Source organism: Streptomyces sp. NPDC040718 (genome assembly GCF_055593565.1).
Genome location: NZ_JBVIXO010000001.1, coordinates 1 through 57,671 on the forward strand (window position 1 = coordinate 1; position 57,671 = coordinate 57,671).

The 57,671-nt window shown below is 72.9% G+C and carries 49 protein-coding genes (1 of these 49 running past the window's edge); 11 read left to right on the forward strand and 38 right to left on the reverse strand.

What is annotated here, in order from left to right:
- Nucleotides 1-449: 449 nt before the first annotated feature.
- Nucleotides 450-2,135: a ribonuclease J gene (locus ACZ597_RS00005; RefSeq protein WP_405978311.1), complete on the reverse strand. Its 1,686-nt coding sequence runs from the start codon at nt 2,133-2,135 to the stop codon at nt 450-452.
- Nucleotides 2,136-2,249: 114 nt separating this feature from the next.
- The gene (gene dapA, locus ACZ597_RS00010) at nt 2,250-3,149 is read right to left on the reverse strand and encodes a 4-hydroxy-tetrahydrodipicolinate synthase (RefSeq protein ID WP_471322841.1); all 900 of its coding nucleotides are present in this window, start codon (nt 3,147-3,149) and stop codon (nt 2,250-2,252) included.
- A 511-nt stretch (nt 3,150-3,660) separates the two neighbouring features.
- On the opposite strand from dapA, the gene ACZ597_RS00015 reads away from it, so the two are divergent.
- Nucleotides 3,661-3,912, forward strand: a complete 252-nt coding sequence (locus ACZ597_RS00015; protein ID WP_471322844.1) for a hypothetical protein — start codon at nt 3,661-3,663, stop codon at nt 3,910-3,912.
- Between the two features lie 48 nt (nt 3,913-3,960).
- Nucleotides 3,961-4,512, forward strand: coding sequence for a hypothetical protein (locus tag ACZ597_RS00020; RefSeq protein ID WP_471322847.1), 552 nt, complete (start codon nt 3,961-3,963; stop codon nt 4,510-4,512).
- A gap of 72 nt (nt 4,513-4,584) precedes the next feature.
- Here the strand turns inward: ACZ597_RS00020 and ACZ597_RS00025 are convergent, their stop codons facing one another.
- From ACZ597_RS00025 to eccD, 6 genes are all read right to left on the reverse strand, one after another.
- Nucleotides 4,585-5,028, reverse strand: coding sequence for a hypothetical protein (locus ACZ597_RS00025; RefSeq protein ID WP_471322850.1), 444 nt, complete (start codon nt 5,026-5,028; stop codon nt 4,585-4,587).
- A gap of 15 nt (nt 5,029-5,043) precedes the next feature.
- Entirely contained in the window at nt 5,044-5,796 is a 753-nt protein-coding gene (gene dapB, locus ACZ597_RS00030) for a 4-hydroxy-tetrahydrodipicolinate reductase (RefSeq protein WP_471322853.1), read from the reverse strand.
- A gap of 33 nt (nt 5,797-5,829) precedes the next feature.
- The gene (locus tag ACZ597_RS00035) at nt 5,830-7,209 is read right to left on the reverse strand and encodes a M16 family metallopeptidase (protein WP_471322856.1); all 1,380 of its coding nucleotides are present in this window, start codon (nt 7,207-7,209) and stop codon (nt 5,830-5,832) included.
- The gene (locus tag ACZ597_RS00040) at nt 7,206-9,425 is read right to left on the reverse strand and encodes a polyribonucleotide nucleotidyltransferase (protein ID WP_471325032.1); all 2,220 of its coding nucleotides are present in this window, start codon (nt 9,423-9,425) and stop codon (nt 7,206-7,208) included. Before ACZ597_RS00040 ends, ACZ597_RS00035 begins: the two co-directional genes overlap by 4 nt.
- 287 nt (nt 9,426-9,712) lie before the next feature.
- Nucleotides 9,713-10,000 carry a 30S ribosomal protein S15 gene (gene rpsO / locus ACZ597_RS00045; RefSeq protein WP_008737721.1) on the reverse strand — a complete coding sequence of 96 codons (288 nt, stop codon included), beginning with the start codon at nt 9,998-10,000 and terminating at the stop codon, nt 9,713-9,715.
- A 171-nt stretch (nt 10,001-10,171) separates the two neighbouring features.
- Nucleotides 10,172-11,635: a type VII secretion integral membrane protein EccD gene (gene eccD, locus ACZ597_RS00050; RefSeq protein ID WP_471322859.1), complete on the reverse strand. Its 1,464-nt coding sequence runs from the start codon at nt 11,633-11,635 to the stop codon at nt 10,172-10,174.
- 215 nt (nt 11,636-11,850) lie between these two features.
- Between eccD and eccCa the strand changes: the two genes are divergently transcribed.
- Both eccCa and ACZ597_RS00060 read left to right on the forward strand, forming a co-directional pair.
- The gene (gene eccCa, locus ACZ597_RS00055; protein WP_471322863.1) at nt 11,851-15,804 is read left to right on the forward strand and encodes a type VII secretion protein EccCa; all 3,954 of its coding nucleotides are present in this window, start codon (nt 11,851-11,853) and stop codon (nt 15,802-15,804) included.
- Nucleotides 15,805-15,972: 168 nt separating this feature from the next.
- Entirely contained in the window at nt 15,973-16,206 is a 234-nt protein-coding gene (locus ACZ597_RS00060; protein ID WP_007266914.1) for a DUF397 domain-containing protein, read from the forward strand.
- Between the two features lie 73 nt (nt 16,207-16,279).
- Here ACZ597_RS00060 and ACZ597_RS00065 read toward each other — a convergent pair whose 3' ends face one another.
- From ACZ597_RS00065 to eccB, 4 genes are all read right to left on the reverse strand, one after another.
- Nucleotides 16,280-16,591, reverse strand: a complete 312-nt coding sequence (locus ACZ597_RS00065) for a WXG100 family type VII secretion target (RefSeq protein WP_471322866.1) — start codon at nt 16,589-16,591, stop codon at nt 16,280-16,282.
- A 43-nt stretch (nt 16,592-16,634) separates the two neighbouring features.
- Nucleotides 16,635-16,988: a WXG100 family type VII secretion target gene (locus ACZ597_RS00070; protein WP_471322869.1), complete on the reverse strand. Its 354-nt coding sequence runs from the start codon at nt 16,986-16,988 to the stop codon at nt 16,635-16,637.
- 150 nt (nt 16,989-17,138) lie between these two features.
- On the reverse strand, nt 17,139-18,347 hold the full coding sequence (mycP, locus tag ACZ597_RS00075; RefSeq protein ID WP_471322872.1) for a type VII secretion-associated serine protease mycosin: 1,209 nt from the start codon (nt 18,345-18,347) through the stop codon (nt 17,139-17,141).
- An 11-nt stretch (nt 18,348-18,358) separates the two neighbouring features.
- Complete coding sequence (gene eccB / locus ACZ597_RS00080; protein ID WP_471322875.1) at nt 18,359-19,939, reverse strand: type VII secretion protein EccB; 1,581 nt, start codon at nt 19,937-19,939, stop codon at nt 18,359-18,361.
- 262 nt (nt 19,940-20,201) lie between these two features.
- On the opposite strand from eccB, the gene eccE reads away from it, so the two are divergent.
- From eccE to ACZ597_RS00095, 3 genes are all read left to right on the forward strand, one after another.
- Nucleotides 20,202-21,476 (forward strand): type VII secretion protein EccE, encoded by a 1,275-nt coding sequence (eccE, locus tag ACZ597_RS00085; protein WP_471322877.1) that lies wholly within the window; start codon nt 20,202-20,204, stop codon nt 21,474-21,476.
- The gene (locus tag ACZ597_RS00090) at nt 21,473-22,189 is read left to right on the forward strand and encodes a hypothetical protein (RefSeq protein ID WP_471322880.1); all 717 of its coding nucleotides are present in this window, start codon (nt 21,473-21,475) and stop codon (nt 22,187-22,189) included. The genes eccE and ACZ597_RS00090 overlap by 4 nt, the downstream gene beginning before the upstream one ends.
- A gap of 317 nt (nt 22,190-22,506) precedes the next feature.
- Nucleotides 22,507-25,239 (forward strand): SCO5717 family growth-regulating ATPase, encoded by a 2,733-nt coding sequence (locus ACZ597_RS00095; protein WP_471322883.1) that lies wholly within the window; start codon nt 22,507-22,509, stop codon nt 25,237-25,239.
- A gap of 63 nt (nt 25,240-25,302) precedes the next feature.
- Here ACZ597_RS00095 and ACZ597_RS00100 read toward each other — a convergent pair whose 3' ends face one another.
- The 9 genes from ACZ597_RS00100 to rimP form a co-directional block, all read right to left on the reverse strand.
- Entirely contained in the window at nt 25,303-26,262 is a 960-nt protein-coding gene (locus ACZ597_RS00100) for a bifunctional riboflavin kinase/FAD synthetase (RefSeq protein ID WP_471322885.1), read from the reverse strand.
- Nucleotides 26,263-26,382: 120 nt separating this feature from the next.
- On the reverse strand, nt 26,383-30,486 hold the full coding sequence (locus ACZ597_RS00105; protein ID WP_471322888.1) for a hypothetical protein: 4,104 nt from the start codon (nt 30,484-30,486) through the stop codon (nt 26,383-26,385).
- Nucleotides 30,487-30,731: 245 nt separating this feature from the next.
- Complete coding sequence (gene truB / locus ACZ597_RS00110; protein ID WP_470977503.1) at nt 30,732-31,640, reverse strand: tRNA pseudouridine(55) synthase TruB; 909 nt, start codon at nt 31,638-31,640, stop codon at nt 30,732-30,734.
- Entirely contained in the window at nt 31,637-32,089 is a 453-nt protein-coding gene (gene rbfA / locus ACZ597_RS00115; RefSeq protein WP_362394283.1) for a 30S ribosome-binding factor RbfA, read from the reverse strand. Before rbfA ends, truB begins: the two co-directional genes overlap by 4 nt.
- Nucleotides 32,090-32,122: 33 nt before the next feature.
- Nucleotides 32,123-32,416 (reverse strand): DUF503 domain-containing protein, encoded by a 294-nt coding sequence (locus ACZ597_RS00120; RefSeq protein WP_361610452.1) that lies wholly within the window; start codon nt 32,414-32,416, stop codon nt 32,123-32,125.
- A gap of 153 nt (nt 32,417-32,569) precedes the next feature.
- A complete protein-coding gene (gene infB, locus ACZ597_RS00125) occupies nt 32,570-35,662 on the reverse strand; it encodes a translation initiation factor IF-2 (protein ID WP_471322893.1) in 3,093 nt (1,030 codons plus the stop codon).
- Between the two features lie 148 nt (nt 35,663-35,810).
- The gene (locus ACZ597_RS00130; protein WP_471322896.1) at nt 35,811-36,098 is read right to left on the reverse strand and encodes a YlxR family protein; all 288 of its coding nucleotides are present in this window, start codon (nt 36,096-36,098) and stop codon (nt 35,811-35,813) included.
- A gap of 144 nt (nt 36,099-36,242) precedes the next feature.
- Nucleotides 36,243-37,244, reverse strand: coding sequence for a transcription termination factor NusA (gene nusA / locus ACZ597_RS00135; RefSeq protein ID WP_405978333.1), 1,002 nt, complete (start codon nt 37,242-37,244; stop codon nt 36,243-36,245).
- Between the two features lie 2 nt (nt 37,245-37,246).
- A complete protein-coding gene (gene rimP / locus ACZ597_RS00140; protein WP_471322900.1) occupies nt 37,247-37,759 on the reverse strand; it encodes a ribosome maturation factor RimP in 513 nt (170 codons plus the stop codon).
- A 114-nt stretch (nt 37,760-37,873) separates the two neighbouring features.
- Here rimP and ACZ597_RS00145 point away from each other — a divergent pair, with 114 nt between their 5' ends.
- From ACZ597_RS00145 to ACZ597_RS00160, 4 genes are read left to right on the forward strand one after another with little or no spacing between them, the layout of a single operon-like run.
- Nucleotides 37,874-38,494: a hypothetical protein gene (locus tag ACZ597_RS00145; protein ID WP_471322902.1), complete on the forward strand. Its 621-nt coding sequence runs from the start codon at nt 37,874-37,876 to the stop codon at nt 38,492-38,494.
- On the forward strand, nt 38,491-38,949 hold the full coding sequence (locus ACZ597_RS00150; RefSeq protein WP_471322904.1) for a ferritin-like domain-containing protein: 459 nt from the start codon (nt 38,491-38,493) through the stop codon (nt 38,947-38,949). Before ACZ597_RS00145 ends, ACZ597_RS00150 begins: the two co-directional genes overlap by 4 nt.
- Nucleotides 38,950-38,965: 16 nt before the next feature.
- A complete protein-coding gene (locus ACZ597_RS00155) occupies nt 38,966-39,868 on the forward strand; it encodes an aminoglycoside phosphotransferase family protein (protein ID WP_471322907.1) in 903 nt (300 codons plus the stop codon).
- A gap of 43 nt (nt 39,869-39,911) precedes the next feature.
- Nucleotides 39,912-40,724 carry a slipin family protein gene (locus tag ACZ597_RS00160; protein WP_471322910.1) on the forward strand — a complete coding sequence of 271 codons (813 nt, stop codon included), beginning with the start codon at nt 39,912-39,914 and terminating at the stop codon, nt 40,722-40,724.
- A 37-nt stretch (nt 40,725-40,761) separates the two neighbouring features.
- Here ACZ597_RS00160 and ACZ597_RS00165 read toward each other — a convergent pair whose 3' ends face one another.
- The 17 genes from ACZ597_RS00165 to ACZ597_RS00245 all read right to left on the reverse strand — a co-directional run.
- Nucleotides 40,762-42,468: a proline--tRNA ligase gene (locus ACZ597_RS00165; RefSeq protein WP_471322913.1), complete on the reverse strand. Its 1,707-nt coding sequence runs from the start codon at nt 42,466-42,468 to the stop codon at nt 40,762-40,764.
- Nucleotides 42,469-42,513: 45 nt separating this feature from the next.
- On the reverse strand, nt 42,514-43,095 hold the full coding sequence (locus ACZ597_RS00170) for a GNAT family N-acetyltransferase (protein ID WP_471325034.1): 582 nt from the start codon (nt 43,093-43,095) through the stop codon (nt 42,514-42,516).
- A 77-nt stretch (nt 43,096-43,172) separates the two neighbouring features.
- Complete coding sequence (locus ACZ597_RS00175) at nt 43,173-44,018, reverse strand: GNAT family N-acetyltransferase (protein ID WP_471322915.1); 846 nt, start codon at nt 44,016-44,018, stop codon at nt 43,173-43,175.
- 172 nt (nt 44,019-44,190) lie between these two features.
- On the reverse strand, nt 44,191-45,348 hold the full coding sequence (gene ispG / locus ACZ597_RS00180; RefSeq protein ID WP_471322918.1) for a flavodoxin-dependent (E)-4-hydroxy-3-methylbut-2-enyl-diphosphate synthase: 1,158 nt from the start codon (nt 45,346-45,348) through the stop codon (nt 44,191-44,193).
- 176 nt (nt 45,349-45,524) lie between these two features.
- A complete protein-coding gene (locus tag ACZ597_RS00185) occupies nt 45,525-46,826 on the reverse strand; it encodes a M50 family metallopeptidase (protein WP_471322919.1) in 1,302 nt (433 codons plus the stop codon).
- Nucleotides 46,823-48,085 (reverse strand): 1-deoxy-D-xylulose-5-phosphate reductoisomerase, encoded by a 1,263-nt coding sequence (dxr, locus tag ACZ597_RS00190; RefSeq protein WP_471322922.1) that lies wholly within the window; start codon nt 48,083-48,085, stop codon nt 46,823-46,825. The genes ACZ597_RS00185 and dxr overlap by 4 nt, the downstream gene beginning before the upstream one ends.
- 12 nt (nt 48,086-48,097) lie before the next feature.
- Nucleotides 48,098-49,483 (reverse strand): hypothetical protein, encoded by a 1,386-nt coding sequence (locus ACZ597_RS00195; RefSeq protein WP_471322925.1) that lies wholly within the window; start codon nt 49,481-49,483, stop codon nt 48,098-48,100.
- Between the two features lie 29 nt (nt 49,484-49,512).
- Complete coding sequence (locus ACZ597_RS00200; protein WP_471322928.1) at nt 49,513-51,462, reverse strand: acyl-CoA dehydrogenase family protein; 1,950 nt, start codon at nt 51,460-51,462, stop codon at nt 49,513-49,515.
- A 228-nt stretch (nt 51,463-51,690) separates the two neighbouring features.
- Nucleotides 51,691-52,164 (reverse strand): S26 family signal peptidase, encoded by a 474-nt coding sequence (locus ACZ597_RS00205; protein WP_471322930.1) that lies wholly within the window; start codon nt 52,162-52,164, stop codon nt 51,691-51,693.
- Nucleotides 52,161-54,023 carry an ABC transporter ATP-binding protein gene (locus ACZ597_RS00210; RefSeq protein ID WP_471322932.1) on the reverse strand — a complete coding sequence of 621 codons (1,863 nt, stop codon included), beginning with the start codon at nt 54,021-54,023 and terminating at the stop codon, nt 52,161-52,163. The genes ACZ597_RS00205 and ACZ597_RS00210 overlap by 4 nt, the downstream gene beginning before the upstream one ends.
- Before the next feature lie 346 nt (nt 54,024-54,369).
- A complete protein-coding gene (locus ACZ597_RS00215) occupies nt 54,370-54,579 on the reverse strand; it encodes a hypothetical protein (protein ID WP_471322934.1) in 210 nt (69 codons plus the stop codon).
- 42 nt (nt 54,580-54,621) lie between these two features.
- Nucleotides 54,622-54,852, reverse strand: coding sequence for a hypothetical protein (locus ACZ597_RS00220; RefSeq protein ID WP_471322936.1), 231 nt, complete (start codon nt 54,850-54,852; stop codon nt 54,622-54,624).
- Between the two features lie 48 nt (nt 54,853-54,900).
- A complete protein-coding gene (locus tag ACZ597_RS00225) occupies nt 54,901-55,440 on the reverse strand; it encodes a TlpA family protein disulfide reductase (protein ID WP_471322938.1) in 540 nt (179 codons plus the stop codon).
- A 5-nt stretch (nt 55,441-55,445) separates the two neighbouring features.
- Nucleotides 55,446-55,973, reverse strand: coding sequence for a MauE/DoxX family redox-associated membrane protein (locus ACZ597_RS00230; protein WP_471322940.1), 528 nt, complete (start codon nt 55,971-55,973; stop codon nt 55,446-55,448).
- Nucleotides 55,970-56,512 carry a hypothetical protein gene (locus ACZ597_RS00235; RefSeq protein WP_471322943.1) on the reverse strand — a complete coding sequence of 181 codons (543 nt, stop codon included), beginning with the start codon at nt 56,510-56,512 and terminating at the stop codon, nt 55,970-55,972. Before ACZ597_RS00235 ends, ACZ597_RS00230 begins: the two co-directional genes overlap by 4 nt.
- Nucleotides 56,513-56,547: 35 nt before the next feature.
- Nucleotides 56,548-57,462 (reverse strand): alpha/beta hydrolase, encoded by a 915-nt coding sequence (locus ACZ597_RS00240; RefSeq protein WP_471322946.1) that lies wholly within the window; start codon nt 57,460-57,462, stop codon nt 56,548-56,550.
- Nucleotides 57,463-57,505: 43 nt separating this feature from the next.
- A protein-coding gene (locus ACZ597_RS00245; protein ID WP_471322949.1) for a hypothetical protein crosses the window boundary here: on the reverse strand, nt 57,506-57,671 show its 3' end. 536 nt of this gene lie beyond the right edge of the window; only the last 166 of its 702 coding nucleotides appear in the window; its start codon lies beyond the right edge, outside the window; its stop codon occupies nt 57,506-57,508.

Consider the following 57,671-nt stretch of genomic DNA (forward strand, 5'->3'; position numbering starts at 1 on the left):
TCTGGCGTTGATTTTTGGCACGCTGTTGAGTTCTCAAGGAACGGACGCTTCCTTTGTACTCACCCTCTCGGGCTTTCCTCCGGGCTTTCGTTCTTCGTTCTTGCGTTTCCGACTCTATCAGAGTCTTTCTCGCTCGCTTTCCAGATCCTTCGCTTTCGCGCTTTCCCTTTCCGGCGGTTCCGACTCTATCAGACTCTTATCCTTGTCGTTTCCGACTCGGTTTCGAATTCCGATGGCCTTCGGGGGGCCTTTCCCTTTCGGGTGGATCAGACTTTATCAGGTTTCCCTGAGTGCTGATTGCCACCCGCTCGCACACGGCAACGGGCACACGTGTGTGCCCGGGTCCCTGCGAGGTGGAGACGCAAACGTACTGGAGCGGGGCCCCCGGACGCAAATCCGGTTGCCCCGCTCCAGTGAGGTCGCTACGTACGCGCAGGCGTACGCCGAGGTCAGACCTCGACCACGACCGGGAGGATCATCGGGCGGCGGCGGTAGCTGTCCGACACCCACTTGCCCATGGTCCGGCGGATGAGCTGCTGGATCTGGTGCGGCTCCGCCACGCCGTCGGCCGCGGCGCGGGCGATGGCTTCCTCGATCTTCGCGCTGACCGGCCCGAAGGCCGAGTCCTCGATGCCGGATCCGCGGGCCTGGATGTTCGGGCCGCTGACGACCTTGCCCGTGGTGCTGTCGACCACGACGTAGACCGAGATGATGCCCTCGTCGCCGAGGATGCGGCGGTCCTTGAGGGAGGCCTCGGTGACGTCGCCGACCGAGAGGCCGTCCACGTACACGTAGCCGGCCTGGACCTTGCCGGAGATGCGGGCCTTGCCGTCGATGAGGTCGACGACCACGCCGTCCTCGGCGATGACGATGCGGTCCTTCGGAACGCCCGTCATGGCGCCGAGCTCGGCGTTGGCGCGCAGGTGGCGCCACTCGCCGTGGACCGGCATCAGGTTCCGCGGCTTGCAGATGTTGTAGAAGTACAGCAGCTCGCCGGCGGAGGCGTGGCCGGAGACGTGCACCTTGGCGTTGCCCTTGTGCACGACGTTGGCGCCCCAGCGGGTCAGGCCGTTGATCACGCGGTAGACCGCGTTCTCGTTGCCCGGGATCAGGGACGACGCCAGGATCACGGTGTCGCCGGGGACGATCCGGATCTGGTGGTCGCGGTTCGCCATGCGGGACAGGGCCGCCATCGGCTCGCCCTGGGAACCCGTGCAGACGAGCACGACCTCGTCGTCCGGCAGGTCGTCGAGGGTCTTGACGTCGACGACCAGGCCGGCCGGCACGCGCAGGTAGCCCAGGTCGCGGGCGATGCCCATGTTGCGGACCATGGAGCGGCCGACGAACGCGACGCGGCGCCCGTACTCGTGGGCGGCGTCGAGGATCTGCTGGATGCGGTGCACGTGGCTCGCGAAGGAGGCCACGATGATCCGCTTCTGCGCGCCCGCGAAGACTCCGCGGATGGCGTTGGAGATGTCGCGCTCCGGCGGGACGAAGCCCGGGACCTCGGCGTTCGTCGAGTCCGAGAGGAGGAGGTCGATGCCCTCTTCGCTCAGGCGCGCGAAGGCGTGCAGGTCGGTGAGGCGGTTGTCCAGCGGGAGCTGGTCCATCTTGAAGTCGCCGGTGGCGACCACCAGACCCGCGTCGGTGCGGATGGCGACGGCCAGGGCGTCCGGGATGGAGTGGTTGACGGCGATGAACTCGCAGTCGAAGGGGCCCAGGTTCTCGCGCTCGCCTTCCTTCACCTCAAGGGTGTAGGGGCGGATGCGGTGCTCCTGGAGCTTGGCCTCGATGAGGGCGAGGGTCAGCTTGGAGCCGATCAGCGGGATGTCCGGCTTCTCGCGGAGAAGGTACGGAACGGCGCCGATGTGGTCCTCGTGGCCGTGCGTGAGGACGATGCCCTCGATGTCGTCGAGGCGGTCACGGATGGACGTGAAGTCCGGCAGGATCAGGTCGATGCCCGGCTGCTCCTCCTCGGGGAAGAGCACGCCGCAGTCGACGATCAGCAGACGGCCGTCGAACTCGAAGACGGTCATGTTGCGGCCGATCTCGCCGAGACCGCCCAGCGGGGTGACCCGGAGGCCGCCCTTGGGGAGCTTCGGCGGTGGGCCCAGTTCGGGGTGCGGATGACTCAAAGGTTCTCCTTCACCACGCGCGCCACGTACCCCTCAGGCACGTGGCGCGCATGTCAATCGTGCACTTGCGTTTCGTCTGTTTCGTTCTTGCTTATTCAGTTGTGAAGTCTGTTGTCAGAGCTGTACCCCGCCCGCGGCAAGATCGATCTTGAGCTGCGCCGTCTCTTCGTCGGTCAGGCCGATGAGGGGCAGGCGCAGCGGGCCGGCGGGCAGGCCCTGGAGGGACAGGGCCTTCTTGGTGGTCATCACGCCCTGGGTGCGGAACATGCCCGTGAAGACCGGGAGCAGCTTCTGGTGGATCTCGGTGGCCTTCTGGACGTCGCCGCCGATGTGGGCCTCCAGCATCGCGCGCAGCTCGGGGGTGACCACGTGGCCGACGACGGAGACGAAGCCTACGGCGCCGACCGACAGGAGCGGCAGGTTCAGCATGTCGTCGCCCGAGTACCAGGCCAGGCCGCTCTGGGCGATGGCCCAGCTGGCGCGGCCCAGATCGCCCTTGGCGTCCTTGTTGGCCACGATCCGGGGGTGCTCGGCCAGCCTGACCAGGGTCTCGGTGTTGATCGGGACACCGCTGCGGCCGGGGATGTCGTAGAGCATGACCGGCAGCTCGGTGGCGTCGGCGATGGCCGTGAAGTGCTGGAAGAGGCCTTCCTGCGGCGGCTTGCTGTAGTAGGGCGTCACCGCGAGGAGGCCGTGGGCTCCGGTGCGCTCGGCCTGGCGGGCGAGCTCGAGGGTGTGCCGGGTGTCGTTGGTGCCGATGCCGGCTACGACGTGGGCGCGGTCGCCGACCGCTTCGAGTACGGCTCGTACGAGGTCGTTTTTCTCCGCGTCGGTGGTCGTGGGGGACTCACCGGTGGTGCCGTTGATGATCAGGCCGTCGTTGCCTGCGTCCACCAGGTGGACGGCGAGACGCTGCGCGCCGTCGAGGTCAAGTGCGCCATCAGCCGTGAACGGCGTGATCATGGCGGTGAGGACCCGCCCGAAGGGGGTCTGCGGAGTCGAGATCGGAGCCATGGGTAACACGCTACTCGCTGCCATGCTCGCGGTGTCCCCTCGGGGGACGTCAACAGGCGGTGCCGCCCGGCGGGAGCCGGGAGGGTGTTGGATCCCGGCACTGCCTGCTCGGGGGTTCAAGCAGTGCCGGGTCCGTTTGATCAGCCTAGATGAACTTTACGAAACGCCGCAATACGGACACTTGGGACTTGTTCCCGTACATGCGTACGCCACGCGTGTATCAGCCCTTACGGGGCAACGCGCCCGTCGGGGTCGAAGGCCGCACAGGTCGGCGGCACGGGCTTCGCCCGGCGCTGCTCCATCCCCCCCGACGACCGTCCCGGCCCCCTGCTGCGGGGAGGACGGGGTGCGGCTCCGCCGGGGCGGGCGCAGAGCTGACGGCCCGCCATGAATTTTGCTTAATGTCCCGAATTCCGGCACCGATCGGCCCGTTCGTTCGTCTGTCCAGGAGAGAGCACACCATCCGTCAGAACCCGGGCCCAGAGCCCCGACCGTGAGGAGAGTCGCCACCGTGTTTCGCCGGCGCGAACCCGTCCCCTTCGCCTTCGTCGCCGAGGCCGAACGTTTCCGGAGCAACGTCACTCCGCCGCCGCGCGAGAGTCTGAGCGCCGCCCAGCTCACCGCCCGTAGTCTGGTCGGACTGACCGTGGTGGCGGGGCTCGTGGGCTCGCTGCTCTTCGGCATACCCGCACTGCAGCCGTACCAGGCGTCCGACCGGCCCGCGGGGACGGCGCAGCAATCGGAGGTGTCCGGGGGGCGGTAGCCTCTCGGGCACAGCCCAACCGAACGTGCATGTGAGTGAGGTCCTGCCGTGCCCCTGCCCTTCCTGACGGCCGACGGCGTCTTCGACGCACACGAGGACGAAGCCCTCCCCCATGTGGATCCCGAGCGGTGGCGGCGCCCCTACCGGCCCGGCCCCTGGCGGGTCGCCGGTGCCTCGGTGCTGCTGCTGCTCGCCGCCTTCATGCTGCTGGCCACGGTGATCATCGCCTTCGCGGGCACCTGGACGGGTGCGGGCATCGCCCTGGCCGCCTCGCTGACCGTGGTCGGCTCCGCGCTGCGGATCCTGCGCTCCGGCGTGTGGGTGAGCCCCTCCGGGCTGCGCCGGGTCGGCTTCTTCGGGACCCGCTCGGTCGTCTGGAGCCAGGTCGAGAAGGTGCACAAGGTCCAGCAGCCGGTGCGCTGGCTGGGACTGCCCCGGACCGTCCAGGGGCAGGCGCTGACGGTGGCCGCGCGCGGCAAGGAGCCGGCGGTGCTGCTGACCGACCACAACGCCGACTTCCTGGCCCGGGGCGAGGCCTTCGACCGGGCCGCCGGCCAGGTGGAGGCGTGGGCCGAGGAGTACCGGGGCGTGCCCGCCTGACGGCGGCGCAACGGCACGAGGGCCCGTACGGGGATCGTCCTGTACGGGCCCTTCTCGTTCGCGCGTACGCGGCTACGCGCGCGCCTGGTGCAGGGCGATGGCCCGCTGCATGGCCTTGCGGGCCCGCGGGGTGTCGCGGGCGTCGTGGTAGGCGATGGCGAGGCGGAACCAGGTGCGCCAGTCCCCCGGCGCGTCCTCGGTCTCCGCCTTGCGGCGTGCGAAGACCTCGTCGGCGGAGTCCCGCAGGATCCGGCCGTACTGGTCCCGTTCCAGCTCGTCGACGGGCAGGCCGCCCTCGGCCTCCAGCTCCGACGCGAGCTGGTTGGCCCGGGTGACGAAGCGGGTGTTCATCCAGAGGAACCAGATGCCGATGACCGGCAGGACGAGCACGGCCACGCCGAAGGTGACGGTGAGCCAGGTGCCCTGCTGGATCAGCAACAGGCCCCGGCTGCCGACCAGGACGAAGTAGACGACCAGGACGGCGGCCGTGACGAGATAGGTGATCTTCGCGCGCATGGTGCTACTGCCTCATCAGCCGAGGTCGAGGAAGTTTTCCAGGCCGAAGGTGAGGCCCGGGGTCTGCGTCACGCGGCGGGCGCCGAGCAGGATGCCCGGCATGAAGCTGCTGTGGTGCAGGGAGTCGTGACGGATGGTCAGGGTCTCGCCCTCGCCGCCGAGCAGTACCTCCTGGTGGGCCAGCAGGCCGCGCAGGCGGATGGCGTGCACGGGGACGCCGTCGACGTCGGCGCCGCGGGCGCCGTCGAGGGCCGTGGCGGTGGCGTCGGGCTGGGCGCCGAGGCCGGCCTCGGCGCGGGCGGCCGCGATGAGCTGGGCCGTGCGGGTCGCGGTGCCGGAGGGGGCGTCGACCTTCTTCGGGTGGTGCAGCTCGACGACCTCGACGGACTCGAAGTAGCGGGCGGCCTGGGCGGCGAACTTCATGTTGAGGACGGCGCCGATGGAGAAGTTCGGGGCGATGAGCACCCCGGTCTCCGGGGAGGCGGCGAGCCAGGTGTTCAGCCGGGCGAGGCGGTCCTCGTTCCAGCCGGTGGTGCCGACCACGGCGTGGATGCCGTGGCCGACGAGGAAGTCCAGGTTCCCCATGACCGAGTCGGGGGTGGTCAGCTCGACGGCGACCTGGGCTCCCGCCTCGGCCACCTGCTCCAGCTTGTCGCCCCGCCCGAGGGCCGCCACCAGCTCCATGTCCTCGGCGGCCTCGACCGCCTTGACCGCCTCGGAGCCGATGCGGCCCCGGGCGCCGAGGACTGCCACGCGCAGCTTGCTCATTCGTTGCTTCCTTAAGGGTGCGTGCGTACGGGTCTAGGCGACCGCTTCGTCGAGTCGGGCGGCCTGCTTCTCCTTGAGGGGGCCGATCACCGCCAGCGAGGGCCGCTGGGCCAGTACATCCCGGGCGACCGCGCGGACGTCGTCCGGGGTCACCGAGGCGATGCGGGCCAGCATGTCGTCGACGGACATCTGGTCGCCCCAGCACAGCTCGCTCTTGCCGATGCGGTTCATGATCGCGCCGGTGTCCTCCAGGCCGAGGACGGTGGAGCCGGAGAGCTGGCCGATGGCGCGCCGGATCTCCTCGTCGGTGAGGCCTTCGGAGGCGACGGTGTCGAGCTCCTGGCGGCAGATCCGCAGCACGTCGTGGACCTGGCTGGGCCGGCAGCCGGCGTAGACGCCGAAGAGGCCGGTGTCGGCGAAGCCGGAGGTGTACGAGTACACGCTGTAGGCCAGGCCGCGCTTCTCGCGGACCTCCTGGAAGAGCCGGGAGGACATGCCGCCGCCGAGGGCGGTGTTCAGCACGCCGAGGGCCCAGCGGCGCTCGTCGGTGCGGGCGAGGCCCGGCATGCCGAGGACCACGTGGGCCTGCTCGGTCTTGCGGTTGACCAGGTCGACGCGGCCGGCGGTGCGGATCCGCTTGGTGCCGGTGCGCGGGCCGAGCGGGACGGCGTCGGTGTGCTTGAGGGCGCCGGCCTTCTCGAAGGCCGCGCGGACCTGGCGGACGACCTTGTTGTGGTCGACGTTGCCGGCGGCGGCCACGACCAGGCGGGTCGGGTCGTAGTGCTTCTTCCAGAAGCGGCGGATCCGGTCGGCGCCGAGGGCGTTGATGGTGTCGACGGTGCCGAGCACGGGGCGGCCGAGCGGCGAGTCCCCGTACATGGTCTGGGCGAACAGGTCGTGGACCATGTCGCCCGGGTCGTCCTCGGTCATCGCGATCTCTTCGAGGATGACCCCGCGCTCGGCGTCGACGTCCTCCTCGCGGATCAGCGAGCCGGTGAGCATGTCGCAGACCACGTCGATGGCCAGCGGCAGGTCCGTGTCGAGGACGCGCGCGTAGTAGCAGGTGTACTCCTTCGCCGTGAAGGCGTTCATCTCGCCGCCGACCGCGTCGATCGCGGAGGAGATGTCGAGGGCGGTCCGCTGGGCGGTGCCCTTGAAGAGGAGGTGTTCCAGGTAGTGGGTGGCGCCGTTGAGAGCGGGCGTCTCGTCGCGCGAGCCCACGTTGGCCCAGATGCCGAAGGTGGCGGAGCGGACGGAGGGCAGCGTCTCGGTGACGATGCGCAGTCCGCCGGGCAGGACCGTGCGCCGGACGGTGCCGATGCCGTTCTGGCCCTTGAGGAGAGTTTGGGTACGGGCGACGGCCCGCCCCTCCGAAGAGGGGCGGGCCGTCACACGGGAACTACGCGACGTCACTTGTCGGAGTCGTCCTTGTCGGCCTCAGCGGCTTCCTCGCCCTCGATCACGGGGACCAGGGAGAGCTTGCCGCGCTGGTCGATCTCGGCGATCTCGACCTGCACCTTGGTGCCGACCGCGAGCACGTCCTCGACGTTCTCCACGCGCTTGCCACCGGCGAGCTTGCGGATCTGCGAGATGTGCAGCAGGCCGTCCTTGCCGGGCATGAGGGAGACGAAGGCACCGAAGGTGGTGGTCTTGACGACCGTACCCAGGTAGCGCTCGCCGACCTCCGGCATGGTCGGGTTGGCGATCGCGTTGATCGTGGAGCGGGCGGCCTCGGCGGCCGGGCCGTCGGCGGCACCGATGTAGATGGTGCCGTCGTCCTCGATCGTGATCTCGGCGCCGGTGTCCTCCTGGATCTGGTTGATCATCTTGCCCTTGGGGCCGATGACCTCGCCGATCTTGTCCACGGGGATCTTGACGGTGATGATCCGCGGGGCGTTGGGGGACATCTCGTCCGGCGTGTCGATCGCTTCCATCATCACGTCGAGGATGTGGAGGCGGGCGTCGCGGGCCTGGGTCAGGGCCGCGGCCAGGACGGAGGCCGGGATGCCGTCGAGCTTGGTGTCGAGCTGGAGCGCGGTGACGAACTCCTTGGTGCCGGCGACCTTGAAGTCCATGTCGCCGAAGGCGTCCTCCGCACCGAGGATGTCGGTGAGGGCGACGTAGTGGGTCTTGCCGTCGATCTCCTGGGAGATCAGGCCCATGGCGATGCCGGCGACGGGGGCCTTGAGGGGCACACCGGCGTTCAGCAGCGACATGGTGGAGGCGCAGACCGAGCCCATGGACGTCGAACCGTTGGAGCCGAGGGCCTCGGACACCTGGCGGATCGCGTAGGGGAACTCCTCGCGCGTCGGCAGGACCGGCACGATCGCGCGCTCGGCGAGCGCGCCGTGGCCGATCTCGCGGCGCTTCGGGGAGCCGACGCGGCCGGTCTCGCCGACGGAGTACGGCGGGAAGTTGTAGTTGTGCATGTAGCGCTTGCGGGTCACCGGGGAGAGGGTGTCCAGCTGCTGCTCCATGCGGAGCATGTTGAGGGTGGTGACGCCCAGGATCTGGGTCTCGCCACGCTCGAACAGCGCCGAGCCGTGCACGCGCGGGATGGCCTCGACCTCGGCGGCCAGGGTGCGGATGTCGGTCAGGCCACGGCCGTCGATGCGGACCTTGTCCTTGATGACGCGCTCGCGCACCAGGGCCTTGGTCAGGCTGCGGTAGGCGGCGGAGATCTCCTTCTCGCGGCCCTCGAAGGCCGGGAGGAGCTTCTCGGCGGCGATCTCCTTGACGCGGTCCAGCTCGGCCTCGCGGTCCTGCTTGCCCGCGATGGTCAGCGCCTGGGAGAGCTCGCCCTTGACGGCGGCCGCGAGGGCCTCGTACACGTCGTCCTGGTAGTCCAGGAAGACCGGGAACTCGCCCTCGGGCTTGGCGGCCTTGGCGGCCAGGTCGGCCTGGGCCTTGCAGAGGACCTTGATGAAGGGCTTCGAGGCGTCGAGGCCGGCGGCCACGATCTCCTCGGTCGGCGCCTCGGCGCCGCCCTTGACCAGGGCGATGGTCTGCTCGGTGGCCTCGGCCTCGACCATCATGATCGCGACGTCGCCGTCCTCCAGGACGCGGCCCGCGACGACCATGTCGAAGACGGCGTCCTCGAGCTCGGTGTGCGTCGGGAAGGCGACCCACTGGCCGCGGATCAGCGCGACGCGGACGCCGCCGATCGGGCCGGAGAAGGGCAGGCCGGCCAGCTGGGTGGACGCGGACGCGGCGTTGATCGCGATGACGTCGTACAGGTGGTCCGGGTTGAGCGCCATGACGGTGGCGACGACCTGGATCTCGTTGCGCAGGCCCTTCTTGAAGGAGGGGCGCAGCGGGCGGTCGATCAGGCGGCAGGTGAGGATCGCGTCCTCGGAGGGGCGGCCCTCGCGGCGGAAGAAGGAGCCGGGGATCTTGCCGGCCGCGTACTGGCGCTCCTCGACGTCCACCGTGAGGGGGAAGAAGTCGAGCTGGTCCTTGGGCTTCTTCGACGCGGTGGTCGCGGAGAGGACCATCGTGTCGTCGTCCAGGTAGGCAACGGCGGAGCCGGCGGCCTGGCGGGCGAGGCGGCCCGTCTCGAAGCGGATGGTGCGGGTGCCGAAGGAGCCGTTGTCGATGACGGCCTCGGCGTAGTGGGTCTCGTTCTCCACTAGCGTTTTCTCCATTTTCGTCGTCTCCGTCCGCCACCCGTGTGGTGGTGGACGGTTGCGGAGAAGCGCTCCTGGCGTGCGGGCCGGTCTTCGATCGAAGCACCCGGGTCTCGGCCCCTCCGACGGGGCTTTCCGGATGCCACTACCGAGGACCGGCGGCGTAGGGAGGGCGCTCCTCCTCTTCGGTTGTGCGCTGTGTCCCAGACTACAAAGCGTCGGGTACGTCGCGCACGTACAGCAAAGGGAGCGGCCCCATCGGTGTGGGAACCGCTCCCTTCACAGTGTGCTTACTTGGCGCCGGCCGCACCGCGGCGGATGCCGAGGCGCTCGACCAGCGTACGGAAGCGCTGGATGTCCTTCTTGGCCAGGTACTGCAGCAGGCGGCGACGCTGGCCGACCAGGATCAGCAGACCACGACGGGAGTGGTGGTCGTGCTTGTGGGTCTTGAGGTGCTCGGTCAGGTCCGAGATGCGGCGGGACAGCATCGCGACCTGGACCTCGGGAGAGCCGGTGTCGCCCTCCTTGGCACCGAATTCGGCGATGAGCTGCTTCTTCGTAGCGGCGTCGAGCGGCACGCTTACTCCTTGGTTTGGTCTTCGTGGCCACCGAGTGCCCCAGGTCGAATTCGCTGGGGAGCTTCCGTAACTCGGGAGGCGAGGTCCGCTGGGCGCTGTCTCCAGAGGTCTCCGGGGACGCGTACACAAACGGCCGTCACACAGCGTACCAGGCTGCCGGGTCTCGCCGTCTCAGCTGGTGAGAGAGCGGGCGCGGCCGTATACGTCGAGCACCGCCAGGGCCAGCGGGACCAGGCTGAGCAGGACCGCGGCCTCGGTGAGGTCGAGCAGCCTTCCCCAGAAGGGTGACAGGCCCTTGCGGGGGATGACAAGCGAGATTCCCACGAGGAGGGCGGCTCCGGCGGCGACGGCGGCGGAGAGCCAGACCGTGCGTTCGAACGCCAGATCGACCGGCGTGCGCAGGGCCAGGCCCAGGACCAGCAGGCCGACCGCCGCCAGGCCCGCGGCCAGGGCGCAGACCACCTGGGAGGTGTAGCGGAAGAGGCGGGCGCGCAGCAGCATCGCCAGGCCGGTGGCCAGCGCCAGCAGGCGCCCCCAGGTGCTGTCGGAGAAGCCGAGGACGGCGGCGGCTCCGACCGCGACCGCCGCGCACCCCCCGACGAGGCCGAGGAGCATCTCGTGCCCCCGCCGGGCCTGGGCGGCGATGGCCTCGGCGTCGAGCGGGGCCGCCTGCGGGTCGGCGGCGCCGTGGTCGGCGTACGGGTCGGCGTCGTGGCGGTCCGGGGCCTCGTATCCGGGGGCCGCGCTCTGCGGGGCGGCGTACCCGATGGGCAGCCGGGCGAAGCGGGCGGACAGGGCGGGCAGGAAGGCGACGAGCCCGATGGCGACGGGGGCGCACACGGCGGCCGCGGCCGTGGCGGAGGCGTCGGCGGCGATGGCGCCGAAGGAGGCCAGGGTCCCGGTGGCCGCGAGGAAGGTGGTGGCGACGAAGGGGGCGTCCCCGTCCGGGGTGAGCGCGACCAGCGCGACCGAGGCGACCAGGACGCAGGCGCAGCCGAGCAGGAACTGCAGCCGGCCGGGTCCCTGGCCGGCGCCGGCGGCGACGGCGCCGGAGCCGGCGATCAGCAGGTGCGGCAGGGCGCCGAGGCCGAGGGCCACGGCGGAGCCGCGGTCGCGGTAGACGCGGGCCCGTACGCCGGCGGCGGCGGTGAGCAGCAGGCCCACGGCCCCGGCGATGATCCCGGGGAGGCCGTGCATGTCGTGCCGGACCGGGTCGGCGTACCAGAGGACGAAGCCGAGCAGGACGAGCAGCAGCGCGGCGCCCGCCAGGCCCGCCCCGCGGAGCATGTCGTCGCTCCAGCGGTGCCGGTCCCGGACGACGGCGGAGGCGACGGCGTCGGAGACGTCGTCGAAGACGGCCGGCGGCAGGGACTCGGCGAAGGGGCGCAGGCTGAGCACCTCGCCGTCCAGGACCTGCTGGGCGGCGAGGGTGCGGGCGCCGTCGAGGACGGTGCCGGAGCGGCGGACCAGATGGAAGCCGGTGGGGGTGCCGACGGGCTGGGTCTGGCCGGTGAGGCGCAGCAGTTCGGGGTAGACGTCGGCGACGGCGATGTCCTCGGGGAGGGCGACGTCGATGCGGCTGTCCGGTGCCACGACGGTGACCCTGCAGAAACCGGTCGCCTCGGCCGTACTCACCTGTGTGACCCCCTGGTTGGCGCCGCACCGCCGCGGCGGCGGTCGGTTCGCGGATGCGCATGGCGCGGCCGTCACCCTACCCGGAGGCCGCCCGTCCACCGGCAAGTAGGATCACCGTTCGCGTCGGGCGCGGGGTGCGGGAGTGCCCCCCGGTGCCCGGGACTTGGGGGCGCCGGCCGCGACGTCCCGCCCGCTCTCGAGGGATTGATGCTCCGGTGAGCCAGATCGTCGTCAAACGCCCGCCGCGGTCCCTGCCGCCCGAGGTCCCTTCGGACGAGCTGCGGCTGGAGGCGCCGCCGGAACTCCCGCGGGGGCAGCAGGAGGGCATGCTGATGCAGCTCCTGCCGATGCTGGGCATGGGCTCCTCGGTCGTCTTCTTCTTCATGCCGGGTGCGGCGCCGTTCATGCGGATCATGGGCGTGCTGATGCTGGCGTCGACGGTGGGCATGGTCATCGCCCAGCTGGTGCGCCACCGGCGCGGTACGCAGGGGCAAATGGCCGACGTCCGCCGGGACTACCTCAAGTACCTCGCGCAGACGCGGCGCCAGGTGCGGCGCACCGCGCGGGCGCAGCGCGACGCGCAGCTCTACCTGCACCCGGCGCCCGACCAGCTGTGGTCGGTGGTGGCGGAGGGCTCGCGGCTGTGGGAACGGCGGGTCGGCGACGCGGACTTCGGGCAGGCCCGGCTGGGGCTGGGCGCGCAGCGGCTCGCGACCGCGCTGGTGGCTCCGGACACGGCCCCGGTGGACGAGCTGGAGCCGCTGGCGGCGGGTGCGATGCAGCGCTTCCTGAAGGTGCACTCCTCGCTGGACGGGCTGCCGGTGGCGGTGTCGATCCGGGCGTTCTACCACGTGACGGTGTCCGGGGAGGCGGAGTGGGCGCGCGGTGCGGCGCGGGCGATGGTGGCGCAGCTGGCGACGCTGCACTCCCCCGAGGACCTGGTGGTGGCGGTGGTGGCCGCGCCGGGGGCGGTGCCGTCGTGGGACTGGGTGAAGTGGCTGCCGCACACGCAGGTGCCGGGGCAGGTCGACGGGGCCGGCACGAAGCGGCTGTTCGGCGACGACCTGGGTGAGCTGGAGGGGCTGCTGGGGTCCCGGCTGGAGGGCCGGCCGCGGTTCAGCCGGGAGGTGTCGCCGGTGCTGGACCAGCCGCACCTGGTGGTGGTCCTGGACGGCGGGCTGGTGCCGCCGGACTCGGTGTTCGCGGCGGCCGAGGGGCTACAGGGCGTCACCGTCGTCGAGGTGGTCGCGGGCGAGCTGGACGAGCATCGCGGCGGGCTGTCGGTCGTGGTGGGGCCGGGCCGGCTGCGGCTGGAGTCGGGCGCGGGGGTCGCGTACGAGGGCACCCCGGACACCCTGTCGCTGCCGGCGGCGGAGGCGCTGGCCCGGCAGCTGGCGCCGCTGCGCACGGGCGGCGGGGACGACGACGAGCCGCTGCTGGCGAACCTGGACTTCACCGACCTGCTGAACCTGGGCGACGCGGCTTCGGTCGACGTGTCCCGCACCTGGCGGCCGAGGTCGGCCGGCGAGCGGCTGCGGGTGCCGATCGGGGTGGGCGAGGACGGCGCGCCGGTGATGCTGGACCTGAAGGAGGCCGCGCAGGAGGGCATGGGCCCGCACGGGCTGTGTGTGGGCGCGACCGGTTCGGGCAAGTCGGAGCTGCTGCGGACGCTGGTGCTGGGGCTGGCGGTGACGCACACCTCGGAGACGCTGAACTTCGTCCTCGCCGACTTCAAGGGCGGCGCCACGTTCACCGGTATGGGGCAGATGCCGCACGTGGCGGCGGTGATCACCAACCTGGCGGACGACCTGACGCTCGTCGACCGGATGGGCGACTCGATCCGCGGCGAGCTCCAGCGCCGGCAGGAGCTGCTGCGTTCGGCGGGCAACTACGCGAACATCCACGACTACGAGAAGGCGCGCGCGGCGGGCGCCCCGCTGGAGCCGCTGGCCTCGCTGGTGCTGGTGATCGACGAGTTCTCCGAGCTGCTGACCGCGAAGCCCGACTTCATCGACATGTTCATCCAGATCGGCCGGATCGGGCGCTCGCTGGGCGTGCACCTGCTGCTGGCCTCGCAGCGGCTGGAGGAGGGCAAGCTGCGGGGCCTGGACACGTACCTGTCGTACCGGATCGGGCTGCGGACCTTCTCGGCGTCGGAGTCGCGGACGGCGATCGGGGTGCCGGACGCGTACCACCTGCCGTCGGTGCCCGGTTCGGGGTACCTGAAGTTCGGTACGGACGAGATGACCCGCTTCAAGGCGGCGTACGTCTCGGGCGTCTACCGCTCGGGCGGGCCGGACCTGGCGGCGGGGCCGTTCCCGGTGGAGCGCCGGCCGGCGCTGTTCACGGCGGCTCCGGTACCGGTGGTGTACGCGGCGCCGGACCCTGCGCACCTGGCGGAGCGGCCGGCGCGGGAGGACGACGCGCTGGCTGACACGGTGCTCGACGTGATCGTGGGGCGGCTGGAGGGGCAGGGGGTGCCGGCGCACCAGGTGTGGCTGCCGCCGCTGGACCGGGCGCCGTCCCTGGACCAGCTGCTGCCGGCCCTGGCGCCTTCGGCGGAGCGCGGACTGCACGCGGAGGGGTACACGCGGCCGGGCGGGCTGGTGGTGCCGCTCGGGCTGATCGACAAGCCCTTCGAGCAGCGGCGCGAGGTGCTCTACCGGGACTTCTCGGGCGCGGCGGGCCACATGATGGTGGTGGGCGGCCCGCAGTCGGGCAAGTCGACGCTGATGCGGACGCTGATCTGCTCGTTCGCGCTGACGCACACCCCGCGCGAGGTGCAGTTCTACGGGCTGGACTTCGGCGGCGGCGCGCTGTCCTCGGTGGCGGAGCTGCCGCACGTGGGCGGGATCGCCTCGCGGCTGGACCCGGAGCGGGTGCGGCGCACGGTCGCGGAGGTGGCGGGGATCCTGGCCCGCCGCGAGGAGTTCTTCCGGGCGAACGGCATCGACTCCATCGGCACGTACCGGCGCAGGCGCGCGGCGGGCGAGCTGCCGGGCGAGGCGTGGGGGGACGTGTTCCTCGTCGTCGACGGCTGGGGCGGGTTCCGCGGCGAGTACGAGGGCCTGGAGCCGGTGGTCACGGACATCGCGGCCCGCGGGCTCGGCTACGGGATCCACGTGGTGGTCACGGCGGCCCGGTACATGGAGGTGCGGGCGGCACTGAAGGACCAGCTGCTGGGCCGGCTGGAGCTGCGGCTGGGCGACGTGATGGACTCCGAGTTCGACCGGCGGGTGGCGGCGAACGTGCCGACGGGGATGCCGGGGCGGGGCCAGGTGCCGGAGAAGCTGCACTTCCTGGGGGCGCTGCCGCGGACCGACGGGGCGCACGACGCGGAGAGCCTCTCGGAGGGCACCCGGGAGTTCGTGGCGGCGGTGCGCTCGGGCTGGAGCGGCCCGTCGGCTCCCGGGGTGCGGCTGCTGCCGCGGCTGCTGCACGCGGACCGGCTGCCCAAGGGCGGGGAGTTCCCGGAGCGCGGGATCGCGATCGGCATCGACGAGACCGCCCTGGAGCCGGTGTTCGTCGACTTCGAGAGCGACCCCTTCTTCCTGGTGTTCGGCGAGAGCGAGTCGGGCAAGACGAACCTGCTGCGGCTGATCGCGCAGCAGATCTCCCAGCGCTACCGGCCGGACCAGGCGAAGCTGGTCGTCGGCGACTACCGGCGCGGGCTGCTGGGGGCGCTGCCGGAGGAGCACCTGCTGGAGTACGCGCCGATGGCGGGTTCCCTCCAGATGCACATGGAGGCGCTGGTCGGGGTGTTCTCGCGCAGGCAGCCGCCGGCGGACGTCACCCCGCGGCAGCTGCGGGACCGCAGCTGGTGGACGGGCCCGGACGTGTTCATCGTGATCGACGACTACGACCTGGTCGCCACGAGCCAGGGCAACCCGCTGTCGCAGCTGGTGGAGTTCCTGCCGTTCGCCCGGGACACCGGGGTCCGCTTCGTCGTCGCGCGCAGCTCGGCGGGGGCCTCGCGGGCGATGTACGAGCCGTTCATGCAGCGGATCAAGGAGCTGGGCGCGCAGGGCGTCGTCCTGTCGGGCGACCCCTCCGAGGGCGACCTGCTCGGCAGCGTCCGCTCCCGCCCGATGCCCCCGGGCCGCGGACACTACGTGTCGCGCCGGCGCGGTACCTCGCTGGTCCAGCTGGGCCGGATGCCGGGGCTGTAGGGCCGGGGCCGGCGGGTCCGGGCCACGGGGTCCGGACCGGGGTCCGGACCGGGGTCCGGACCGGGGTCCCGCGGCCTTGGGGGAAACGGCTCCCCCGGCGGCCGCGTTCCGCCGATAATCGGCAGCGAAGACCGAGCAGCACCGCACGACCGACGGGAAGGGCCGCACATGGGCACCCAGCAGGAGAAGGACGAGCTGTACGCGCTCGACATCAGCGACGTCGAGTGGCAGGGGCCGCCCGGGACCAGCCCGGACGAGGAGCGCGTGGAGATCGCCAAGCTGCCCGAGGGCGCTGTGGCGATGCGGTCCTCGCTGGACCGCGACACGGTGCTGCGCTACACGGCCGCCGAGTGGGAGGCCTTCGTGCTCGGTGCCCGGGACGGGGAGTTCGACCTCACCTGAGGCGGGCTGCCCGGGTACGGCGAAGGGGGCGCGCCCCGCGCGGGGCGCGCCCCCTTCGGCATGCCGGGCGGGCTCAGAAGGCCTCGGTGAACAGGCGGGAGGCCTTCACGTCGGTGGCGCGGTAGTCGCCTTTGCCGCGCTCGATGAGCTTGGCGACGCCCTCCAGCTGCTTCTGCATGTTGTCGGCGCGGCCGTGGTACTTCCTCTGGAGGTCGAGGTACGCGACGTGCGCCTCGCCGTCCCAGGTGTCGGTGACGACCTTCACGGCCGACTCCATCTCCTCCAGGTCCTTGAGGATGTTCCTGGAGACGACGCGGATGCGGTCCGCCATCTGCTGGACGCTCGCGTACCGTACCCGGGTGTGGCCGTCTTCGCTGCCTGCCATGTGCTTCTCCTTCGGGCTGGGGTGGTCCGGGGCGACGCGGACGTCAGAGGTTTTCGAGGCCGGAGCGGGTGCCGCCTCCGGAGGCGGAGCCGGATCGGGCGTTGATCGTGTTGAACGCCGCGTGCACGTCCGCGTCCTGCGCGTTGGTCAGGTTCTTCGTCTGCGCGACGGCGTTGTGCAGGACGGAGAGCAGCCGGCGGACCTCGTCGTGGTCGAGGTTGAGGTCCGACTGCGCCTTGCGGAAGCCGTCGGCGCCGACGCCGGTCCAGCCCGCGTGTACGGTTTCGAGGATGTCGGCCAGCTCACGGGCCTGGGTGGTGACGGCGGTGGCCGTCTCGGAGATCTTGTTGGCCGCCTTGACGACCGGATCGTCCGCAAGTCCGAAATTGCTCGTCATCCGAAGCTCCTCACTTCTCAATTCCCCGACAGCGCGGGCGGATCGCATGGCGGAGCGGAGGCCGCCGACGCCAATTCGCGCCGCGCGCACCGTACTTCCCCCTCCGCTTCACACGGATCCCCGATCACGGTCGTGAAGCCTGGCGTCACTCTAGTCACTGCGGCTCCGGCGGGCGTCGCGCAGGACGGTCGCGGTCCCGGCGACGACGGCGATGAGCACGCCCGCGATCCCGAGCGCGTACGTGCCGATCCGCTCGTCGCGCTCCCGGGCGGTCTCCGTCATCGGGAGGGCCGCCGCCTGCGGTGCGGCCGCCGGGGGCGGGCCGGGGTCCGGGACCGGTGGCCTGGGCGGCTCGGCGTCCTGGGTGAGCGCCCGCACCGGGTCCACCACACCCCATCCGACGTAGTCGTCACGGCCCTTGACGGAGCGCTCGGCGGTGTTCTGGATCTGCCAGACCACCTCCTGCGGGGTCCACTGCGGGTGCTCGGCGACCAGCAGGGCGGCGACCCCGGCGACGTAGGGGGCGGAGAAGCTGGTGCCGTTGTCGATGCACTGGCCGAAGCCGGGGACGGTGGAGACCATGTCGACGCCGGGGGCGGCGACCCCGATGAAGTCGCCGGGCTGGGAGAAGGCGGCCCGTTCGTTGTTGCGGTCGGACGAGGCCACGGCGAGGACCCCGGGGAAGGCCGCCGGGTAGGTCCTGCGCTTCTGCCCGCTCAGTCCGTCGTTGCCCGCCGAGGCGATGACCACGGCCCTGGCGGCGAGGGCCCGCTGGACGGCCTTGCCCAGTTCGGAGTCCGGGGTCAGCGGGGCGTCGGTGTCCTGGGAGATGTTGATGACGTGGGCGCCCTTGGCGACGGCGTGGTCGACCGCCTGGGCGAGGGTGGCGACCCCGTTGCCGGTGCCCTGGCCGTCGTTCTGCCGGATGGGGATGACGGTGGCCTCGGGGGCGAGGCCGACGAAGCCGGTGCCCTGCTGGGGGCGGGCCGCGATCAGCCCGGCGACCTTGGTGCCGTGCCCGATCGTGTCGTTCGTGCCGTCGCCGCCCTTGGGGTCGGTGAAGTCCCGGCCCGCGCCGGTGTCGAGGGCTCCGGCGAGCTGCGGGTTGGCGCGGTCCACGCCGGTGTCGATGACGGCGACCCTCACCCCCTGGCCCCTGGTGCGGGCCCACAGGGCGTCCAGCATGACCCGCTGGAGGGCCCAGGGCCGGTCGGCGATCTGCTTCTTCATCGGGAAGGTGCACTCGCCCGCCCCGTCCAGGGCGAGGGCGTACGGGGACTGCGGCGCGGGCGCCGTGCCGCCGAGGGCGGCCAGGGCGAGGGCGGCGGCCGCCAGGGCGGCGCGGGTGTGCTGCGACATGGCCGGCGCCCTCACGAACCCTGCGGCTGGCGTGCCGAGTTGGTGTCCAGACGGGGCCCCTTGGAGAGGAACTCCGACCACGCGATCGGCACCATCGCGGGCGCGATCCCGCCGTAGCCGAGCCGCACCTGCGCCTGGCTCGGCTCGGGCCGGCCGTCACCGGCGGCGCCCGGCGCCTGCGGGTCCGCGGCGCCGATCCCCGACTGCCGGGCGTCGCTGTCTCCGTTGGCCTGGACGGCGTACCGCAGGCCGGTGTCGGTGACCAGGAACAGGGTGCCCGCCCCGCCGGTCTGGCGGCCCTGGACCTGGGTGTAGAGCAGGCCCGTGCCGGGGGTGACGTACGAGCTGGTGCCGCTGGCGGTGATGTCGACGGGGAAGCCGGTGCCGGCCCAGGTGCTCAGGGTCTGCCGGCCCTGGCCGTCGACGGAGCGCAGGACGTTGCACACGGTGTCGCGCCGTTCGCCGCCGTTCGCGGCGCCCGGGGTGTCCGCGACCCGGTTGACCTGGGTGCCGCGCCGGCGGGGCCACTTGGCGTCGTCCTTGAAGGGAGGGGCGTTCGGATCCAGGGACTTCAGGTCGGTCTCGCGGGGCTTGCCGTGCATGCCGAGGCCTTCACCGGCGGGCGAGTGGATCAGCAGCCAGGCCACGAACTCCGAGACCGGGGCGATCCGGTCGGGCAGTACGACGTAGTACTGCGTACCGGATCCGGTCTGCGCGGTCAGCACCACGCCGACCCTGCCGCCGGCGCCCCCGGGCCCAGGGGCGCCGGCGCTCGCCCCGGGGGTGCCGGGCAGCTGCGGGAAGGCCAGGTCGTCGCCGGGGTTGAGGGTCGCCAGCCACTCCTCGGTGACCGGCTGCGGGGTGGCGCCGGTGCCGACCAGGGCCGTGGTCAGGATCCCGGAGTCCGGGCGCCCCTCGGGGAACCGGTACTTCGTGCCGGCCGAGTCGACGAGGAAGCGCTCCTTGGCCCCGCCGGTGCTCTGGACGTACAGCACCTGGGTGTCGGTGGTGCGGTTCCCGTCGTCCGTCAGGCCCGACTCCCGGTCGGCGAGGACGAAGGCCGCGGTCTGCACGCCCCGGTTGTTGCCGCCGGGCTGCTGGCAGACGGCCCAGCGCTTCGCCTTCGCGGCATCGGCCTTGTCGGGGAGCCGGTCGGGGGCGTAGGGGATGCCGATGATGGGGCCGCGCGGGGGCTTGCCCGCGTCCAGCACCTTGTCCTCGACCTGGACGACCTTGGACTTGCGGGGGTCGAGCAGCAGCCGGGCCGAGGCCAGGTTCAGCACGGGGTGCAGCCGGGTCTGCCCCTTGCCGTTCACCTTCGTGGTCAGGACCACGTACCGGGTCGTCGACTGCTTGCCGACGACGACCACGGCTCCGGGTTCGTCCCACCCCTTGGGGGCCTGCGGACGGAACATGCCCCAGGCGCCGAAGCCCGCGACGATGAGCGCCCCGGTCACCACTCCGGGCAGCACCGCGCGCAGCGGGCGGGGGGCGCCCTCCTCGGTACCGGTGGCGGAGGGCTGGAGGAACGCGGCCACGGTGCGCCGCTTCGCGAAGGTGTACGCGTTGAGCTCATCACGTCGTGATGCCATGACCGTCTGCTTCTCCCCGCGCGGCCCGGCCGGTGGGGCCGTTCCCCGGGCCTTGGTTGTCGGACCGGGGACCTACTATGCCTCTTGACGGAGGGTCGGCAGGTGCCGGGTGGGCCGGGGCGGCGGCCCGGCGCCCGCCGGATCCCTCCGGTCCGGGGCATTCAGGGCTGTTGGGGTGGATGGTGAGGTTCCGGTGCCGGCGGCTGCTGCCGCGCGGCCCGCGGACTCCCGGGTTCCGCCCGCGAGTTGGGGAGGTGCGCGAGTGAGGGCCAGCGCGACGGCGCCGCGTGCGGCCGCGGCCGCACCCGCACGCGGCGGGGTCACTCCGCATCCGCGGTCGGGCCCGGGCCGCTTCGGCCCGTTCCGACTGCAACAGCTCGTGCTCCTCCAGCTCGCGGCCGCCGCGCTGCTCGTGGCCTGGGTGGTGGAACCGCTGCTGCTGGTGCCCGCGGGCGTCCTCGCGGTGGTGCTGGCCCTGCTCGCCCTCGTCCGCCGCCACCAACGCTCCCTGCCCGAGTGGATCGGCGGCGCGCTCGCCCTGCGCGCCAGGCGGCGCAGGGCCGTCGCGTCCACCGTGCCGGCGGGCACCGAGCCGGGGCTCGCGCCGCTGGTCGAGGCCGATCCGGCGCTGCGGACCACCGCCTTCGGCGACCGCGACCGGCGCCCCGTCGGGCTGGTCGGCGACGGGACGTTCCTGACGGCCGTGGTCCAGGTGGACACGGACGCCGGCGCGCTGCGGCCCGACCGCGCGGAGCGGCCGCTGCCGCTGTCCCTGATCCGGGACGTCCTCGAAGTGGACGGAATCCGGCTGGAGTCGGCGCAACTGGTGCAGCACACCCAGCCCGCCCCGGCCCCGCACCTGCCGCCCCGGTCGATGGCCGCCCTCAACTACGCGCCCCTGCAGGCCCGTACGGGCACCCCGGGGGTGCGGCTGACGTGGATCGCGCTCAAGCTCGACCCGGAACTGTGCCCGGAGGCGGTCGCCGCGCGCGGCGGCGGCCTCGCAGGGGCGCAGCGCTGCGTGGTGCGGGCGGCCGACCAGCTGGCCGGCCGGCTGGCCGGGGCCGGGTTCCGGGCCACCGTGCTCACCGAGCAGGAGCTGACGGGCGCGCTGGCGACCTCCTCGTGCGCCAACCCGATGGCGATCACCCAGGCGGGGCGTACGGCGAGCACCGGCCGGCGCACGGAGGAGACCCCCCGGACCTGGCGCTGCGACGACCGGCGCCACACCACCTACTGGATAGGCCGCTGGCCCCGGCTGGGCGGGGCGGGGGCCGGGCTGCCCCAGTTCGCGGCACTGCTCACCTCACTGCCGGCGCTGGCGACCAACTTCAGCCTGACGATGGCCCCGGCGGGGCGGCAGGGCGTCACCCTGACGGGGCACGTACGGGTCACCGGGCGCAGCGACGAGGAACTGGTGGCCGCCCGGCGGGAGCTGGAGCGGACCGCGCGGGGCGTACGGGCCGGGCTGGTCCGGCTCGACCGGGAACAGGTTCCGGGGCTGCTGGCCTCGCTGCCGCTGGGAGGGGCGCGATGAGGGGTCCGGCATCCGTCAGGGGCGGTTTCGGGCTGATCGGACCGCGCCGGGAGCGGCACGTGGTGCCCGCGGCGGACCTGGACGCGCTGGCGCTGCCCGTCGGGGACGACGGGGTCGTCATCGGCGTGGACGCCGAGGGGCGGCCGGCGGTGCTCGGCGTGAACCGGCCCACGCCGTACGAGGTCACGCTGATCGGCGGCCTGTGGACGGCGCAGGTGCTGGCGCTGCGCACGGCCGCGACGGGGGCCCGGGTCGCGGTGGAGACCGGGCGGGCGCCCGTGTGGTCCGGGCTGGCCCAGGCGGCCGGCGGCGGGCAGCAGTGCGTGACCCTGCACGACGTGGGCCGGGTCCCGCCGCAGGGCGCCTCGGCGGGCAGCCCGGTGCTGGTGGTCCGGGACTGCGGGATGCGGCCGCCGCGCGGGCGGGTGGTGGCGGGGCCGTGGCAGTCGGTGCTGACCCTGCTGCCGTACCTGAGCCCGGCCGCGCCCCGGCTGGTGCGGAACTCGGCACTGGTCGGGGTGCAGCGGGTGTCCCCGGACGAGGCGGAGCAGGTGGGCGCCCTGATGCGGCTGCCGGGGGCGGCGGTCGAGTCGCTGCCGACCCTGGGCGACGGGGTGACGCTGTGGTGCACGCCGCGGGACCGGAAGTTCGTGATGACGCAGGGGACGGAAGCGGAGACCGGGCTGCTGGGGGCGGCGCGGCGCATCGACTGACGGCCCGGTCGCCGGGACGTGCGGGATGACGGTTGCTCAGGGCCGGAGCGGCCTGTAGGCAGGAGTACGGGGGCGGGACCTCGGCCGTGTCCTGTGGATGGGGCCGGATCCGTCCGCGGCTCCCCCGGCCACCGCCGGGGGACGTTGGCGACCGACGAGAACGCGGCGCGGCGCGGTGCCGGCCACCGCGGGCCCGGCCTGATCCCAAAGGCACGGCCTCGGGGGCTTTCGGGCGCGGGGCGCGATTAGGCTGGGCGCGGGCGCGGCGTCGAGGTGGGCGCCGACCGGTGTTCGACAGACCAGGAGGGCCAGGACCAGTGAGCGGCGATCGGAACGAGAGGCGCGGCGGGACGTGGGACGTCCCGACGGACGATCAGTCCGACGCGGAGCCCGATGTGACGGGCGAGTTCACCATCGACTACACCCCGCCGGCCTGGTACACGCAGGGCGCGCCCGCGCAGCCCGCGCCGGTCCCGGGGCTGCCCGGGCTGCCGGAGGGCAGCGGCTTCGAACCCCACCGCCCGGCGGACGTGGTCTCGCCGCCGACGATGCGGATCGCGCCGGGGTCTCCTCGCGCGTCCGAACCCGAAGCACCGGCCGCGCCGACCCCGACCCCTTCCGCGGCTCCGGCTCCGGCTCCGGCCGGAACCCCGGGAGGGCCGTCCACGTTCCCCGCCCAGGGCGCCGAAGCCCCGGGCCAGGAGGCCGCGTTCCCGGCCCGGAACGCCGAAGCCCCCGGCCAGGAACCCGCCTTCCCGGCTCCGGGCGCATCCCAGGCCGCACCCGGGTTCCCCGGACAGAGGGCGGATACGGCCGGCCCGGCCGGCTACCCGACCCACGGCGCCGAAGCCCCCGGCCAAGAGCCCGCCTTCCCGACTCCGGGCGCAGCCCAGGCCGCGCCCGCGTTCCCCGGACCCGGCACCGAGGTCCCGGGCCAGCAGCCCGCGTCCCCGGCCGGTCCGGCCGGCTACCCGGCCCACGGCGCCGAAGCCCCCGCCCAAGAGCCCGCCTTCCCGACTCCGGGCGCAGCCCAGGCCGCGCCCGCGTTCCCCGGACCCGGCGCCGAAGTCCCGGGCCAGGGGCCCGCGCACCCCGGGCAGGGTGTCGGGTTCCCGGCTCAGGGCGAGGTCCCGGCCGCGCCCGGGTTCCCCGTGCAGGGGGCCGAGGCTCCTGGTCAGGGCGCCGACGGCCTGGGCGGCGCCCCGACCGGGGCCTCGGGTCAGGGGGCGGGGTTCCCCGGCTCGCAGGCCGGGCCGCCCGCGCACGGCGAAGGCCCGGCCGGAGCCGGCCCCGTGCAGCGGGACACCGGTGCGGCCGAGCCGTTGCCTGCGCTGCCCGGGGGTACCCCGGCGGGGTTCGCCGCGGCGTCCGCGCAGGCGGAGCCCCCGGCGCCGTTCACGGTGCCCACCGTGGCACCCATCGCGATGCCGGCCGCTTTCGCCGACGCCGATCCCGCTCCGGCCGACGCCGTACCGCAGGGGTTCGCGGCCGTCGCCGAGGAGGCTGCCCCCGCGCCCGGGCGGACGCCCACCCCGGCCGGGGGAACTGCGGTCGCCGGGCCCGCGGATACTCCGTTCGGGGGATCCGGCTCCGAACTGCCGCCGCTCCCGCCCGCGTTCGCCGCCACGGGCGCGCCCCAGGGCTACGGCTTCCCGCCGGCCGCCCCGGAAGGACAGCCGCAGCCGCAGCCGCAGCCGCAGGCCCAGGGGTACGGGTTCCCGCCGGTCACCCCCGGGTCGCAGCCGCAGCCCCCGCAGGGGTACGGCTTCCCGCCCGTCCCGCCGCAGCAGCAGCACGCGCAGGCGCAGCAGCCGGCACCGCAGGCGTACCCCGCCCCCCAGCCGCCGCAGGCGCAGTGGCAGCAGTCGGGCCCCGGCCAGGGCCCCGGCGCTCCGCTCGGCTACACCGCCGCCGTGGAGCTGTCCTCCGACCGCCTGATCCGCGCGAAGCAGAAGCCCAAGCCCACCCGCTCCGGCTTCCGCTTCGGCGGCAAGGCCGCCGAGGCCGACCGCCAGCGCAAGCTGGAACTCATCCGCACCCCGGTGATGTCCTGCTACCGCATCGCCGTCATCAGCCTCAAGGGCGGCGTCGGCAAGACCACCACGACCACCGCCCTCGGCGCGACCCTCGCCACCGAGCGCCAGGACAAGATCCTGGCCATCGACGCGAACCCCGACGCCGGCACCCTCGGCCGCCGCGTCCGCCGCGAGACCGGCGCGACGATCCGGGACCTGGTCCAGGCGATCCCGTACCTGCACTCGTACATGGACATCCGGCGGTTCACCTCGCAGGCCCCCTCCGGCCTGGAGATCATCGCCAACGACGTGGACCCGGCGGTCTCGACGACCTTCAACGACGAGGACTACCGCCGCGTCATAGAGACGCTCGGCCGCCAGTACCCGATCATCCTGACCGACTCCGGCACCGGACTGCTCTACTCCGCCATGCGCGGCGTCCTGGACCTGGCCGATCAGCTGATCATCATCTCCACCCCGTCCGTGGACGGCGCGAGCAGCGCGAGCACCACGCTCGACTGGCTCTCCGCCCACGGGTACGCCGATCTCGTCTCGCGCTCGATCACCGTCATCTCCGGGGTCCGCGAGACCGCCAAGATGATCAAGGTCGAGGACATCGTGCAGCACTTCGAGACCCGCTGCCGCGGGGTCGTGGTCGTGCCGTTCGACGAGCACCTCGCGGCCGGCGCCGAGGTCGACCTCGACCTGATGCGCCCCAAGACCCGGGAGGCGTACTTCAACCTGTCCGCCCTGGTCGCCGAGGACTTCACGCGCGCCCAGCAGCAAGCGGCGCAGGCCCACTGGGGCGCACCCCAGGGGCACCAGCCGCCGCCGCAGCACCCCCAGCAGCAGCCGCAGGCACAGCCGGGCCCGTACCAGCAGCCGCACGCGCAGCCCCCGCAGGGGCCCTCGCCGTACGGGCAGCAGCCCTACCCCCAGCCCGGGCGGCCCTGGCAGCAGCCCCCGGCCGCCCCCCAGCCGCCGCAGCAGCCGGGCCCGTACCAGCCCCCGCCGCGCGACCCGCGCCTCGGCTGACCGGCCCGGACACGCCGAAGGGCCCGTACCGTCCCGGGGACGGTACGGGCCCTTCGGCGTAGGTCAGCGCCGCGCGGCGTCGAAGGCGTCCGTCAGGACCCGCGCCCGCTTCACGTCGTCCGCGATGGCCTCCAGCAGCCCGTCGAGCGACTCGAACTTCGCCATCCCCCGCACGTACGCGAGGAAGTCGACGCACACCTGCTTGCCGTACAGGTCCAGCCCGACGCGGTCGATCGCGTACGCCTCCACGGTCCGCTCGGTGGCGTCGAACTGCACGTTCGTGCCGACCGAGATCGCCGCCGGCATCCGCTCGCCGTCGGCCGTCAGCCAGCCCGCGTACACCCCGTCGGCCGGGATCGCGGTGTGCGGCTGGGTCTCGACGTTGGCCGTCGGGTAGCCGAGCTCGCGCCCGCGCTGCGCGCCGCGCACCACGATGCCCTCGACGCGGTGCGGGCGGCCCAGGATCTCGGCGGCCCCGTCCATGTCCCCCTCGGCGACCAGCTTGCGGGCCAGCGTGGAGGAGAACGGCACGCCGCCGCCCGCCTCGCCGCGCTCGACCAGGTCCACGACGTCGACCTCGTAGTCGTAGGTGGAGCCCAGCTCGCGCAGGAAGTCGACGTTCCCGGCGGCCCGGTGGCCGAAACGGAAGTTCGGGCCCTCGATGACGGCACGCGCGTGCAGCTTGTCGACCAGCACCTTCACGATGAAGTCGGCCGGGGACAGCTGCGAGAACTCGGCCGTGAACGGCAGGATCAGCAGCGCGTCGACGCCGAGGCCGGCCATCAGCTCGGCACGGCGGTCGTAGGGGGCCAGGATCGGCGGGTGGCTGCCGGGGCGCACCACCTCGCTCGGGTGCGGGCTGAAGGTGACGACGACCGCCGGGACACCCAGCGCGCGGGCCTTCGCCACGGCCCGTCCGATGATCAGCTGGTGTCCCCGGTGCACACCGTCGTAGGAGCCGATGGTGACGACGCTGCGTCCCCAGTCCTGGGGGATGTCCTCCAAGCCACGCCAGCGCTGCACTGTGACCGCTCCTCGCCCGAACCCGTGTAGTCCCTGTACTGAATTGCCGATTGCAGGTCTAAGACTGCCATGCCGTCGGCCGGGGCCCCGCATCGGCTCTGGCCGGAATCGTTCCCCGCCTCAGGTAATGTCCGGCGCGGCCCTGCGAAGAGTCTCCACGGTACGCCGGGCGCCCGGCCCGAGGAGTGCCGCCGCCTCCGTCGCGGCCTCCGTCAGCCAGCGGGAGACCAGCGCCCCGAACACCGGATCGGCCCGGGCCAGCTCCACCGTGCGGTGCTCGAAGACGGCCGGCCCGCCGGGTGCCCGCAGCAGCTGCCGCCCGGTGCGCCGCAGGAGCTCGCGGGTACGGACCTCCGGGCGCCGGCAGCTCCCGGCGGCCAGCCCCGACAGGAAGGCGCCGAGCACCGCCGGATCCGACTCCTCGCGCAGGAGCACGTCGGCCAGCTCGGCCCGCAGCGGGTACGAGGACTCCGCCCCGGGCGCGGCCAGTACGCCGGCCACCTCGGCCCGCACCGGCGCCGGGGCGCTCCGCAGCAGGGCCAGGACCAGGGGGCGCAGCACGGGGCCGGCCGCCGGGCCCTGGTCGAGGCGCCGGTCCACGAAGGCGGCGGCGTGCGGGGCGTCCTCGGGCCGGCGGGCGAGGTGGTCGCGTACGAGGTCGCCCGCGCGGCGGGCCAGGCCGGGGGTGGTGAGCGCGGCCAGGGCGCGGATCACCTCCCCGTCGGCCCGGGCCCGCAGCGCGGCGAACACCGCGTCCGGGTCGGGGAGTACGGGCAGGGCCGCGACCAGCGCGGAGGCGGGCAGCCGGGAGCCGCCCGCCGGGTCCCGGAAGCAGTCGAGGGCGTCGGGCAGGTAGCGGGCCCGCGCCTGCGGGTCGCGGAGCAGGATGCCGAGGGCGCTGCCGTGGAGGCCGGTGTCGCCGGGGCGGTCCAGGAGCGCCCGGGCGGCGTGGCGCAGCAGCTCCCGGTCGGCGGGGGTGCGGACGTGCGGGGCGGTGGCGAGGCCGTACGCGGCGGCGGCCACCCGGCGTTCGGGCCGTTCGTCGTGGGCCCAGCGGTCGACGGCCCGGCACAGTGCGGACGGCTCGTCCTCCGCGAGGACGGCGAGGAGTTCGTCGGCCCGCGGGTGGGCGGCGCCGACGAGGGCTTCGGCGAGGTCGTCCACCGCGAGGCGGCGGTGCGTGTGCAGCAGGGCCTGCGCCGCGGTGGCCACGGTGGCTCCGGGGCGGCCGCGCAGTCGGCGCTCGTCGGTGAACCAGGCGCAGACCAGCGGCAGGACGAGCCGTGGGGCGCGGGCCAGGCGGCGGGCGGCGGCCTCCAGGTAGTGGTGGTCGGAGGGCAGCAGCCGGCGCAGCAGGTCGAGCCGGTCGCACTCGGGCAGCCGGAGCCGGTTCCAGAACCAGCCGCCGAACTCGCCGGTGCCGGACCGCGCCACGTGCTCGGCCAGGGCGTGCAGGACGGGCAGGTACGGGGTGGCGTCGGCGGCGCCGAGCAGGGTGGCGCGCAGGAGGCGGGAGGCCCACCAGACGCGGTCGGGGTGGACGGGGCCGGCGCCGGCGTCCCCGGCGGCCCGCTCGGCGAAGGCGTTGAGGGCGGCGACCAGGGCGTCGAGCCGGCCGCGCGCCTCGGCGGGCGGGAGCCTGCGGAGGGCTTCCAGCACGGGCCCGATGCGGTGCCGGGGTACGGGCGGGCCCGCGTCGGCGGGGCCGTGGTGCACGAGGCCGTCCAGGGCGCCCGGGACGTCGAGGTGCCCGGCCTGGAGCCAGTCGGAGAGCTCCTCGTGGGCGAAGCGGAAGCCGGACCCCGCAGGGACCAGCAGGCCCTCGGTGAGGACGGCGGAGGCCCAGCCGGTGCGCCAGGGGAACAGCTCCTCGAAGGCGGCCCGGTCCAGCTGGCCCTGCCCGGGGCCGAGGCACCGCCGGGCGGCCTCGTGCACCCGCCCGGCCACCCGGGCCGCCAGCCGCCGCACCCCGGGGCCGTGCACCCCGGCCCCCGCAGCGGCCCCGCGACCCGCCCCGGCCGCCGCCGCGATCCGGACGGCGACGCGGAGGGCCACCAGGTCCAGGTGCGCCGCGAACACCTCGTCGCGGCCCGGGCGGCCGGCGGTGACCTCGGCGGCGCGGATCCCGGCGAGCAGGCGGAGCGTGAGCGGGTGCCGGGCGTCCGCCTCCCGCACCGCGTCGTCCGGGATCCCCAGCCGGGCCCGGGCCTCGTGCGCCTCCTGCGGGCTCAGGTCCCCGACGGGCAGCGCGGGCGGCAGCCGCCGGGCGGCGCGGGCCGGGGTGTGCAGCAGCTCCGGCGGGTAGAGGTCCCCGGCCCGCTCCCAGTACTCGGGCCGGGACGCGACCACGAGCCGGGCCCCGGTGCGGTGCAGCCAGTCGGCGGTGGCCGCGGTCCACGGCTCCAGGCGGTGCGCGAGGCGGGGCGGCATCTCCTCGGGGGTGTCCAGCACCACCAGCAGCGCCCGCCCGGCGGCGCCCGCGAGCCGCGCCACCCGCTCGGCGATCCCCTCGCCGGTCGGGGTCCCGGGCACCGCGAAGCCCCCGGGGGCGGACGCGGTGGCCCCGGCCGGGCCGGATCCGGGCGGCATCCCGGGGGCCACGGAACCCCCCGGGGCGGCGCCCGGAACACGGAGCCCGGACACGGCGTCCCCGGCCGGTGACGCGCCGGCCCGGGAGTCCCCGCCGCCGGCGGAACCGGACGGGCCGGGGCCTGACGGGCCGGAGCCCGGGACGGAGCCGGAAGCACCCGACCCGGAAGCGCCGAAGCCGGACGCGCCGGGGTCGACGACGGCGGACCCGGCCAGCGCAGGCCCGGACGACGCGGACCCGGACGGTGCGGACCCGAACGGCCCGGACCCGGACGGTGCGAACCCGAACGGCCCGGGCCCGGACGACGCGGACCCGAACGACGCGGACCCGAACGGTGCGAACCCGGACGACGCGGACCCGGACGACGCGGACCCGGACGGCCCGGACCCGAACGACGCGGACCCGGACGGCCCGGACCCGAACGACGCGGACCCGGACGGCCCGGACCCGGACGGGCCGGTGCCCGGGGCGGAGGCGGAAGCGGGCCGGGCGTGCGCCGGGACGGCGGGCCCGGACGGCCCGGGCCCGGCCGGGGCCCCGCTCCCTCCGGCGGGGTCGGCGGGGCTCGGGGCGGCAGGGGCGGCGCCCGCGGTGACGATGCGGCCCGCCGCCGTCAGGGCCCGGGTCACGGCATCGCCCAGCGAGGCGTCTCCGTCGCGCAGGTCGGCTCCGCGCAGCCAGAGCGTCGGCGCGGGGCGGGGCCCTCGGGCCCGGTCGGCGGCCAGGGCGGCGAGGGCGGTGGTGCGGCCGGTGCCGGGGGCCCCGACCAGGCCGAGCACGAGGTCCGTCCCGGCGGTGAAGGCGGCCAGCCCGGCGGTGATCCCGGGCCGCGGCACGGGGTCCGGGGCGGGCTCGGCGGCGGTGGCCGGGGGGAACGCCGAGCCGAGGGTGGTGGCGGTCAGCTCCAGGGCGCCGGCCAGGTTGAGGTCCGCGCCGTAGCCCGGCACGGTGGCGGAGTTGCGCTCCAGCAGCGCCGCGAGGGGGCCTCCCGGTGCGGCCGCGGCGGCCGCGCGCAGGGGCACGGCGAAGCTCCCGGAGCGGTGCTCCGCTTCGAGAGCGGTGCCGAGTACCGCGAGCACCGCTCCGGTCGCCGCGTCCAGGACGGGCCCCCCGCAGACCTCTCCGCCGAGCCGCAGGGCGTCCCGGCCGGCGGTTCCGATGGCCAGCTCGACTGCGGCGGGGAGTACGTGGCGGCGGCCCGCCGCGGTGTGGGCGACCTCCGCGCCCGGCCCGAGCACCCGCGCCTGGCGCCAGCCCCGCGCGGGGACGCGTACGTACGTCCCCGGAGGGATCACCTCGCACATCGCCACGGGCAGCGGCCTCACGCCCAGTCCGTCGCCGCGTACGAGGGCCAGCCCGAGCTCGGGCAGGGGGGTCACGTCATCGGCCGTCGCGGGCCTGCCGGGCCCCTCGGCGCCGGGTGCGTGCAGGACCACCCCCGCCAGGCCCGCGACGGCCTCGTGGCTGGTGATCACCGTGCCGCGGTCGTCGGCGACGAAGCCGGTCCCGCGCGGGAGTCCGTCCGGGTCCCGGATCGTCACCAGCCCCGCGACCGGCCCCGCGGCCGGCCCCGCGGCACCCGCGAAGGCTCCGCGGCCGACGCCCCTCGTACCGTCCGTGACCTCGTCCGTCATCGCCGCACCACTCCCCCGCCGCGGGACCCGTGTTCACGACGGTAGGCAAGTGAAGATCAGCACGGGAAGCACGCGGGCCGAAAGCGCCCCCTTGCGCTCCCCGCATTCACTCCGAGCGCCTGCTCGGAAGGGTGAATACGGTGCTCCGGGTGGATAGAGACCTACCCGAGGGGGGTTGTGGAGCGGTGAGCAGCAGTCCGTGTGCGCTCACCGCTCCACGTCAAGCGGAGTGGGCCCCGGGCCCCTCAGACGAAGACCGCGAGGGACTTCGCCTTGCCGCCCTTGCTCTCCACGAGCCCGAGCAGCTTGCCCTCCGGCCCGTAGACGGCGACGGTGCGGCCGTCCTGGTACTCGTCGGGCATGTCGATGCGCACGCCGTTGGCGAGCAGCGAGGCCCGGCGGGCGTCCAGGTCCCAGCGCGCGAACGCGGCGGCGGCCGCCTCGCCGATCGGCATGACGGTCAGCTCCTCCTGGAGCTGGTCGAGCGTGCGCGCCTTGTCGAGCTTGTACGGGCCCACCCGGGTGCGCCGCAGCGCCGTGAGGTGGCCGCCGACGCCCAGGTCGGCGCCCAGGTCGCGGGCGAGGGCGCGGATGTACGTACCGCTGGAGCAGACGACGGAGACGACGAGGTCGACGACCTTGGTACCGTCCTCGGCCTCGGCCTCGCGCATGTCGTACACCTGGAACGACGAGATCGTGACCGGCCGGGCCGGGATCTCGAAGTCCTCGCCGTCACGGGCGCGCTTGTAGGAGCGCACGCCCTTGATCTTGATGGCGCTGACCTTGGACGGGACCTGCATGATCTCGCCGGTCAGCTTGGCGATGCCGGCGTCCACGCCCTCCCGGGTCACCCCGGAGGCGTCGGCGGACGAGGTGATCTCGCCCTCGGCGTCGTCCGTGAGGGTGTTCTGCCCGAGCCGGATGGTGCCGAGGTACTCCTTCTCGGTCAGCGCGAGGTGGCCGAGGAGCTTGGTGGCCTTCTCCACGCCGAGGACGAGGACGCCCGTCGCCATCGGGTCGAGGGTGCCGGCGTGGCCGACGCGGCGGGTCTTGGCGATCCCGCGCATCTTGGCGACCACGTCGTGCGAAGTGAAGCCGGACGGCTTGTCGACGATGACAAGGCCGTCCGGAGTCTTCCCTGCGTTGGTGCTCATTCCGCGGCTGCGTCCTCGTCGTCCTCGTCGCCCGGCTTCTTGTACGGGTCGGCGTCGCCGGCGTACTTCGCGCCGGAGGACACCTCGCGCACCTGGGCGTCGGAGGCCCGCGCCTTGTCGAGGAGGTCCTCGATGGTCTTGGCGTTCTCCGGGAGGGCGTCCGCGACGAAGGTCAGGGTGGGCGTGAACTTGGTTCCCGCCGCCCGGCCGACCGCGGAGCGCAGCACGCCCTTGGCGCTCTCCAGGCCCGCTGCCGCGCTGGCCCGGTCCTCGTCGTCGCCGTAGACCGTGTAGAAGACCGTGGCCTCCCGCAGGTCGCCGGTGACCCGGGTGTCCGTGATGGTCACGTGCGTACCGAGGCGGGGGTCCTTGACTCCGCGCTGCAGCTTCTCGGCCACCACCTCCCGGATGAGGTCCGCCAGCTTCTTCGCCCGCGCATTGTCGGCCACTGGTCCGTCTCCTTCTTTGTTGCAGACAAGCAATCAGTCTTCATCACCGTGGTACCGCCGTCTCACGGACAGCAGCTCCACTTCCGGACGCGCCGCGACCAGCCGCTCACAGCGGTCGAGTACGTCCGACACGAACCCCGCGTCCCCGCTCACCAGGGCGACCCCTATACGGGCCCTGCGGTGCAGGTCCTGGTCTCCCACCTCGGCCGCGCTCACGGCGAACTTGCGCTGGAGCTCGGCGACGATGGGCCGGACGACGGAGCGTTTCTCCTTCAGCGAGTGGACGTCGCCGAGGAGCAGATCGAAGGACAGAGTCCCCACGTACATGCAGTTCCGGATATCCCGCCGGTGCGGGTTCGGTGGCCTGCCGGCCGTCGCTCGGCAGGGTCACCAGAACCGTACACGCAACGGCCGGGGCCGATCGACGGATATTCCGCCGACCGGCCCCGGTGTTACGACACGGTACGAACCGCCTCGCGCTTACGCGCGGGGCTTCTCGCGCATCTCGTACGTCGCGATGACGTCGTCGATCTTGATGTCGTTGAAGGAGCCGAGGTTGATACCGCCCTCGAAGCCTTCGCGGATCTCGGTGACGTCGTCCTTGAAGCGGCGCAGACCGGAGATGGTGAGGTTCTCGGCGATGACCTTGCCATCGCGCAGGAGCCGCGCCTTGGTGTTGCGCTTGACCTCGCCGGAGCGGATGAGGACACCGGCGATGTTGCCCAGCTTGGACGAGCGGAAGATCTCGCGGACCTCCGCCGTACCGAGCTCGACCTCTTCGTACTCCGGCTTGAGCAGACCCTTGAGGGCCGCCTCGATCTCCTCGATGGCCTGGTAGATCACCGAGTAGTACCGGACGTCGACGCCCTCGCGGTCCGCCATCTGCGCGGCACGGCCGACAGCGCGGACGTTGTAGCCGATGACGATGGCGTCGGAGCCCATCGCCAGCGAGATGTCGGACTCGGTGACCGCACCCACACCGCGGTGCAGGACGCGGATGTCGACCTCTTCGCCGACGTCGAGCTGGAGCAGCGAGGACTCCAGGGCCTCGACCGCACCGGACGAGTCGCCCTTGATGATGAGGTTGAGTTCCTGGACCAGACCGGCCTTGAGCACGGAGTCGAGGTCCTCGAGGGACACGCGACGGACGCGCTTGGCGAAGTTGGCGTTGCGCTCGCGCGCAGCACGCTTCTCGGCGATCTGACGGGCGGTGCGGTCCTCGTCGACGACGAGGAAGTTGTCGCCGGCGCCGGGGACGTTGGTGAGACCCAGGACCAGGACGGGGGTCGACGGACCCGCTTCCTCGATGTTGTTGCCCTTGTCGTCGAGCATGGCGCGCACTCGGCCGTAGGCGTCGCCCACGACCATCGTGTCGCCGACGCGGAGGGTACCGCGCTGGACGAGGACGGTGGCGACGGCACCGCGGCCGCGGTCGAGGTGGGACTCGATCGCAATACCCTGAGCGTCCTGCTCCGGGTTGGCACGCAGGTCGAGCGAGGCGTCGGCGGTGAGGACGACGGCCTCCAGCAGGGAGTCGATGTGCAGACCCTGCTTGGCGGAGATGTCGACGAACATCGTGTCGCCGCCGTACTCCTCGGCAACCAGACCGAACTCGGTGAGCTGACCGCGCACCTTGACCGGGTCGGCACCCTCGACGTCGATCTTGTTGACCGCGACGACGATCGGGACGCCGGCGGCCTTGGCGTGGTTGAGCGCCTCGATCGTCTGCGGCATGACGCCGTCGTTGGCCGCGACCACGAGGATCGCGATGTCGGTCGACTTCGCACCACGGGCACGCATGGCGGTGAACGCCTCGTGACCCGGGGTGTCGATGAAGGTGATCTTGCGGTCTTCGCCGTTGACCTCGGTGCCCACCTGGTAGGCACCGATGCCCTGGGTGATGCCGCCGGCCTCGCCCGCGACGACGTTCGTCTTGCGGATGGCGTCGAGCAGTCGGGTCTTACCGTGGTCGACGTGACCCATGACGGTGACGACCGGCGGACGCGGGAGCAGGAACTCCTCGCCGCCCTCGTCCTCGCCGAACTCGATGTCGAAGCCCTCGAGGAGCTCGCGGTCCTCTTCCTCCGGGCTGACGATCTGAACGGTGTAGTTCATCTCGTCGGCGAGGAGCTGGAGGGTCTCGTCGGAGACGGACTGCGTGGCAGTGACCATCTCGCCGAGGTTCATCATCACGGCGACGAGCGACGCCGGGTTGGCGTTGATCTTCTCCGCGAAGTCGGTGAGGGAGGCACCGCGCGACAGGCGCACGGTCTCGCCGCCACCGCGCGGCAGCATCACGCCGCCGACGGACGGGGCCTGCATGGCCTCGTACTCCTGGCGACGCTGGCGCTTGGACTTGCGGCCGCGACGGGCCGGACCGCCGGGACGACCGAAGGCGCCCTGCGTGCCACCACGGGCACCGGGACCGCCGGGACGGCCACCGAAGCCGGGACGACCGCCGCCACCGGCACCGGCCGGGCCGCCGCCGAAGCCGCCGCCACCCGGACGCGGGCCACCGAAGCCGCCGCCGGCCGGACGCGAGCCCGGACCGGCCGGACGGCCGGCGAAGCCGCCGCCGGGACGACCGGCGCCACCGGGACGCGGGCCACCCGCACCGGGGCCACGGCCGCCGGGGCCGCCGCCGGGACGCGGACCGGGACCACCGGCAGCGGGACGCTGCGGCATCATGCCCGGGTTCGGACGGTTACCACCGGGAGCACCACCCGGACGCGGGGCGCCGCCCTGCGGACGGGGCATGCCGCCCGGGGTGGGGCGGGCGCCGCCGGGACCCTGCGGACGCGGGGCGCCGCCGGGGCCGGCCTGCGGACGCGGGGCACCCTGGCCGCCGGCGCCGGGGGCACCGGGACGGGGAGCGCCGGCCGGACGGGGCGCCTGCGGGCGCGCCATGCCGGTCGAGCCGCCGGAGGTGAAGGGGTTGTTGCCCGGACGGGGACCGGCCGGACGGGCGCCCTGCGGACGCGGGGCCTGGCCACCGCCGCCGGGGCGGGGGGCCTGGGCGCCGGGGGTGGCACCGGCCGGGCGCGGGGCGCCGGGACGGGCACCCTGACCCGGGCCGGCCGGGCGCTGCTGCGCCGGACGCGGGCCGGGGGACGCGGCGGGACGCGCCGGGGCGGCCGGGGCCGCCGGAGGCGCGGAGAACTCGGTCGCCACGGGAGCCGCCGGAGCGGGCTTCGGGGCGGGAGCCTTGGGACCGGGACGCGGGCCGGGAGTGGCCGGAGTCACCGGGGCGCTGACCGCGGGGGCCTCGGCTGCGGCGGGCTTGGGGGCCGCCGGCACACCGGGCTTCGGGGCAGCAGGACGTGCCGCAGCGGCCGGGGAGGGCGCTGCGGGCTTGGCGGGCGCGGCCTTGCGGGGCGCGCCGGGCTTCGCAGCGGACTTGCCGGCGTTGCCGCCGGGCCCCTGCAGTGCGTCAGTCAACTTGCGTACAACCGGCGCCTCGATCGTCGAGGACGCCGAACGGACGAATTCACCGAGTTCTTGGAGCTTGGCCATGACGACCTTGCTCTCCACCCCGAACTCCTTGGCGAGTTCGTATACCCGGACCTTAGCCACTTCGCTCCTTTTAGGTCCGGGTTACGCCGGACCGTCGCTACTTCATGGGCGTACTCATCGCGTACTCATCGAGTGCTCATCGCAATCTCGACCTACTTCCAACTCGCGAGGTACCTGACCGCACGGGATGTCCGTGCCGTACTTCTTCTTACGGTGTCGCCTCGGCCGGTACGGCCAGGGCTTTGCGCAGTTCCTCCGTGTCGAGCGCTCCGGCGGACCTGAGGGCCCGGGGGAACGCCCGGCGGCGGACCGCCTGGTCGAGGCAGACCACGGCAGGGTGCACGTACGCACCCCGGCCGGGCAGCGTACCGCGAGGATCGGGGACGCATTCGTCCCCGATCGCCACGATCCGCAGCAGATCGCTCTTGGCCGCTCGCTCCCGGCACCCCACACAGGTGCGTTCGGGGCATGCGCGGGCTTGCGTCCGGCCAGACACGCCTAAGTCTACCTCCCCGTACCGACCTCACCCCTTCAGGTGAAAAATCGAACGGATGTCGTCGTCGTTTCCGAGGTGCTCCGGCGGTGCCGGAGTACCTGTCTACCGGCCGGGAACCCCCGGCCGGTAGCGGTTTATTCCCGGTCAGGCACCGGCGTCCGCGTCGGCGGGCACCTCGGTGTCGGGCCGGATGTCGATGCGCCAGCCGGTGAGGCGGGCGGCGAGGCGGGCGTTCTGCCCCTCCTTGCCGATCGCCAGCGACAGCTGGTAGTCGGGCACGGTCACCCGGGCGGAGCGCGAGTCCCAGTCGACGACCTCGACCTTGCTCACCCGGGCGGGTGACAGCGCGTTCGCGACCATCTCCGCCGGGTCGTCCGACCAGTCGACGATGTCGATCTTCTCGCCGTGCAGCTCGGCCATCACGTTGCGCACACGGGCGCCCATCGGGCCGATGCAGGCGCCCTTCGGGTTGAGGCCCGAGCGGGTGGACCGGACGGCGATCTTGGTGCGGTGGCCGGCCTCGCGGGCGATCGCGGAGATCTCGACGCTGCCGTCGGCGATCTCCGGGACCTCCAGCGCGAAGAGCTTCTTCACCAGGTTGGGGTGGGTCCGCGACAGGGTCACGGACGGACCGCGGACACCCTTCGCCACCCGTACGACGTACGTCTTCAGACGGAGGCCGTGCGTGTACTCCTCGCCGGGGACCTGCTCCTGCACCGGCAGGATGGCCTCCAGCTTGCCGATGTCGACGAGGACGTTCTTGGGGTCCTTGCCCTGCTGGACGACGCCGGTGATGACGTCGCCCTCGCGGCCGGCGAACTCGCCGAAGGTCAGGTCGTCCTCGGCGTCGCGCAGACGCTGGAGGATGACCTGCTTGGCGGTCGTCGCGGCGATCCGCCCGAAGTCCGACGGGGTGTCGTCGAACTCCTTGGGCTCCTGTCCCTCTTCGAGGTCCCTCGGGTCCTCGGTCGCCCACACGACCACGTGACCGTTGGTGCGGTCGAGCACGACACGGGCGCGCCGGAAGCTGCCCTCGGTGCGGTGGTACGCGATGAGGAGGGCCGACTCGATCGCCTCGACGAGCAGGTCGAAGGAGATCTCCTTCTCCCGGACCAGACCCCGCAGGGCACTCATGTCGATGTCCACGGCTACGCCTCCTCTTCCTTCTTGTCCTTGCGGCTGAACTCGATCTCGACTCGCGCCTTGGCGATGTCGGTGAATGCGATACGACGGGCGGTCGCCTTGCGGCCCTTCACACCCGGGACTTCGAGGTCCATGCCCTCGTCGTCGACGCCGAGGATGCGGGCGACCAGTTCCCCGGCACCCTTTTCACCCCCGGCGGACAGCTGAAACTTCACGAGGCGGCCCGTCGCCCGAACGTAGTGACGGTGTTCGCTGAGCGGGCGGTCCGCGCCCGGGGAGCTGACTTCGAGGTTGTACTCGTCCTCGCCCATCACGTCGGACTCGTCGAGCCGGTCGGAGATCTCACGGCTCAGCTCGGCACATTCGTCCAGGTCGACACCCTCATCGGAATCCACGATGATGCGCAGCATCCGGCGCTTGCCCGCCTTGGAAAGCTCGATGTCCTCGAGGTCCAGGCCCTTGGCGGCGACGAGCGGCTCCAGCAGTCCGCGCAGCCTGTCGCTCTGGGTGGTGCTCATCCGGGTGACTCCTCGGCCGCGTGTGCTGTTGTGGTTTTCCGTCGTGTCAGGTCAAAGGGTATCCGGTCGCGGAGGGTGTTGCCGTCCGCGCTGCGGACGGGACCCCCGGGTACCGTGATCACACCCTGCCCCGCCATCACCCCCGAGGACGCCGCCGTGCCCTGGACCACGCCCTTGAGGCCCTCGCCCTCCCGAAGGAGCCTGCTCGCCGGAGCCGCCGGTGCGACCGGGGCCGTGCTGCTCACCGGGTGCGCCGGTGGCGGTGACGCGCCCGGCGCCGACAGCGCGGTCGCACTCGACCGGCGGATGCGGGAGGGCGCCGTTCGTGACAGCGAGCGGCTGCTGGAACGTTACGACGCCACCCTGGCGGCCCATCCCGGGCTCGCCGAGCGCCTCGGGCCGCTGCGCGCCGCCGTCGCGGCACACACGACGGCCCTGGCCTCAGCCGACCCCGCGGCCGGGAAGCCGTCCCCCCGCCCGGGGCCGCCCTCCCCGTCCGGGTCCGGCGCCGCGGCACCCGCTCCCGGCGCTCCGGCGGCGCGCGAGGTGCCGGTCCCGGCGCAGCCCGCCGAGGCCCTGAGCGCGCTCGCGGACGCGGAGCGGGACCTGTCGGAGGCCCGGACCATCGCCCTGGCCGGCGCCCCCGGGGAGCTGGCCCGGATGCTCGCCTCGGTGGCGGCCTGCGGGGCCGTCCACGCCTACCTGCTCACCTCGACCCCGGGAGCCGCCTCGTGAAGCCCTCGCCCTCTCCCGCCGGCGGCCCCCTGCGGGCCGCCCAGGCCGCGCTGGCCGCCGAGCACGCCGCCGCGTACGGGTACGGGGTGATCGGCGCGCGCATCGCGCCCTCCCGGGCGAACGAGGCCCGGGAGGCGTACGGCCACCACCTGGCCCGCCGCGACCGGCTGACCCGGACCGTCCGGGAGCTGGGCGGCGCGCCGCAGCCCGCCGAGGCCGCGTACGTCCTGCCCTTCGAGGTGCGCACCCCGGCCGACTCCGAGCGGCTGGCCGCCGTGATCGAGGACCGGGTGGCGGGCGCGTACTCCGATCTGGTGCGGTCGGCGGACGGCCAGTTGCGCCGCGAGGCGGCTGACGCGCTGAGCGCGGCGGCCGTGCGCGCGGCACGCTGGCGCGGTGTCGGCGTAGCCTTCCCTGGGCTCACGGAACGCGCACAGGCGGCCCGTACCAGCTGAAAGGGACCAGGCACGCATGGCTTTCGAACCGCCGCAGCGGCTCGTACGGGCGCTCGGCGAGCTGCCACCGACCGAGCGGGACACGGAGTGGCTGGGGCGCGTGCCCGAGCTCGCCGAGGAGGCGCTGAAGCGGCGGGACGTCACGGCCCAGCGGGTCCAGGCCCCGGGCGGGCGCAGCAGCGTGGTGCTGCTGGTCCGCTACCCCGACGGCACCCCGGCCGCCCTGAAGCTGGCGCCGCCGGGGGCCGCCCCCGGCCGGGAGCTGGCCGCGCTCGCCCACTGGGGCGGCTTCGGGGCCGTACGGGTCCTCGACTCGCGCCACCACGAGGAGGACGGGGCACTGCTGCTGGAGCGGCTGCACCCGGACGTGTCGCTGCGTTCGCTGCCCGACGCCAAGGCCCTGCTGGAGGCCTGCGGCACGCTGCGCCGGCTGTGGGTGGGCCCGCCGCAGGACCACCCCTTCGACACGGTGGCCGAGCGCACCGCGGCCCAGTGCGCGCTGCTGCGTTCGGCCCCGCAGGAGGCGCGGGCGCTCGTCGGCACGGCCCTCGCCCTCCGCGACGAGCTGACGGCCGCGCCCCCCGAAGCCCTCCTCCTGCACGGAAACTTCCGGCAGGGCAAGGTGCTGGCGGCCGAACGCGCCCCGTGGCTGGCGGTGGGCCCGGAGCCGCTGGTCGGCGAGCGGGCCTACGACCTGGCCCGGCTGGTGCGGGACCGGCTGGAGGACCAGATGGCGGCCTCGGCGGGGGCGGCCGGGGCGCGGCGGCGGGTGAACAAGCTCGCCGACTCGCTGGAGGTGGACCGGGAGCGGCTGCGGGGCTGGACGGTGTTCCGGGCGGCGGAGTCGGGCGTCCGGGCCCTGGCCGCCGGACGGCGGCGGGACGCGGAGCTGCTGCTGGAGTTCGCGGCCTGGCTGTGAGGGCATAACACCATAGAAGGCATGTGTCCGGCAGGGGGCCGTCATGGTCGAGGAACTGCTGACAGCGGGAATCGCCGCCGCCACGGGCGTCGCGGTCTACCTGGGTGCGGCCGCCCGGGTGGTGAAGCAGTACGAGCGCGGCGTGGTCTTTCGCTTCGGCCGGCTGCGGGAGGGCGTCCGCCCGCCGGGGTTCACGATGATCCTCCCGGTGGCCGACCGCCTCCACAAGGTGAACCTCCAGATCGTCACCCTCCCGGTGCCGGCGCAGGAGGGCATCACCAGGGACAACGTCACGGTCCGGGTGGACGCGGTCGTCTACTTCAAGGTGGTCGACCCTGCGAGCGCGATCATCGCGGTGGAGGACTACCGTTTCGCCGTCTCCCAGATGGCGCAGACCTCGCTGCGCTCGATCATCGGCAAGAGCGACCTGGACGACCTCCTCTCGAACCGCGAGAAGCTCAACCAGGGCCTGGAACTCATGATCGACAGCCCGGCGATGGGCTGGGGCGTCCAGATCGACCGCGTGGAGATCAAGGACGTATCGCTCCCGGAGACGATGAAGCGGTCGATGGCCCGCCAGGCGGAGGCCGACCGGGAGCGGCGGGCCCGGGTGATCAACGCGGACGCGGAGCTCCAGGCCTCGCACAAGCTGGCCGAAGCCGCCGCCGTCATGTCCGACCAGCCCGCCGCCCTCCAGCTGCGCCTGCTGCAGACGGTGATCGCGGTGGCGGCGGAGAAGAACTCCACCCTGGTCCTGCCCTTCCCGGTGGAGCTCCTGCGCTTCCTGGAACGCGCGACGCCCGTCGCTCCCGCCGCCGAACCGGCCCCGCCGCCGGCGGAGCCCCCGGCGGCGTAGCGCCGCCGGGGGCCCGGTCCGATCCGAGAGACACGCCCTAGCCCAGCCGGGCCAGGGCCTCCGTCAGGGGGAGTTCCTCGCGGGTGCCGGCGGTGCGGTCCTGGAGCTCGACGACGCCCTCGGCGGAGCGGCGGCCCGCCACCAGGATCCACGGCACTCCGATCAGCTCCGCGTCCGTCAGCTTGACGCCCGGCGACAGCCCCGGGCGGTCGTCCAGCAGGACCCGCCGTCCCGCCGCGGCCAGGGCGGCCGCGGCCTCCTCCGCGAGCGCGAGCGGCACCGCCTTGCCCGCCGCCACCACGTGGACGTCGGCCGGCGCCACCGCCGCGGGCCAGCGCAGGCCACGCTCGTCGGCCGTCTGCTCGGCCAGTGCGGCCACCGCGCGGGAGACGCCGATGCCGTAGGAGCCCATGGTGACCCGGACCGGCTTGCCCTCCTTGCCGAGGACGTCCAGCCCGAAGGCGTCGGCGTACTTGCGGCCCAGCTGGAAGATGTGCCCGATCTCGATGGCCCGGTCCAGCTTCAGGCCCGCCCCGCAGGACGGGCAGGGGTCTCCGGGCTCGACGACGACCACGTCCAGGTACCGGTCCACCTCGAAGTCCCGGCCGCAGACCACGTTCCGGGCGTGCGTGTCGGCCTTGTTGGCGCCCGTCACCCACGCCGTCCCCGGCGCCACGCGCGGGTCGGCGAGGTAGGTGACCTTCTCCAGGCCCTGCGGGCCCACGTAGCCGCGTACCAGGTCGGGCCGGTCCGCGAAGTCCTCCGCCGTCACCAGCTCCACCACCGCCGGGGCCAGGTGCTCCCCGAGCTTGCCGAGGTCCACCTCGCGGTCCCCCGGCACGCCGATGGCGGTGATCTCGCCGTCCACCTTGACCAGCAGGTTCTTCAGGGTCGCGGAGGCCGGCACGCCGAGGTGCGCGGCGAGGGTCTCGATGGTGGGGGTGTCGGGGGTCGGGATCTCCTCCAGGGGAGCGTGCTCGGCGTCCCCGGCGTCCCCGGCGGGCTTCAGGGCGAAGGTGACGGCCTCCGTGTTCGCCGCGTAGTCGCAGGAGGGGCAGTCGGCGAAGGTGTCCTCGCCGGCGCCGGCCGGCGCGAGGAACTCCTCCGACGCCGAGCCGCCCATCGCGCCCGACACCGCCGACACGATCCGGTGGTCCAGGCCGAGGCGCTCGAAGATGCGCACGTACGCCTCGCGGTGCAGCCGGTAGGACTCGGCGAGCCCCTCGTCCGACACGTCGAAGGAGTACGAGTCCTTCATCTGGAACTCGCGGCCGCGCAGCACCCCGGAGCGGGGCCGGGCCTCGTCCCGGTACTTCGTCTGGATCTGGTAGAGCATGACGGGCAGGTCCTTGTAGGACGTGCACTGGTCCTTCACCACGAGGGTGAAGATCTCCTCGTGGGTGGGGCCGAGGAGGTAGTCGGCGCCCTTGCGGTCCTTCAGCCGGAACAGCAGGTCCCCGTACTCCGACCAGCGGCCGCTGACCTCGTAGGGCTCCTTCGGCAGCAGCGCCGGCAGCAGTACCTCCTGCGCGCCGATCGCGTCCATCTCCACGCGGACGATGCGCGAGACGTTGTCCAGGACCTTCTTGCCGAGCGGCAGCCAGGTCCACACACCGGCGGAGCTGCGCCGGACGTAGCCGGCCCGGACCAGGAGGCGGTGGCTGAGGGTTTCGGCGTCGGCCGGGTCCTCGCGGAGGGTCTTGGCCATGAGGCGGGACATGCGCTGCACGTGGTGAGTGGACATGACGGGAGGCTACCGGGGGCCGTGCCGGGCCCGGAAACCCGTTTTTCAGTGCGCGTGCGGGGGCCTGAGCAGCGGCAGCGGGGCGCCCATGACCGCGTACGGCAGGCTCGCGCTCGGGAAGTGGACCTTCCGGGCCAGGTCCCGGTAGCCGAGGGCCGCGTAGAGCCTCCGGGCGGGGCTGTCGGTGTCGATGGCGGAGAGGATCGAGCGGGGCTCGGCGGCGCCGTCGGTGATCCGGGTGATGAGGGCGCGGCCGACGCCGCGGCCCTGGAAGCCGGGGTGGACGTGCAGTTCGGTGATGACGAAGGAGTGGTCGAGCCAGTGCTCGGTGCCGCCGGCCCGCAGGTAGGGCTCGACGATGGTGGACCACCAGTGGCCGCGGTCGTTGGGCATGCCGTAGACGAAGCCCGCGAGGGCCCCGTCGTCGGTGAAGGCGCCGAGCGCGCGGGCGCCGGGGCAGGTCATGTGGCGCTGGACGATGTAGCGCCGGATGCCGACCTCCTCCTCGCTGAGCCCGAAGGCGACGGCCTGGACGCGCAGGGCTTCGTCCACCCGGCCGGCCAGGTCGAGGTGCCCGATGCGGAGTCCGGCGGGCCGTACGGCGTCGTCGCCCGGGGAAGTAGGCAGCATGCGGCGACCTTACTTCGGGGTAGGGCTGCTCCGGTACGGCTTCGCGGACGAAACCGGCCGCCCGCTCCGGCAGGTCAGAACAGGACGCTCATGAACGCGCCGACCTCGCGGAAGCCCACCCGGCGGTAGGCGGCGCGGGCCGCGGTGTTGAAGTCGTTGACGTAGAGGCTGACCACGGGGGCCACGTCGCGCAGGGCGTACTCGACCACGGCGGCCATGCCGGTCTCGGAGTGCCCGCGGCCGCGGAATTCGGGGGCCACCCACACGCCCTGGACCTGGCAGGCGTCGGCGGTGGCGGCGCCGATCTCGGCCTTGAAGACGACCTTGCCGTTCTCGACGCGGGCGAAGGAGCGGCCGCTGCCGACGAGCTCGGCGACGCGCGCCTGGTAGAGCAGTCCGCCGTCCCCGGCGAGCGGCGAGATGCCGACCTCCTCGGTGAACATGGCCACGCAGGCGGGCATGATCATGTCCATCTCGTCCTTGCGGATCCGGCGGACCATGGGGTCGGCCGGGATCTCGGCGGACGGCCGCTCGGTGACCATGAGCGGCTGGTGGGCGCGGACGTCGCGGGCCGGGCCCCAGCTGGGCTCCAGGAGCTGCCACAGCAGCCGGGTGGGCGCGGCGGGGCCGACGATGGAGGAGCACCGGCGGCCGGTGCGGCGGGCCCGGTCGGCGAAGGCGCGTACGGCGTCGGGGCCGGCGCAGACGGGGACCAGGTTGGCTCCGGCGTAGCACATGGAGCGGAGCTCGCCTTCGGCGTACCAGCCCCACATCTCTCCGCCCAGGCGCCACGGGTCGAGTCCGGCGACCTGGACCCGGGAGGTGACGAAGGCGTTCTCGACCGGCTCGCGTCCGAGGATGGCGAGCGCGGCGTCGAGATCACTGGGCTCAAGGACCCTGGTAGTGGTCTGCGTCAACACTGGGGCCTCACCGTGCAAGTCTGCTGATCTCCGCACTGTACCCGCCGCAACCTGCGCACGCCTGGTCCCGCAGGTCACGAAAAGGGCCCGGCCCCGGCCGCGAGCTGCGCGGACGGGGCCGGGTGAGTTCCTGGTGGAGGGCCTGGAAAGGGCCTCGCGGGAGGGGTCCGGATCAGACGCCGATGGCGACGCTGGGCTCGCCGGAGGCGACGCCGTCCTTCTCCATCTGCTCGGCGATCTTCAGCGCCTCTTCGATGAGGGTCTCCACGATCTTGGACTCGGGGACGGTCTTGATGACCTCGCCCTTGACGAAGATCTGGCCCTTGCCGTTGCCGGAGGCGACGCCGAGGTCGGCCTCGCGGGCCTCGCCGGGACCGTTGACGACGCAGCCCATGACGGCGACGCGCAGCGGGACGGTCATGCCGTCCAGGCCCGCCGTGACCTCCTCGGCCAGCTTGTAGACGTCGACCTGGGCGCGGCCGCAGGAGGGGCAGGAGACGATCTCCAGGCGGCGCGGCTTGAGGTTCAGCGACTCCAGGATCTGGTTGCCGACCTTGACCTCCTCGACCGGCGGGGCGGAGAGGGAGACGCGGATGGTGTCGCCGATGCCCTCGGAGAGCAGCGCGCCGAAGGCGACGGCGGACTTGATGGTGCCCTGGAAGGCGGGGCCGGCCTCGGTCACGCCGAGGTGCAGCGGGTAGTCGCACTGGGCGGCGAGCTGGCGGTAGGCGTTGACCATGACGACCGGGTCGTTGTGCTTGACCGAGATCTTGATGTCGCCGAAGCCGTGCTCCTCGAAGAGGGAGGCCTCCCACAGCGCGGACTCGACGAGCGCCTCGGGGGTGGCCTTGCCGTACTTCTTCAGCAGGCGCGCGTCGAGGGAGCCGGCGTTGACGCCGATGCGGATCGGCGTGCCCGCCTCCCTGGCGGCGTACGCGATCTCCTTGACCTTGTCGTCGAACTGCTTGATGTTGCCCGGGTTGACGCGGACGGCGGCGCAGCCGGCGTCGATCGCGGCGAACACGTACTTGGGCTGGAAGTGGATGTCGGCGATGACCGGGATCTGCGACTTCTTCGCGATGACGGCCAGCGCGTCGGCGTCGTCCTGCGTCGGGCAGGCGACACGGACGATCTGGCAGCCGGAGGCGGTCAGCTCGGCGATCTGCTGGAGGGTGGCGCCGATGTCGGAGGTGCGGGTCGTGGTCATCGACTGCACCGAGACGGGTGCGTCGCCGCCGACGGCCACGGAACCGACCTGGATCTTGCGGCTGACCCGGCGGTCGGCAAGCTTCGTCGGCACGGACGGCATTCCGAGAGAGATGGCAGTCATCTGCTGTGCAACCCCAAGGTGTGGATCGAGGTCCCGAGATCGGCGGGCTCCAGCCTTCGAGGTTACGCCAAGCAGCGCGCGCCCCTTGCATCCGAGGGGGTGGCGCCACCCGAACGTAGGGAGCCGGGCACGATGCGTGCCCGGCTCCGGTCGCCGCTGGGGTGGTGCCCGTACGGCTAGGTGATCTTGATGGGGTTGACCACGTCCGCGACGAGCACCAGCAGGGTGAAGCAGACGAAGACGCCGGCGACCACGTACGCGGCGGGCATCAGCTTCGCCACGTCGAAGGGGCCGGGGTCGGCGCGCCGGAACACCTTGGCCACGGTGCGGCGCAGGGACTCCCACAGGGCGCCGGCGATGTGGCCGCCGTCCAGGGGCAGCAGGGGCAGCATGTTGAACAGGAACAGCGAGAGGTTGAACATGCCCAGGACGTTGAGCAGGATCGACATCTTCTGCTCGCTGGGCAGGTCCAGGGCGGCGATGTCGCCGCTCATCCGGGCCGCGCCGACGATGCCCATCGGGGAGTCGGCCTCGCGCTCGCCGCCGCTGAAGGCCGCGTTCCAGAGGGCGGGGATCTTGGCGGGGAGCTTGAGGAGGCCCTGGACGCTGCTGTCGACGATCTCGGCCATGTGGTCGACGGACTCGCCGAAGGACAGGGCGGCGATCTCGCTCTTCGGGCTGAAGCCGAGCCAGCCGGCGGTGACGTACTGGCCCTTGACGTAGCCGCCGTGGCCGTCGGTCTTGGCGACCTGGTTCGCGATCAGGTCGACGGGGATGCCGAGCTGCTGCCCGTCGCGCACGACGGTGACGGTGGCGGGGCCCACGGTGTCGCGGATCCGCTTCTGGAGGGCGGACCAGTCGGCCACCTTCTTGCCGTTGAAGGCGACGATCCGGTCGTCCGCCCGCAGGCCGGCCTTCTTCGCCGGGGCCACCGGGTCGCCGTCCTTGCAGACGTCGCGCTTCTCGCTCTGCTGGATGACGCAGGGCGAGACGCTCGCGATCTGGGTGGTGGTCCGGTTGATGCCGAAGGTCATCCACACGCCGAAGAAGATCGCGAGGGCGAGCACCAGGTTCATGAAGGGGCCCGCGAACATCACGATCACGCGCTTCCAGGGCTTGCGCGTGTAGAAGAGCCGCGTCTCGTCGCCGGGCTGGAGCTCCTCGTAGGCCGCCGAGCGGGCGTCCTCGATCATCGAACGGAAGGGCGAGGTGGAGCGGGCGGTGACCTTGCCGTCCTCGCCGGGCGGGAACATCCCGATCATGCGGATGTAGCCGCCCATCGGGATGGCCTTGATCCCGTACTCGGTCTCGCCCTTCTTGCGGGACCAGATGGTCTTGCCGAAGCCGACCATGTACTGGGGCACGCGGATGCCGAAGAGCTTGGCCGTGGAGAGGTGGCCGAGCTCGTGCCAGGCGATCGAGAACAGCAGCCCGACGACGAAGACGAGCACGCCCGTCAGGGTCAGCAGCAAGGTCATGCGCCCGCCTCCACGGCGGCCCGCGCCGCCATCTCCTGTGCCCGGGCCCTGGCCCAGGTCTCCGCTTCGAGGACGTCCGCCACCGTCAGGGAGGTTCCCGACGTGGGCGTTCCGTGCTCGTCGACCACTGTGGAGACGGTATCCATGATTGCTGTGAACGGCAGCCGACCGGCCAGGAAGGCGTCCACGCACTCCTCGTTCGCCGCGTTGAAGACGGCGGGGGCGGTTCCGCCCAGGGTGCCGACGTGCCGGGCGAGGCCGACCGAGGGGAAGGCCTCGGTGTCGAGCGGGAAGAACTCCCAGGTGGAGGCCTTGGTCCAGTCGAAGGAACGGGAGGCGTCCGGGACCCGCTGGGGCCAGCCGAGGCCGATCGCGATGGGGCCGCGCATGTCCGGCGGGGTGGCCTGGGCGAGGGTGGAGCCGTCCGTGAACTCGACCATGGAGTGCACGTAGGACTGGGGGTGGACCACGACCTCGATGCGGTCGAAGGGGATGTCGTAGAGCAGGTGCGCCTCGATGACCTCCAGCCCCTTGTTGACCAGGGTCGCCGAGTTCACGGTGATGACCGGTCCCATGGCCCAGGTGGGGTGCGCGAGGGCGTCCTCGACGGTGACCGAGGCCAGCTCGGCGCGGGTGCGGCCGCGGAAGGGCCCGCCAGACGCGGTGACCACGAGCTTGCGGACGTCCGCGCGGGTGCCGGCGGCGAGGGCCTGGAAGAGGGCCGCGTGCTCGGAGTCCACGGGAATGATCTGCCCGGGCTCCGCGAGGGCCTTGACCAGCGGGCCGCCGACGATCAGCGACTCCTTGTTGGCCAGGGCCAGGGTGCGGCCCGCCCGCAGCGCCGCGAGGGTGGGGGCGAGGCCGATGGAGCCGGTGATGCCGTTCAGGACGGTGTGGCAGTCGGAGGCGGCGAGTTCGGCGGCCGCGTCGGGACCGGCCAGGATCTCGGGCAGCGGTTCGCCGGCGCCGTACTGCTCGCCCAGCGCCTCCTTCAGGGCCGGTACGGCGTCCTCGCGGGCGACGGCCACGGTCCGGACCCGGAGCTTGCGGGCCTGCTCGGCCAGCAGGTCGACGCGCCCGCCGGCGGCGGACAGCGCGGTGACCCGGAACCGGTCCGGGTTGCGCAGGGCGAGGTCGATGGCCTGGGTGCCGATGGACCCGGTCGACCCGAGGATGACGATGTCCCGGCGGCCGGCCGCGGCGTCGAAGAGGAGGTGCGGGTCGGCGAGGGGGGCTGGACTGTCGCTCATGCACCCCATTGTTGCCGCAACTCACGGACGCTTGGACACGGAGTCCCCGTCCGTGACGCGCGCCAGGAGTTCGGGGATGGTTCCGGCGAAGTCGGGGAGCGCCCGGGCGGCGCGCCACCAGGCCCCGGGGTCGTCGCCGAGGGCCGCGTCGAAGAGCCGGTCCGCCTCGGCGCGGGCGGCGAGCACGGCGGCGGGGCGGTCGTGGCGGTCGGGGTGGCCCGTGTCGCCGAGCCACTGGTCCTCGTCGAGCGCCCAGCACGCGGGGACCTTGTGCCGGACCACGTCGGCGCCGGTGAGCAGGCCCCGGTCCAGGCAGTCGCGGACCCAGCGGACGTCCTCGGCGGCGGTGTCCATCGGCACGGCCAGGCTCACCAGGGCCAGCTCGCGCTCCCACGCGCCGGCCGGCTCCGCGGGGGCAGGGTCCGGGGCGAGGTGGCGGACGGCGCGGGCCAGCGCCGGGTCGTGGCGTACGTCGCCGGGCGCGGCCGGGGTGCCCGCGGCCAGCGCGGCCGCCAGCTCGGGCAGGGTGCCGCGGAAGGCGGGGGCCCGGCGGCCCAGTTCGGCCCACAGCCGGGGGTCGTCGCCGAGCGCGGGGCGCAGGGCGCGGTGCACGGCCGACTGCATCTCGGCCTGTTCGGGCAGGGTCCAGCGCAGCCCGCGGGTGGCGGAGAGGTGGCCGAGGAGCAGGGTGCGGGGCGCGGGGGCCACGTACGCGACGAGCTCGTCGCAGGTCAGCAGGCCCATGCGGACGGCGCGGACGGCGGGCCGGTACCAGTGGCGGCCGTACGTGTCCCCCGTGCGCGCGTCGAGCAGCTCGCGGCACGCCTGCCGGGGCAGACCGCCCGCCAGCAGCAGCGCCTCGACGGCGCCGGCCGGCAGCGGGGCGCGGGCGTGGGCGCGCAGCAGCGGCTCGGGGTCGTGGAGGTCGAGCAGGTGCGGCATGCGGAGCAGGGTGAGCGGGATCCGTGGGCGGCGGCCGTGCCGGCGCAGCAGCCGGACCAGCTCGTCGGGGGTGAGGGGACCGGGGCCGGTCTCGGCGAGCAGCTCGGGCGAGGGCCCCGGCCTGGCGGCGTACCGCGCCGGGCCGGGCAGGCCGGGCAGCGGGCGGCCGACGACGTGCGGGTTGCGGGCGATGTAGTGCCGGTCGGCGTCGGTGCCGTGGCGCAGCAGGAGGGTGACGGCGGCGGCGGGCAGCCACTGGTCGCGGCACAGGTACTTGCGGGTGGGCCCGTCGAGGCGGTCGATCAGATCGGCCACCACGTGGTGCGGTGCGTGGCGCAGCAGGTGCGCCACGCACCAGGCCAGCCGCCGGCAGGCCCGGTCCTCCTCGGCCGTCGCCATCGTCCTCGCCCGCCTCGTGCTCGTGCCGGTACCGGTGCTGGTGCCCGTACGTCCGTACTCGTACATCCGTCCGATCTGCTGCCGATGATGGCAGGTCAGCGCAGGGGACGGTGAACGTTTTTGCGCGTGGAGGGGCCGGGGGCGGCGTCCGCGATCCAGGGGCCGTCTCCGGAGGGGTCGACGACCCCTTCCTCCAGCCAGGTGTAGGTGCCGCCGAGGACCCCTTCGACGACCTTGCGGTCGAGGTCGTCGGTGTTGGCCCACAGCCGGCCGAAGAGCTCCTCGACGCGCAGCCGGGACTGCCTGCAGAACGCGTCGGCGAGCTGGTAGGCCTCGCGGCCGTGGTCGCCGCTCTCGCGCAGGTGCTCGGCGCGCACGCAGGCGGCGCTCATCGCGAAGAGCTCGGCGCCGATGTCCACGATCCGGCCGAGGAACCCCTGCTTGGTCTCCATCCGGCCCTGCCAGCGGGACATGGCGTAGAAGGTCGAGCGGGCGAGTTTGCGGGCGCCGCGCTCGACGTAGCGCAGGTGGGTGGCGAGGTCGGGGTGGCCTGCCGGGTGGAACTCCCGGTACGTGCCGGGGAGCTGGCCGGGGCCGGTGGCGAGCTTGGGCAGCCAGCGGGCGTAGAAGCCGGCCGCGCGGGCACCGGCCTTCGCCTTGTCGCCGAGGGCCTTCTCGGGGTCGATGAGGTCGCCGGCGACGGAGAGGTGGGCGTCGACGGCCTCGCGGGCGATCAGCAGGTGCATGATCTCGGTGGAGCCCTCGAAGATCCGGTTGATGCGCAGGTCGCGCAGGAGCTGCTCGGCGGCTACGGCGCGTTCGCCGCGGGCGGCGAGGGACTCGGCGGTCTCGAAGCCGCGTCCGCCGCGGATCTGGACCAGTTCGTCGGCCATCAGCCAGGCCATCTCGGAGCCGTAGAGCTTGGCGAGGGCGGCCTCGATGCGGATGTCGTTGCGGTCCTCGTCGGCCATCTGGGAGGCGAGGTCCACCACCGCCTCCAGGGCGAAGGTGGTGGCGGCGATGAAGGAGATCTTCGCGCCGACGGCCTCGTGCCGGGCGACGGGGCGGCCCCACTGCTCGCGCACCCCGGACCACTCCCGGGCGATCTTCAGGCACCACTTGCCGGCGCCTACGCACATGGCGGGCAGGGACAGCCGGCCGGTGTTCAGGGTGGTCAGCGCGATCTTGAGGCCGACTCCCTCGGCGCCGATCCGCTGGGCGGCGGGCACCCTCACCCGGTGGAAGCGGGTGACGCCGTTCTCCAGGCCGCGCAGGCCCATGAAGGCGTTGCGGTGCTCGACGGTGATGCCGGGCGAGTCCGCCTCGACGACGAAGGCGGTGATCCCGCCGCGGTGACCGTCCGCCTTCGGGACCCGGGCCATGACCACGAGCAGGTCGGCCACCACCCCGTTGGTGGTCCACAGCTTGACCCCGTCGAGGACGTACGTGTCGTCGTCCTCCGGGTCGGGCACGGCGGTGGTGGCCAGCCGGGCCGGGTCGGAGCCCACGTCCGGCTCGGTGAGCAGGAAGGCGCTGATCGCGGTGGTGGCGCAGCGCGGCAGGTAGGCGTCCTTCTGCTCCTTGGTGCCGAACATCTTCAGGGGCTGCGGCACGCCGATCGACTGGTGGGCGGAGAGCAGGGCGCCGATGGCCGGGCTGACGGAGCCGACGAGGGCGAGCGCCTTGTTGTAGTACACCTGGGTGAGGCCGAGGCCCCCGTACTCGGTGCCGATCTTCATGCCGAGGGCGCCGAGCTCCTTGAGCCCGCGCACCGTCTCGTCGGGGATCCGGGCCTCGCGCTCGATGCGCTGCCCGTCGATCTCGCGCTCGCAGAAGTCCCGCAGCCGGGCCAGGAAGGCCTCGCCGCGCCGGACGTCCTCGTCGGCGGGGGTCGGGTGGGGATGGATCAGGTCGAGCCGGAAGCGGCCGAGGAAGAGCTCCTTGGCGAAGCTGGGTTTGCGCCAGTCCTGCTCGCGGGCCGCTTCCGCGACCTGCCGCGCCTCGCGCTCGGTCACCTTGGGCTGTACGGGCCGTGTTGCCGACATCCGGGTACTCACCTCGCCGCATCGGGGGGACCTACCGATCGGTGCTACCTGTCAGTCGTACCCGCTGCGGGCGCCCGGGAAAATACGGGCGCGTGCAAAAGGGGGACGCCCGGAAAGGCCTCCGGAAAAGGGGGACGGCCGGAGCCCCCGCACATTGCGCGGCTCAGACCCGCTCTCACCCGCACGGACGATTCGTACATCCGGCCGAATCTTCCCTCGCCTGTGTCGTCAGGCAGTCGGCGCACCCGTCCGCAGGACACGCACCACACGCCCCAGGACCTGGTCTTGAGGGCACGGTCCGAACTGCCGGGAGTCGCTGCTGTACAGGCTGTCGCCCTTGACGGCGATGTGCCCGGGAGGCACGGGGCCCTGCTGTGACGATCCGGCGGGCATGGGGTCACCGGGCAGCGCGACAGCGCGCTTGATGTTCCACGGTGCTTCGTCCAGACCCCGGGGTGCGGGGCGACCGTCCCGCGGCCAGCCGAAGATGGGATCGGGCTGGGCGATGACGACCAGGTCGTCGGCCTTCAGACGCCGGGCGCCCCGACGGACGATGACCCGGGCGCCGGGGTGGAGCGTGGGTTCCATGCTGCTTCCGTCGACATTGACGGCCACGTAGGCGCGCTTGACCCACCACACGACGGCGACCGCCGACACGGGGACGAACCCGAGCAGGTGCCAAGGGCGGATGCGTGCGTTCACAGGGTTGCTCCGGATTCGCTGGTCGCGGTGTAGTTCGACGCCTGAATGGTGAAGAGTCTCGCGTACTCCCCGTCGATCCCCATGAGTTCGTCGTGCGTCCCGGACTCCGCGATCCGTCCGTCCTCCAGGACGACGATGCGGTCGGCGTCGCGCAGGACACCGAGGCGGTGGGAGATGAGGAGGCTCGTGGCCCCCTCCCGGTAGACCTTCAGCTGGTCGTGCAGCTGTTGCTCTGCCGCCGGATCCATGCCCGAGCTGGGTTCGTCCAGGACGAGGAGGTCCCGGCCGACGCGCATGAGGGCCCGTGCGAGGGCGAGGCGCTGCCACTGTCCGCCGGAGAGTGCGACGCCCCCGAAGTCGGCGTCGGGGTCGCCCTCCATGTCGGGGAACGTCCGGGAGAGCAGGGTGTGGTAGCCGCGGGGGAGGCCCCTGATGTGCTCGTGGATGCCGGCCTCCTTCGCCGAGGCCTCGACACGGGACTGGTCGTCCAGTCGCTGCACGTCTCCGACGCCGATGTTCTCCGCCGCGGAGAGGTCGTAGCGGACGAAGTCCTGGAAGACGGCGCTGATCCGGTCGCGCAGGCTCGGAAGATCGAGGTCGCGCAGATCCGTGCCGTCCCAGCGGACGGAGCCCTTCTCCGGGTCGTAGAGGCGCAGCAGCAGCTTGACGAGGGTCGACTTCCCGGCTCCGTTGAGCCCGACGAGGGCGAGGGAACTCCCCTGCTCGATGGTGAAGCTGACACCGCGGAGCACCCACGGTCCGTCCTCGCTGTAGCGGAACCAGACGTCGTCGAACGTGATGCGGTGGGCCAGCGCGGGGGTGGCGCCGGAGGTGCGCGCGGCCGGCAGGTCGTCGGCGGTCGTGGTCACCTCCACGTAGTGCCCGTAGAGGACCAGGGCATGGTGGTAGCTCGTCACCAGGGAGACGGTGGAGGTGAGCGAGGCCTGGACGCCGCCGATCGTGGTGATGAAGGCGGTGATGTCACCGGCGTTGAAGGCGCCGGACATCGAGGCGTCGATGATCCAGATCATGCCGGCGCCGGCGATCACGGCGCCGAGAACCGCGAGGGGAGCCTGGGTCAGGAGCGCCCTGCGGTCCACCCGCTCCTCGGCGGCGTTGATGGCGCGGGTCTCGCGGTTCATCCGGTCGAGGAGGAACGGGCCGATCCCGAAGAGCTTTGTCTCCTTGATGGCGGAGACGTTGGTCATCAGGCTCTGGTAGAAGATCTGGCGCCGGTTGCGTGGGCTGATCGACCACACCATCTTCGCGCGCTGCTTGCTGAGGTGGAGCTGAATGGCCAGCGCGGGAAGGGCGGCCGCCACCGTCAGGACCGTCATCGTCGGGGAGATGAAGTAGAGCACCGTGAGGAGACCGGACACGGAGAGCGTGTTCTGGATCAGCCCGAAGAGGGACTGGGTGATCGCCTCCGGTGCCCCGATCGCCGACTGCTGGGCGAGCTGGAGACTGTCGAGAAAGCGGGGGGACTCGAACCTCTCGATGCCGTCGAACTTGTTGACCGAGGAGAACAGGTCGTACTGAACGCGCATCGCGATGCTGCGGGTGAGTCGTGAGCGTACGTACTGGGCCGTCAGGGGCAGCACACCGGCGAGCAGTCCCAGAACGGCCATGCCGATGACGAGGCCGAGGGGACCGGGGCGGCCCGGATCGGACTGAGCGGGGTCCTGGCCGATCTGGTTGAGGAGCCACTTCAGCTGAAGGGCGATACCGGCGGGTATCAGTCCCTGGACGAGGGTGGAGAAGAGATAGACGAGGAAGGCGCCCGGACTGGCGCGCCAGGTGAGAGCGACGATGCTGACCGTGCGGGAGAGGAACTCCCGCCAGCCTCCGACGGTGGTCATAAGAACCCCTCCGCCTGTGCTCCCGCCGATGGATCGGCGGGAGCACAGACTGTTTCAGATCAGGCGCACTGGGGACCGCAGCTGACCCAGGGAGTGCAACCTGGGCCCAACTTGCAGCAGCTGACGTACAGCGTGGCGCCGACGCACTTCGAATCCCAGTAGTGACCGTCGGGGCAGCCAGAGGTGCACGGCGACCACGCCGCTGCCGATGTCTCAGGTGCCAACCGGTGAAGCATGGCGTTGCCGAGTCGGGTGAACAGGGTCATGTGGGTTCCATCTCCCATCAAGTGGTCGTTTCACCAGCGAGACCCGCATTCTTCGGGGGCGGGGGCCCGGGGGGCCCAGATCACGCGCACTGAAGGCCGCAGTACTGCCACGAGCTGCAGTGGTCGATGGTGGTGCAGCAACGGACGTACATCTTGGGGCCGTAGCAGTGCGTCTCCTTGAAGGGGTATGAGGAGGGGCACCCCTGGGAGCAGTTGTTCCACGCGGCGGCCGTGGCCTCCGGCGCGAGCCTGTCGAGGATCGCGTTGCCGAGTCGGGTGAAGCGGTTCACGGGCAGATCACCTTTCGCTGGGTCGGTATTCCGGCAGGTTCTTCAGCAGTAGGCACCGCAGAGCTGCCACGGCCCGCAGGTGCCGACGGGGCAGCTCGCGCCGCAGCTGCCGATGCAGCAGCAGCGCTTGTACAGGTAGGCCCCGGAGCACTTGTTCTGCTTGTATCCGCAGCCCATCTCGATCGCCTGGCAGTCGCCGCAGACGGCCTTCGCCGTGGCCTCCGGCGCGAGTCTGTCGAGGAGGGCATCGCCCATCCTGGTCAGAAGCTTCACCAGCGCTTCTCCTTCCGGTACAGGTCGTGCTCACGTATCCGGCGTCGATTACGCCGGAAGCGCTGGGAGGTTCGGCTTGGAACCGGTGTGCGTGGCAGTGACGTACTGGTCGGCGTCCGCGATCACGGTCGTCGGGGTCGCGGTGATCGAGTAGAGGGAGGAGATGTCGCCGGGAGCCTCCTCGAAGACCACCGTGGCGAGGCCGTCGAGGCGATCCGCCATCTGCCGGGCCTTGCCCTGTTCGCCGGCGATGACGACCACGATGCGGGAATCGTCCAGGCCGGTCTGGGCGGCGAAATCCGGCATGTCCGCTACGAATTCGTCGCACGCACCGCAGCTGGTGGTGACGAACGAAAGAGCCGCCGGACCGCCCGCGAGCGATTCCGAGGCGAACACCTCGCCTCCGATGGCGGGTGCCGAGAACGTCGGCAGCTTCGCGCCCACCTCGGGACCGGAAGCCGCGTGGGGGTCGACGGCTCGGCGCTGTTCCTCCTGGCGCCGCAACCGGCGAACGATGGCGAGGGACAGGGCCAGGTTGAGAAGGCCGAGCGCACCGACGAGGACCACGCCTGCGACGAGAAAGACCATTTCTGCTACTCCGTTACGAGGGAGACGATGTCATCGAGGAAGGCGATGACCACGGTGAAGATGAGGGCGAAGGCCGCGGCGAGTGCCAGGCCGGCGAGCTCTCCCGCACCGGAACCCGTGATGAACACGAGAGCGAGGCCGCCGGCTGCCATCGCGGTCAGCAGGGCGTTGCGTACGACGTGCCGGACACCGAGAGGGGAGGCGGCCCGCCCGAAGCAGGCGCAGACGATCTTCGTTCGGGACCGGGACGAGTGGACGGCCACCCCGGTGAAGACGGAGAAGAGAAGTAGTGCGGCGGCGAACCCGAAGCCGCGGAAAGGGAGTCCGGGTACCAGGGCGACCGCCGTCACCAGCTCCGCGCCGATCAGCGCCCCCGAGCCGAGAGGCGCGTACCGCCGCAGCCCCGGAGCCGTACGCCCCAGCACCTCCTCCACCATGACCCGGGAGTCCCGCGGGGACCGGATCTTTCCGATGCCGGAGACCAGCAGCGTGCCGAGCAGAGACAACTGGAGTCCCACCACGAGGTAGTTCACCGTTCCGCCGCCTTCCTCGTCTCGTGGGGCGAGAGGAAGGTGCAGGTCGGCGGCTCCTCGGAGTCGTGACCGCCCGTCCTCATGATCATGAACTGGAACGTCTCGTCGGTGCGGCCCGTGGCGGCCAGGTACCCGCCGACGTAGTCCCTGAGGATCCGGTAGGCGGGGGTGGCCAGTGCGGGAGAGGACCCCTCGCCCGCGGCGAAGGACACCTCCTGACAGAGGTCGAGGAAGGCCTTGTCCCGTCGCCGCTCGGGGTACCAGACCACCTGGGACACCGAGCGCCTCGCGATGGTGGACGCCACCTGCCACTCGCCTTCGCGGCCCGGCTCGCCGGCGCGGCAGAGCAGGTGGAAGTCGTGCATGACGGGCTGGGGAGCGAACAGCCGCCAGTCGGGCAATATCTGCAGAGTGGGGTCGAACCCGCGGAGCCGGTCGAACGAGCGCAGCGGGTGCTGGCTCAGCACGGTGAAGGTCAGGGCGGCCCCCAGGGCCACCTCGACGCATGTGGCGGTGAGCGAGCTCCGACGGCGGCCCACGCGGCCCTCGCGCAGAACGCGTCGTACGATCCCGCTCACAGCACACGCTCGCCGGTCGCGGAGACGATCGCCGCGGAGCGTTCGGCGGACGCGCACACGATCGCCGCGGCACGCTCGGCGGCGCGGCGCGAGAACAGCAGCCGTCCGGGGCGGAAGCCGTCCAGCACGCGGTGTGTCGCGTGCCGGAGGTCGCCGTAACCGGTCAGGTCTGCATCGCGGTGCGCGATGACCTCCAAGGGCGCCCGCACGCTCGCGAGAAGAGCCTCGTGGACGCCGAGGTCCGCGCTGACGGCCGCTTCCCTCCTGCCAGCCTCCCACAGGCGCGCGTCCCGGTACTGGTCGTCGCAGAGCCGGGCGCTGTGCTCGGGGAGCGTACCGGCCCAGGACGGCCGGGGCAGCAGGTCGCCGCAGCCGATGCGCATCGATCCGACGAAGAGGGGGGAAATCGCGGGGGTGCGATGCCGGCCCGGGGCCGCGGTGACGACCGGGGGTTCGAGCAGTACGGCTCCGGCGACCACGTCCTCCAGTTCCGCGGCGGCCCGGAGCACGATCCCGGCACCCATCGCGTGGCCGACGAGCACGACGCGGCGCCCTCCCCTCGTGTGCCGGACGAGATCGACCAGGTCGGACACGACGGTGCGCGGGGTGAGCGGCCGCGGTGTCCGCTGCCGGCCGTGGCCGTGCCGGCTGCGGCCGTACCCGCTGCGGTCGTAGAAAACCGTGGACGCTTTTCCGTTCAATTCCTCGGAGATCCAGGTCCAGTGCTCCATGGTGGCCATGAAGCCCGACTCGAAGACAATCAGTGTTCGATCGGGTCTTCCAGGTTCCGCGGCCGTGTTCGCACGGAATGAGAGTCTGTTTCCGGAAGCGGCGGTCAGGAACTGCTCGTCGCCTCGGCCGGTCAACACCCTCCTGTGCCGTGCGACCTGGCGCCCCGCGCCAAAGAGCATCGCACCGAGTGTCGATCCCGCCGCTATCGCAGGAAGTCGGGTCTCAGTGCTCACGGATCTCCACTTTCGAAGCGCGCTTTTGCGTGGTGTAAAGAAGTGCCGGATACGAAGCCGTGAATGCCCAGAAGAAGCGCCCCAGGCCCATTACCCCGGAGTTGGTGAGATGGAAGACTCCGGCGGGCAGCAGGAAAAGTGGCGCGGCTTTCCCC

Excerpts from the sequence above, each read along its gene's own strand:
- dapA (WP_471322841.1), bottom strand. The coding sequence starts at position 3,149 with ATGGCTCCGATCTCGACTCCGCAGACCCCCTTCGGGCGGGTCCTCACC.
- ACZ597_RS00025 (WP_471322850.1), bottom strand. The coding sequence starts at position 5,028 with ATGCGCGCGAAGATCACCTATCTCGTCACGGCCGCCGTCCTGGTCGTC.
- dapB (WP_471322853.1), bottom strand. The coding sequence starts at position 5,796 with ATGAGCAAGCTGCGCGTGGCAGTCCTCGGCGCCCGGGGCCGCATCGGC.
- ACZ597_RS00060 (WP_007266914.1), top strand. The coding sequence starts at position 15,973 with ATGGGCACCCAGCAGGAGAAGGACGAGCTGTACGCGCTCGACATCAGC.
- ACZ597_RS00065 (WP_471322866.1), bottom strand. The coding sequence starts at position 16,591 with ATGGCAGGCAGCGAAGACGGCCACACCCGGGTACGGTACGCGAGCGTC.
- ACZ597_RS00070 (WP_471322869.1), bottom strand. The coding sequence starts at position 16,988 with ATGACGAGCAATTTCGGACTTGCGGACGATCCGGTCGTCAAGGCGGCC.
- mycP (WP_471322872.1), bottom strand. The coding sequence starts at position 18,347 with ATGTCGCAGCACACCCGCGCCGCCCTGGCGGCCGCCGCCCTCGCCCTG.
- eccB (WP_471322875.1), bottom strand. The coding sequence starts at position 19,939 with ATGGCATCACGACGTGATGAGCTCAACGCGTACACCTTCGCGAAGCGG.
- ACZ597_RS00090 (WP_471322880.1), top strand. The coding sequence starts at position 21,473 with ATGAGGGGTCCGGCATCCGTCAGGGGCGGTTTCGGGCTGATCGGACCG.
- ACZ597_RS00105 (WP_471322888.1), bottom strand. The coding sequence starts at position 30,486 with ATGACGGACGAGGTCACGGACGGTACGAGGGGCGTCGGCCGCGGAGCC.
- truB (WP_470977503.1), bottom strand. The coding sequence starts at position 31,640 with ATGAGCACCAACGCAGGGAAGACTCCGGACGGCCTTGTCATCGTCGAC.
- ACZ597_RS00120 (WP_361610452.1), bottom strand. The coding sequence starts at position 32,416 with ATGTACGTGGGGACTCTGTCCTTCGATCTGCTCCTCGGCGACGTCCAC.
- rimP (WP_471322900.1), bottom strand. The coding sequence starts at position 37,759 with ATGAGCACCACCCAGAGCGACAGGCTGCGCGGACTGCTGGAGCCGCTC.
- ACZ597_RS00155 (WP_471322907.1), top strand. The coding sequence starts at position 38,966 with ATGGCTTTCGAACCGCCGCAGCGGCTCGTACGGGCGCTCGGCGAGCTG.
- ACZ597_RS00160 (WP_471322910.1), top strand. The coding sequence starts at position 39,912 with ATGGTCGAGGAACTGCTGACAGCGGGAATCGCCGCCGCCACGGGCGTC.
- ACZ597_RS00165 (WP_471322913.1), bottom strand. The coding sequence starts at position 42,468 with ATGTCCACTCACCACGTGCAGCGCATGTCCCGCCTCATGGCCAAGACC.
- ispG (WP_471322918.1), bottom strand. The coding sequence starts at position 45,348 with ATGACTGCCATCTCTCTCGGAATGCCGTCCGTGCCGACGAAGCTTGCC.
- ACZ597_RS00185 (WP_471322919.1), bottom strand. The coding sequence starts at position 46,826 with ATGACCTTGCTGCTGACCCTGACGGGCGTGCTCGTCTTCGTCGTCGGG.
- dxr (WP_471322922.1), bottom strand. The coding sequence starts at position 48,085 with ATGGGGTGCATGAGCGACAGTCCAGCCCCCCTCGCCGACCCGCACCTC.
- ACZ597_RS00195 (WP_471322925.1), bottom strand. The coding sequence starts at position 49,483 with ATGTACGAGTACGGACGTACGGGCACCAGCACCGGTACCGGCACGAGC.
- ACZ597_RS00200 (WP_471322928.1), bottom strand. The coding sequence starts at position 51,462 with ATGTCGGCAACACGGCCCGTACAGCCCAAGGTGACCGAGCGCGAGGCG.
- ACZ597_RS00210 (WP_471322932.1), bottom strand. The coding sequence starts at position 54,023 with ATGACCACCGTCGGAGGCTGGCGGGAGTTCCTCTCCCGCACGGTCAGC.
- ACZ597_RS00225 (WP_471322938.1), bottom strand. The coding sequence starts at position 55,440 with ATGGTCTTTCTCGTCGCAGGCGTGGTCCTCGTCGGTGCGCTCGGCCTT.
- ACZ597_RS00240 (WP_471322946.1), bottom strand. The coding sequence starts at position 57,462 with ATGCTCTTTGGCGCGGGGCGCCAGGTCGCACGGCACAGGAGGGTGTTG.